Annotated in this window: 55 protein-coding genes (2 of these 55 cut by a window edge); 38 read left to right on the forward strand and 17 right to left on the reverse strand. The window is 70.4% G+C overall.

What is annotated here, in order from left to right; translation table 11 throughout:
• Positions 1–923, reverse strand: partial view of a metallophosphoesterase gene (locus NCCP_RS04605; protein WP_149956065.1) — the 5' portion only. The gene continues 40 nt to the left of window position 1, outside the view; only the first 923 of its 963 coding nucleotides appear in the window; its start codon is at positions 921–923; its stop codon lies off the left edge, out of view.
• Positions 913–3,189 carry a transglycosylase domain-containing protein gene (locus NCCP_RS04610; RefSeq protein WP_225873675.1) on the reverse strand — a complete coding sequence of 759 codons (2,277 nt, stop codon included), beginning with the start codon at positions 3,187–3,189 and terminating at the stop codon, positions 913–915. The genes NCCP_RS04605 and NCCP_RS04610 overlap by 11 nt, the downstream gene beginning before the upstream one ends.
• A 37-nt stretch (positions 3,190–3,226) precedes the next feature.
• Here NCCP_RS04610 and NCCP_RS14920 point away from each other — a divergent pair, with 37 nt between their 5' ends.
• Genes NCCP_RS14920 through NCCP_RS04620 form a run of 3 tightly spaced genes read left to right on the forward strand, consistent with a single transcriptional unit; the run spans position 3,227 to position 4,848 of the window.
• Entirely contained in the window at positions 3,227–3,382 is a 156-nt protein-coding gene (locus NCCP_RS14920) for a Sp36 family protein (protein ID WP_172627294.1), read from the forward strand.
• A gap of 22 nt (positions 3,383–3,404) precedes the next feature.
• Positions 3,405–3,881, forward strand: coding sequence for a RidA family protein (locus tag NCCP_RS04615; RefSeq protein ID WP_149956067.1), 477 nt, complete (start codon positions 3,405–3,407; stop codon positions 3,879–3,881).
• 43 nt (positions 3,882–3,924) lie between these two features.
• On the forward strand, positions 3,925–4,848 hold the full coding sequence (locus NCCP_RS04620; protein WP_149956150.1) for an NUDIX hydrolase: 924 nt from the start codon (positions 3,925–3,927) through the stop codon (positions 4,846–4,848).
• A gap of 124 nt (positions 4,849–4,972) precedes the next feature.
• On the opposite strand, the gene NCCP_RS04625 is transcribed toward NCCP_RS04620, so the two are convergent.
• Complete coding sequence (locus NCCP_RS04625; RefSeq protein ID WP_149956068.1) at positions 4,973–5,650, reverse strand: Crp/Fnr family transcriptional regulator; 678 nt, start codon at positions 5,648–5,650, stop codon at positions 4,973–4,975.
• Between the two features lie 267 nt (positions 5,651–5,917).
• Between NCCP_RS04625 and NCCP_RS04630 the strand changes: the two genes are divergently transcribed.
• Entirely contained in the window at positions 5,918–7,105 is a 1,188-nt protein-coding gene (locus NCCP_RS04630; RefSeq protein WP_149956069.1) for a MarP family serine protease, read from the forward strand.
• 49 nt (positions 7,106–7,154) lie between these two features.
• Here the strand turns inward: NCCP_RS04630 and NCCP_RS04635 are convergent, their stop codons facing one another.
• The 3 genes from NCCP_RS04635 to acs form a co-directional block, all read right to left on the reverse strand.
• The gene (locus NCCP_RS04635) at positions 7,155–8,153 is read right to left on the reverse strand and encodes a DUF2332 domain-containing protein (RefSeq protein WP_149956070.1); all 999 of its coding nucleotides are present in this window, start codon (positions 8,151–8,153) and stop codon (positions 7,155–7,157) included.
• A gap of 80 nt (positions 8,154–8,233) precedes the next feature.
• Positions 8,234–8,695, reverse strand: a complete 462-nt coding sequence (gene aroQ, locus NCCP_RS04640) for a type II 3-dehydroquinate dehydratase (protein ID WP_149956071.1) — start codon at positions 8,693–8,695, stop codon at positions 8,234–8,236.
• A gap of 86 nt (positions 8,696–8,781) precedes the next feature.
• On the reverse strand, positions 8,782–10,779 hold the full coding sequence (gene acs, locus NCCP_RS04645) for an acetate--CoA ligase (RefSeq protein ID WP_149956072.1): 1,998 nt from the start codon (positions 10,777–10,779) through the stop codon (positions 8,782–8,784).
• A gap of 210 nt (positions 10,780–10,989) precedes the next feature.
• Between acs and NCCP_RS15075 the strand changes: the two genes are divergently transcribed.
• From NCCP_RS15075 to NCCP_RS04660, 3 genes are read left to right on the forward strand one after another with little or no spacing between them, the layout of a single operon-like run.
• Complete coding sequence (locus tag NCCP_RS15075) at positions 10,990–12,288, forward strand: hypothetical protein (protein WP_149956073.1); 1,299 nt, start codon at positions 10,990–10,992, stop codon at positions 12,286–12,288.
• 10 nt (positions 12,289–12,298) lie between these two features.
• Positions 12,299–13,120 (forward strand): endonuclease III, encoded by an 822-nt coding sequence (gene nth, locus NCCP_RS04655; protein ID WP_149956074.1) that lies wholly within the window; start codon positions 12,299–12,301, stop codon positions 13,118–13,120.
• Positions 13,117–13,818 (forward strand): NUDIX hydrolase, encoded by a 702-nt coding sequence (locus NCCP_RS04660; RefSeq protein WP_414727701.1) that lies wholly within the window; start codon positions 13,117–13,119, stop codon positions 13,816–13,818. The genes nth and NCCP_RS04660 overlap by 4 nt, the downstream gene beginning before the upstream one ends.
• Before the next feature lie 28 nt (positions 13,819–13,846).
• On the opposite strand, the gene NCCP_RS04665 is transcribed toward NCCP_RS04660, so the two are convergent.
• Positions 13,847–15,571 (reverse strand): bifunctional 3'-5' exonuclease/DNA polymerase, encoded by a 1,725-nt coding sequence (locus NCCP_RS04665; RefSeq protein WP_149956075.1) that lies wholly within the window; start codon positions 15,569–15,571, stop codon positions 13,847–13,849.
• Positions 15,572–16,030: 459 nt separating this feature from the next.
• Here NCCP_RS04665 and NCCP_RS04670 point away from each other — a divergent pair, with 459 nt between their 5' ends.
• The 7 genes from NCCP_RS04670 (at position 16,031) to NCCP_RS04695 (ending at position 21,690) form a co-directional block, all read left to right on the forward strand.
• On the forward strand, positions 16,031–17,185 hold the full coding sequence (locus NCCP_RS04670; RefSeq protein WP_149956076.1) for a CpaE-like family protein: 1,155 nt from the start codon (positions 16,031–16,033) through the stop codon (positions 17,183–17,185).
• 143 nt (positions 17,186–17,328) lie between these two features.
• Positions 17,329–18,582 carry a TadA family conjugal transfer-associated ATPase gene (locus NCCP_RS04675; protein WP_225873676.1) on the forward strand — a complete coding sequence of 418 codons (1,254 nt, stop codon included), beginning with the start codon at positions 17,329–17,331 and terminating at the stop codon, positions 18,580–18,582.
• Positions 18,583–18,823: 241 nt separating this feature from the next.
• Entirely contained in the window at positions 18,824–19,381 is a 558-nt protein-coding gene (locus NCCP_RS14925; protein ID WP_172627296.1) for a type II secretion system F family protein, read from the forward strand.
• A gap of 182 nt (positions 19,382–19,563) precedes the next feature.
• On the forward strand, positions 19,564–20,088 hold the full coding sequence (locus NCCP_RS14930) for a type II secretion system F family protein (protein WP_172627297.1): 525 nt from the start codon (positions 19,564–19,566) through the stop codon (positions 20,086–20,088).
• A gap of 284 nt (positions 20,089–20,372) precedes the next feature.
• A complete protein-coding gene (locus NCCP_RS04685) occupies positions 20,373–20,714 on the forward strand; it encodes a DUF4244 domain-containing protein (protein ID WP_149956079.1) in 342 nt (113 codons plus the stop codon).
• Positions 20,715–20,726: 12 nt separating this feature from the next.
• On the forward strand, positions 20,727–21,077 hold the full coding sequence (locus NCCP_RS04690; RefSeq protein ID WP_149956080.1) for a TadE family type IV pilus minor pilin: 351 nt from the start codon (positions 20,727–20,729) through the stop codon (positions 21,075–21,077).
• Between the two features lie 220 nt (positions 21,078–21,297).
• Positions 21,298–21,690: an Rv3654c family TadE-like protein gene (locus tag NCCP_RS04695; protein ID WP_263970123.1), complete on the forward strand. Its 393-nt coding sequence runs from the start codon at positions 21,298–21,300 to the stop codon at positions 21,688–21,690.
• Positions 21,691–21,764: 74 nt separating this feature from the next.
• Here NCCP_RS04695 and NCCP_RS04700 read toward each other — a convergent pair whose 3' ends face one another.
• Positions 21,765–24,179, reverse strand: a complete 2,415-nt coding sequence (locus tag NCCP_RS04700; RefSeq protein WP_149956081.1) for a DEAD/DEAH box helicase — start codon at positions 24,177–24,179, stop codon at positions 21,765–21,767.
• A gap of 64 nt (positions 24,180–24,243) precedes the next feature.
• Positions 24,244–24,951 (reverse strand): GNAT family N-acetyltransferase, encoded by a 708-nt coding sequence (locus NCCP_RS04705; protein ID WP_149956082.1) that lies wholly within the window; start codon positions 24,949–24,951, stop codon positions 24,244–24,246.
• A gap of 106 nt (positions 24,952–25,057) precedes the next feature.
• Between NCCP_RS04705 and trhO the strand changes: the two genes are divergently transcribed.
• The 7 genes from trhO (at position 25,058) to proC (ending at position 34,105) form a co-directional block, all read left to right on the forward strand.
• On the forward strand, positions 25,058–25,993 hold the full coding sequence (trhO, locus tag NCCP_RS04710) for an oxygen-dependent tRNA uridine(34) hydroxylase TrhO (protein WP_149956083.1): 936 nt from the start codon (positions 25,058–25,060) through the stop codon (positions 25,991–25,993).
• Positions 25,990–27,675, forward strand: a complete 1,686-nt coding sequence (locus tag NCCP_RS04715) for a DUF7059 domain-containing protein (protein WP_149956084.1) — start codon at positions 25,990–25,992, stop codon at positions 27,673–27,675. Before trhO ends, NCCP_RS04715 begins: the two co-directional genes overlap by 4 nt.
• A 10-nt stretch (positions 27,676–27,685) precedes the next feature.
• The gene (locus NCCP_RS04720) at positions 27,686–28,327 is read left to right on the forward strand and encodes an ArsR/SmtB family transcription factor (protein ID WP_149956085.1); all 642 of its coding nucleotides are present in this window, start codon (positions 27,686–27,688) and stop codon (positions 28,325–28,327) included.
• A gap of 132 nt (positions 28,328–28,459) precedes the next feature.
• Positions 28,460–31,192: a type I DNA topoisomerase gene (topA, locus tag NCCP_RS04725; RefSeq protein WP_149956086.1), complete on the forward strand. Its 2,733-nt coding sequence runs from the start codon at positions 28,460–28,462 to the stop codon at positions 31,190–31,192.
• Positions 31,193–31,201: 9 nt separating this feature from the next.
• Positions 31,202–32,215: a Ppx/GppA family phosphatase gene (locus NCCP_RS04730; RefSeq protein WP_149956087.1), complete on the forward strand. Its 1,014-nt coding sequence runs from the start codon at positions 31,202–31,204 to the stop codon at positions 32,213–32,215.
• Between the two features lie 34 nt (positions 32,216–32,249).
• Positions 32,250–33,113 (forward strand): sugar phosphate isomerase/epimerase family protein, encoded by an 864-nt coding sequence (locus NCCP_RS04735; RefSeq protein ID WP_149956088.1) that lies wholly within the window; start codon positions 32,250–32,252, stop codon positions 33,111–33,113.
• Between the two features lie 95 nt (positions 33,114–33,208).
• Positions 33,209–34,105: a pyrroline-5-carboxylate reductase gene (gene proC, locus NCCP_RS04740; RefSeq protein ID WP_149956089.1), complete on the forward strand. Its 897-nt coding sequence runs from the start codon at positions 33,209–33,211 to the stop codon at positions 34,103–34,105.
• A gap of 23 nt (positions 34,106–34,128) precedes the next feature.
• Here proC and NCCP_RS04745 read toward each other — a convergent pair whose 3' ends face one another.
• Both NCCP_RS04745 and NCCP_RS04750 read right to left on the reverse strand, forming a co-directional pair.
• On the reverse strand, positions 34,129–34,767 hold the full coding sequence (locus tag NCCP_RS04745) for a potassium channel family protein (RefSeq protein WP_149956153.1): 639 nt from the start codon (positions 34,765–34,767) through the stop codon (positions 34,129–34,131).
• A 25-nt stretch (positions 34,768–34,792) separates the two neighbouring features.
• Positions 34,793–36,211 carry a TrkH family potassium uptake protein gene (locus tag NCCP_RS04750; RefSeq protein ID WP_149956090.1) on the reverse strand — a complete coding sequence of 473 codons (1,419 nt, stop codon included), beginning with the start codon at positions 36,209–36,211 and terminating at the stop codon, positions 34,793–34,795.
• Positions 36,212–36,351: 140 nt separating this feature from the next.
• Here NCCP_RS04750 and NCCP_RS04755 point away from each other — a divergent pair, with 140 nt between their 5' ends.
• From NCCP_RS04755 to NCCP_RS04785, 7 genes are all read left to right on the forward strand, one after another.
• Positions 36,352–37,554 (forward strand): acetoin utilization protein AcuC, encoded by a 1,203-nt coding sequence (locus NCCP_RS04755; RefSeq protein ID WP_149956091.1) that lies wholly within the window; start codon positions 36,352–36,354, stop codon positions 37,552–37,554.
• Between the two features lie 90 nt (positions 37,555–37,644).
• Positions 37,645–38,208 (forward strand): ArsR/SmtB family transcription factor, encoded by a 564-nt coding sequence (locus NCCP_RS04760; protein WP_149956092.1) that lies wholly within the window; start codon positions 37,645–37,647, stop codon positions 38,206–38,208.
• Positions 38,209–38,562: 354 nt separating this feature from the next.
• Positions 38,563–39,741: a 3-deoxy-7-phosphoheptulonate synthase gene (locus NCCP_RS04765; RefSeq protein WP_149956093.1), complete on the forward strand. Its 1,179-nt coding sequence runs from the start codon at positions 38,563–38,565 to the stop codon at positions 39,739–39,741.
• A 261-nt stretch (positions 39,742–40,002) separates the two neighbouring features.
• Complete coding sequence (locus tag NCCP_RS04770; protein WP_149956094.1) at positions 40,003–40,215, forward strand: helix-turn-helix domain-containing protein; 213 nt, start codon at positions 40,003–40,005, stop codon at positions 40,213–40,215.
• 127 nt (positions 40,216–40,342) lie between these two features.
• Complete coding sequence (locus NCCP_RS04775; RefSeq protein ID WP_003792170.1) at positions 40,343–40,441, forward strand: 30S ribosomal protein bS22; 99 nt, start codon at positions 40,343–40,345, stop codon at positions 40,439–40,441.
• A 188-nt stretch (positions 40,442–40,629) separates the two neighbouring features.
• On the forward strand, positions 40,630–40,893 hold the full coding sequence (locus tag NCCP_RS04780; protein WP_149956095.1) for a glutaredoxin family protein: 264 nt from the start codon (positions 40,630–40,632) through the stop codon (positions 40,891–40,893).
• A 104-nt stretch (positions 40,894–40,997) separates the two neighbouring features.
• On the forward strand, positions 40,998–41,696 hold the full coding sequence (locus NCCP_RS04785; protein WP_149956096.1) for a redox-sensing transcriptional repressor Rex: 699 nt from the start codon (positions 40,998–41,000) through the stop codon (positions 41,694–41,696).
• Between the two features lie 102 nt (positions 41,697–41,798).
• Here NCCP_RS04785 and NCCP_RS04790 read toward each other — a convergent pair whose 3' ends face one another.
• Positions 41,799–42,569, reverse strand: coding sequence for a hypothetical protein (locus NCCP_RS04790; RefSeq protein WP_149956097.1), 771 nt, complete (start codon positions 42,567–42,569; stop codon positions 41,799–41,801).
• 252 nt (positions 42,570–42,821) lie between these two features.
• Positions 42,822–43,367: a YceI family protein gene (locus tag NCCP_RS04795; protein WP_149956098.1), complete on the reverse strand. Its 546-nt coding sequence runs from the start codon at positions 43,365–43,367 to the stop codon at positions 42,822–42,824.
• A gap of 187 nt (positions 43,368–43,554) precedes the next feature.
• On the opposite strand from NCCP_RS04795, the gene NCCP_RS04800 reads away from it, so the two are divergent.
• From NCCP_RS04800 to ccsB, 5 genes are read left to right on the forward strand one after another with little or no spacing between them, the layout of a single operon-like run.
• Positions 43,555–44,217, forward strand: a complete 663-nt coding sequence (locus NCCP_RS04800) for a histidine phosphatase family protein (protein ID WP_149956099.1) — start codon at positions 43,555–43,557, stop codon at positions 44,215–44,217.
• Between the two features lie 4 nt (positions 44,218–44,221).
• Positions 44,222–44,839 (forward strand): TlpA family protein disulfide reductase, encoded by a 618-nt coding sequence (locus tag NCCP_RS04805; protein WP_225873677.1) that lies wholly within the window; start codon positions 44,222–44,224, stop codon positions 44,837–44,839.
• Complete coding sequence (locus NCCP_RS04810; protein ID WP_225873678.1) at positions 44,836–45,621, forward strand: cytochrome c biogenesis CcdA family protein; 786 nt, start codon at positions 44,836–44,838, stop codon at positions 45,619–45,621. The genes NCCP_RS04805 and NCCP_RS04810 overlap by 4 nt, the downstream gene beginning before the upstream one ends.
• Positions 45,621–47,264: a cytochrome c biogenesis protein ResB gene (gene resB / locus NCCP_RS04815; protein ID WP_149956100.1), complete on the forward strand. Its 1,644-nt coding sequence runs from the start codon at positions 45,621–45,623 to the stop codon at positions 47,262–47,264. Before NCCP_RS04810 ends, resB begins: the two co-directional genes overlap by 1 nt.
• A gap of 18 nt (positions 47,265–47,282) precedes the next feature.
• Positions 47,283–48,311, forward strand: a complete 1,029-nt coding sequence (ccsB, locus tag NCCP_RS04820; RefSeq protein WP_149956101.1) for a c-type cytochrome biogenesis protein CcsB — start codon at positions 47,283–47,285, stop codon at positions 48,309–48,311.
• 116 nt (positions 48,312–48,427) lie between these two features.
• On the opposite strand, the gene NCCP_RS04825 is transcribed toward ccsB, so the two are convergent.
• Entirely contained in the window at positions 48,428–48,838 is a 411-nt protein-coding gene (locus NCCP_RS04825) for a PLDc N-terminal domain-containing protein (RefSeq protein WP_149956102.1), read from the reverse strand.
• 97 nt (positions 48,839–48,935) lie between these two features.
• Here NCCP_RS04825 and NCCP_RS04830 point away from each other — a divergent pair, with 97 nt between their 5' ends.
• Entirely contained in the window at positions 48,936–49,196 is a 261-nt protein-coding gene (locus NCCP_RS04830) for a DUF4229 domain-containing protein (protein WP_149956103.1), read from the forward strand.
• A 29-nt stretch (positions 49,197–49,225) separates the two neighbouring features.
• Here the strand turns inward: NCCP_RS04830 and NCCP_RS04835 are convergent, their stop codons facing one another.
• From NCCP_RS04835 to NCCP_RS04845, 3 genes are all read right to left on the reverse strand, one after another.
• A complete protein-coding gene (locus NCCP_RS04835; RefSeq protein WP_149956104.1) occupies positions 49,226–50,116 on the reverse strand; it encodes a 1,4-dihydroxy-2-naphthoate polyprenyltransferase in 891 nt (296 codons plus the stop codon).
• 93 nt (positions 50,117–50,209) lie between these two features.
• Positions 50,210–51,319: an AMP-binding protein gene (locus NCCP_RS04840; RefSeq protein ID WP_149956105.1), complete on the reverse strand. Its 1,110-nt coding sequence runs from the start codon at positions 51,317–51,319 to the stop codon at positions 50,210–50,212.
• 8 nt (positions 51,320–51,327) lie between these two features.
• On the reverse strand, positions 51,328–52,281 hold the full coding sequence (locus tag NCCP_RS04845) for a 1,4-dihydroxy-2-naphthoyl-CoA synthase (RefSeq protein ID WP_414727702.1): 954 nt from the start codon (positions 52,279–52,281) through the stop codon (positions 51,328–51,330).
• 111 nt (positions 52,282–52,392) lie between these two features.
• Between NCCP_RS04845 and NCCP_RS04850 the strand changes: the two genes are divergently transcribed.
• From NCCP_RS04850 to NCCP_RS04865, 4 genes are all read left to right on the forward strand, one after another.
• Entirely contained in the window at positions 52,393–53,085 is a 693-nt protein-coding gene (locus tag NCCP_RS04850) for a tyrosine-protein phosphatase (RefSeq protein ID WP_149956107.1), read from the forward strand.
• Positions 53,086–53,473: 388 nt separating this feature from the next.
• A complete protein-coding gene (locus NCCP_RS04855; RefSeq protein WP_149956108.1) occupies positions 53,474–53,938 on the forward strand; it encodes a DUF6318 family protein in 465 nt (154 codons plus the stop codon).
• A 151-nt stretch (positions 53,939–54,089) separates the two neighbouring features.
• Positions 54,090–54,869, forward strand: a complete 780-nt coding sequence (locus NCCP_RS04860) for a hypothetical protein (RefSeq protein ID WP_149956109.1) — start codon at positions 54,090–54,092, stop codon at positions 54,867–54,869.
• Between the two features lie 99 nt (positions 54,870–54,968).
• Positions 54,969–55,825, forward strand: partial view of an insulinase family protein gene (locus NCCP_RS04865; protein WP_149956110.1) — the 5' portion only. 676 nt of this gene lie beyond the right edge of the window; the window shows 857 of its 1,533 coding nt (coding positions 1–857); its start codon is at positions 54,969–54,971; its stop codon lies off the right edge, out of view.

Raw genomic sequence — 55,825 nt, forward strand, 5'->3', positions numbered from 1 at the left:
CGGCAGGCGATCCGGACCGGGGCGAAGCGGGAGGTGCCGATGCCTGCCGAGACGTTCAGCGGGACCTGGTGGCCGCCGTGCTCCCATACGCTCAGGCCCCGGGCACGCCAGGTGGGCAGGTCGCAGTTGGAGACCAGGGCCCCGTACCCCGGGAGGCAAACCTGCCCCCCGTGGGTGTGGCCGGCCAGGATCAGGTCCGCCCCGGCGTCGGCCAGGTAGTCCAGGACCCGCTGGTAGGGGGCGTGGGCCAAGGCGATGCGCAGGTGCGGGGCCTCCCTGGAGGTGGAGGAGCCACGCGGCCAGCCGGCGAAGCGGTCCCGGCCCAGATGCGGGTCGTCGACGCCGCTGAAGTCCAGGCGCAGGCCGGGGAAGGGAATGGAGATGGCCTTATTGGTGAGGTTCGCCCACCCAGCCGCGCCGAAGGCCCGGTGCATCTCCCGCCACGGGAGCTCGAACGCGGGATGGTTCGCCGGCGGACCGGAGGGGCCTTTGAGGTAGCGCAGCGGGTTCTTCGGCCGCGGGGCGAAGTAGCAGTTGGACCCCGGCACGAACACGCCCGGAAAGGTCATCAGCGGCGCCAGGGCTTCCAGCAGGTCCGGCACGGCTTCCCGGTGGCTGAGATTGTCCCCAGTGTTCACCACCAGGTCCGGGCGCAACTCCGCCAGGGAATGCAGCCAGCGCCGCTTCAGCTCCTGGCCCGGGACCATGTGGATGTCGGACAGGTGCAGCACCCGGAACGGTGCGGCACCCGGGGGCAGCAGCGGCAGGGTCTCATGGCGCAGCCCGAACTGGTTCCGTTCCCAGAGGCCGTACCCGGCCACGACGCCGGCCAGGGCGGCCGCTGCCCCCGCCCCGTAGGCGGTCCTGGCTGCCGCGGCGCGCAGGGTGCTGCCCAGGCCGCTCGCGGCGGCGCTAGTCTTCATCGCCGGTGCCGTCGGAATCTCCGTTGCCGCCGCCGTTCCCGCCGCCGTTCCCGCCGCCGCCGGTCCCGTCCCCGGTGGCCGGAGCTTCAGGGACGGTGCCGCCCTGGACGGGGGAGTCGGGGTTCTGCGCCGGGGCCTGCGGGATTGCGGGGGTGTCGGGGAGCACGGGAGCGGGCGCAGTGTCGGCCTGTCCAAGGCTTTCCGCGGGGTAGTAGCCCACCACGTCCTTCATGTAGCTCAGCCACATGGGCGCGGCGAACGTGGCCGAGTCCACCCATTCGCGGCTGACACCGTTAATCCGCATGCCCATTGTGGGGGCGAGGTCCGTGTAGCGGCCCACCCAGGCCGCGGTGGAGACACCAGTGGTGTAGCCGACGAACCAGGTGGAGGAGGCGCCGTTGTTGGTGCCGGTCTTGCCGGCGACCGGGACATTGATGGTGCCCTTGGCCACGCGCTGTCCGGCGATCTTGGACAGCGTGCCGTTCAGGTTCGCCACGACCTCCGGGTCGATCGCATCCTCGCAGTCCTCCTCCGGGACCTTGTACTTGTTCCCGGCGGCGTCCTTGACGGAGACCAGCGCGCGCGGGGCGCAGAACTCTCCCTCGTTGGCCAGCGCCGCGAAGGCGGCGGCCTGGGCCAGCGGGGTCACGTTGGTGGTGCCGAGGATGAACGACGGGTTGGAGGGATCCTGGGCCTCGCCGGTAATGCCGTCGACCAGGTGGAGGCGCTCGGTGGCGTCAGCGATGTCGCACAGGTCCAGCTGGGAGGCCTGCGCGGCGGTGGCCGTGTTGATGGACCAGTACAGGCCGTAGTCCACCGTCATGGAGCGCTTGAAGCCGGCGGTCGCGTTGTTCACGGTCCACCCGCCGTCGTCGGTCAGCGCGTAGGTGTAGCCGCGGGGCAGGCAGGAGGCCTTCCACGGGAAGGAGTTGGGGTAGAAGTCGCGGGTGGCGTTGACGGTGTCCCACATGTTCCGGCCGGACTCGAGCCAGGCGATGGTGGTGTACGGCTTCATCGTGGAACCGCCCTGGAAGCCGCCGGCGCCGCCCATGGACTTCTCCACGTTGAAGTTGTACTCCGTGTACTTGGAGCCTTCCTGCGGACCGTAGATCTTGTTTTGCGCCATCGCGAGGATCCGGCCCGTGCCCGGCTCCACGGACACGATCGACGTACCCACGTTGGAGGAGTCGTCGGCGGGCACGGCCTTCTCGACCTCGGCCTCTGCCTCGTTCTGCAGCCGGCTGTCCAGCGTCGTCTTGATGGTCAGGCCGCCACGGTACAGGAGGTTGGTGCGGTCCTCCGGGGTCTCGCCGTAGGCCTTGTCGGCGAGGATCAGGTGGGTGACGTAGTCGCAGAAATAGGCGGCGGTCTTGGCACCCACGCAGCCGGACTTCACGTCCTTGACCTTCAGGCCCAGGTCGGAGGCCACGGCTTCGTCGTACTCCGCCTGGGTGATCGACCCGGTCTTGAGCATGGCGCCCAGGACCACGTTGCGGCGTTTGAGGCTCGCCTCCGGGTTCTTGATGGGGTTGTAGACATTGGGCAGCTGGACCATGCCGGCCAGCAGCGCCGCCTGCCGGATATCCAGCTTGGAGGCCGGGACGGAGAAGAAGCGCTGGGCGGCGGCCTCGACGCCGTAGGTGGTGCCGGAGAAGAGGACGATGTTCAGGTAGCCCTGGAGGATCTGTTCCTTGGTGAACTCCTTCTCCACCGCGATGGCCAGCTTCATCTCCCGCAGCTTGTCGGCGTAGGACTTGGTACCGGAGATGGTCAGGTCCTCCTGGCTCACGCCGTTGAGGCTGTCCGCGTTGATCAGCACGTTGTTCACGTACTGCTGCGTCAGCGTGGAGGCGCCCTGCTGGGAGGAGCTGGTCAGGTTGTGCATCGCCGCACGCGTGATGCCCCGCAGGTCGACGCCGCTGTGCTGGTAGAAGCGTTCGTCCTCAATGGAGACGATCGCGTCCTGCATCGCTTGGGAGACCTTGTCCAAAGTGACCGGGACGCGGTTTTCGGCGTAGAAGGTGGCGATCGTCTTGCCGTCGGAGTCCAGGATCCTCGACGGCACCGAGAGCGGCTCCTGGCGCAGCTCCGCCGGAAGGGCCTTGAAGAATTCGACGCCGGCGGTGGCGCTGGCGCCCGCGACGGAAGCGGCGGGAACCAGCAGTCCGGCGGCGAGCACGCCACAGAGCGCGCTCACACCGAAGAAGGCGACGATCTTGCCCAGGGTGGTAGCCGTATCAAAGAAGGGAGACTTGCGAGGGGCCATACTCCCCAGTTTACAAGGACGGGCTACCCTATCCGTTATGACCAAATGGGAGTACGCGACACTACCGCTCATCATCCACGCCACCAAGCAGATCCTCGACCAGTGGGGAGAGGACGGCTGGGAGCTTGTCACCGTCATCGCCGGCCCCGACGGGAACGCCCCGGTGGCCTACCTCAAGCGCCCCAAGCCGTAACGCCGAAAGAACCGGAGAAACCTTGGAAAACCAGCCCACTTCCGCCGTTGAACGCCGCCTCGCTGAGCTCGGACTCGAGCTTCCCGAGGTTGCCGCGCCGGTCGCCGCCTACGTGCCCGCCCTGGTGAGCGGCAACCTGGTGCACACGTCCGGCCAGCTGCCATTTATTAAGGGCGAACTCCCAGTTACCGGCAAGGTCGGTGCGGGCGTCGACCCGGCCGCAGCCAAGGAACTGGCCGCGACCTGTGCCGTCAATGCCCTGGCTGCGGTAAAGAGCGTCATCGGCGACCTCGACCGCATCACCCGGATCGTCAAGGTCGTGGGCTTTGTGTCCTCCGACCCGGCCTTCACCGGGCAGCCCGGCGTCATCAACGGTGCCTCCGAGCTGCTGGGCAGCGTCTTTGGCGAGGCCGGGGCCCACGCCCGTTCCGCCGTCGGCGTGGCGGTGCTTCCGCTGGATTCCCCGGTCGAGGTCGAGCTGGTTGCCGAATTCAGCTGACCCACAGCCGAACGAACGCGCGCAGGAGCCCCCGGCGGATCCCATCCGTCCGCCGAACGGGCTCCTGCGCCGTCTATACCACCTGCCCCCGGAGCAGCGCGAGGCCGCTGCCAGCTGGGTGACTCACGGGGCCCGCACCCCGCGCAGCGTCCGCCGCGCTTCCTCCGTGGTGCTGGTGCGGGACAGCGGCCGGGGAGTCGAGACGTATCTGGGTTACCGGCCGGGCCAGTCCCCGCTGGGCACGGTGGCTTTTCCCGGCGGGAGCTTCGTGCCCGGCGACGAGGACGACGTCGAGTGGTTTGGCCCCACGCCCGGGGAATGGGCGGCCCGGCTGGGCATCCTGGACCACCGGGTGGCCCGCAGCTACGTGGTTTGCGCCATCCGCGAACTCTTCGAGGAGACCGGCGTCCTGCTCGCCGGTACTGACGGCCTGTCCACCGTGGAGAACTCCTCCACCGACGAGTGGATGGAGGTCCGCGAGGCGGTCGCCGGCCAGGACAAGCCCTTCTCCCAGGTCCTGGCCCTGCGCGGACTGGGCCTGCGCACCGACCTGCTGCGCCCGCTCTCCCACTGGATCAGCCCCGACTTCGCGCACCGCCGCTTCGACACCTGGTACTTCGCCGCGGCCGTGCCGCTGCACCAGGAGCCGACGCTGCTGCGGGGCAAGGGGGTTTGGGCGGAGTGGAAGGCGGCCGCGGACGTGGTCGCCGCCCGCGCGACGGCGGCGCTGGGGGACGAAGTCGGCCAGCCGGATACCAGGGGCCGGCCCCTGAGCGAAATCACCACCCCGGCAGTGGAGGTCATCCTTGAGAAGATTGCCACCACCCGCGGCACGGTGGCCTACCTGTCCCACCGCCGCGACCTGAAGAGCTACCACCCCGGCCTGGTGGAGATGGACGGGGACTTCTACCTCGACGTCACCGCCAGCACCGCGAGCGAGGGCGGCAGGCGCACGCGCGGCCGCTGAGTTGGAGCGCAGCCCCGGGACGGGCAGCTTTGGGTCGGGAGGGCAGCTTCATAGGTTAGGTGCGGAAACGGACGGCGGCGCGGAACCGGTGGGTTCCGCGCCGCCGTCCATTGGCCGGTGCCGCCTAGCGGGAGCGCTGGCGCAGGCGCTGGATGTCCAGGATCACCACGGCGCGCGCCTCAAGGCGCAGCCAGCCGCGCTGGACGAACTCGGCGAGGGCCTTGTTGACCGTCTCGCGGGAAGCGCCGACCAACTGGGCCAGTTCCTCCTGGGTGAGTTCGTGGGCGACCAGGATGCCGTCGGTGGCCGGACGGCCGAAGCGGTCGGCCAGGTCCAGCAGCGCCTTGGCCACGCGGCCGGGGACGTCGGAGAAGACAAGGTCGGCCAGCGACTCGTTGGTGCGGCGCAGGCGGCGGGCCAGGGCCTGCAGCAGCTGGGCGGAAACCTCGGGGTTGCTCTGGATGACCTTGCGGAGGTTCTCGTGGCGCAGGCCGGCCAGGCGTGTCTCGGAGACCGCGGTGGCGGTGGCGTTGCGGGGGCTGGGATCAAAGAGCGCCATCTCGCCGAAAAGCTCGCCCGGGCCGAGCACTGCGAGCAGGTTTTCACGGCCGTCGGGAGCGGTGCGTCCCAGCTTGATCTTTCCGGAGACAATGAAATAGAGCTGGTCGCCCTGGTCTCCTTCGCGGAAGACCGACGCCCCGCGGGAAAGGTCGACTTCGGTCAGCTCATCGGTGAGGGCTGCGAACACCTCATCGCCCAACGTTGCGAAGAGGGGGGCCCGGCGCAGTACCTCGATATCCATGAATTCTCCTGTCACGTGTGTTTGGCGCTCCTCCCATTGTGCCGCATGTTGGCAGCCCTGTGACACCTTCCACAGGCCGGAAACCTTGATTTGCGATGTTTCTCATGCCTGCCGCGCCCGGGCCTCCAAGGCGGCAATGCAGCCGCCGGACCAGGGCCAGGGGGGTTCCGGCATCGGGTGCGCTGACCGCTAGACTGGTGGGGTACGGCCGCGCCGGCCGAATACCGGCGGAGCTTTTTTACGGCCGCTTCAGTTTGGAGTCCTTTGGTGCTTTTCGGGTTCGGTTTGCTGGACATCCTCCTGCTCATTTTCCTGGCAGGCTTCCTGATTTCCGGCCTGCGGAAGGGCTTCTTCGTTACCCTCGGCGGCATCGTGGGGTTCGTTGCCGGCGGCGTTGCCACCTTCTTCGCGATCCCCGTGGTCTCCACCTGGGTCACGGCCCCCGGCTGGCGCCTGTTCTGGGTGGTAGCCACGGCAGTGGTTTTAATCCTCATGGGCCAGGCGATCGGTGCCGCGATCGGCGCCAGGGTGCGGCTGTGGCTGAACCTGCCCGCGCTGAAGTCCTTCGACCGCCTGCTGGGCGGCGTAGCGAACGTCGCGGTGGCCGCCGTGGTGGTCTCCGCCGTCGCCTTCTCCGCGGCCACCATGGGCCTGCCCCTGCTGTCCCAGCAGATCGCCTCCTCGCGGGTCATCCAGTCCATTCGCGACCTCACCCCGACCCCGCTGGACACCGCCATGGCCCAAGCGCGGTCGCTGGTCATGGGCCAGACCATCCCCGAACTGCTGGAGCCGTTCGCGCCCACCACCGTGGAGGCCGCCCCGGCCCGGGTCCCCGATTCCGCCGGCGTCGAGGCCGCTGAGGCCTCCGTCGTAAAGATCACCGGGACGGCTTTTGAGTGCGGCGTGAACCAGACCGGTTCCGGCTTCGCCGCGGCCACCGACCGCGTGGTCACCAACGCGCACGTGGTGTCCGGCATCGCCGACCCGGTGGTGAACACCCAGGACGGACGCGCCCTGCCTGCCCGCGTGGTCCATTTCGATTCCGTTCGGGACCTGGCCGTGCTTTCCGTGGACGGACTGGACCTGGCGCCCGTGCCGGTCGGGGAAAGCCTTTCCACCGGCGACACGGCCGTGTTCATGGGTTTCCCGGCCGGGGGCCCGTTCAGCGTCGAACCGGCCGTGGTGCAGTCGCTGCGCACGGTCAGCGTGCAGAACATCTACGGCGCGGATCCTTCCCCCCTGCAGATTTACCAGATCGGGGCGGAGGTCCGGCAGGGCAATTCCGGCGGCCCGCTGCTGGACCCCCAGGGCCGCCTGACCGGCGTGGTCTTTGCCAAGGCCGCGGGCGGGCTGGATGTGGGCTACGCGCTGGGCCTGGACGAGGTGGAGCCGCTGGTGCTCGATTCGCCGGACCTCACCGAAACGGTCTCCACGGGCGCCTGCTCGGTCGACTAGGGGCCAGCCGCCGGCATCCCGCGTGACCCGGTGCGGGCAGCCGGACCTGTCAGCGCGGGAGCCAGTGCAGTTCCGCGCCGTGCGGTCCGGTGTGCGCCAGCGGCGTCCCGTCCAGGGAGAGCGTGAAGTACCCTTCCCGGGAGGCGGGCGAGGTATCTCCGGCCTTATCCAGGAAGAAGGACTCGTTGGAGACCCAGTGGCAGTCGAGCCCGCGCACGGTCCGGGAGAAGCGCGCGCGGTCCGCCGGGGACAGATAGGCCAGCACCGCGGAATGGAAGACGACCGGGGTGGATCCTTCCGGGGCCCGGCCCACCAGGTCGGCGATGCGTTCGTTCAGGTCCCCGCGCTCCAGCACGGGCCGGGGCCGGGCCTGGCGCAGGGTTTCCAGCGCCGCGCGCAGGTTCGCCAGCCGCTCCGCTTCGCCGGGCCAGACCAGGGCCTCAAGCCAGCGCACGGTGTCCGGATCGGTGCCGTCCAGCGGGTTCAGGTCGATTCCGGCCCGCCAGGCCACCTCCGGCAGCCGGTCCGGCAGCGGCGGGTTACCGGAGGTCGCGCACCGCAGCAGCGGCGTCCCCGACCCCAGCCGGGGCCCGCCGTCGTATTGGTAGGAGTAGAGGTCCGGCAGCAGGCACAGCCCGGCGGAGGGGCCCACCTCGATCAGCGCCAGCGGGCGCCGTTCCCGTTCGGCAACCAGCGCCAGCGCGGGCAGCAGGGTTGCGCAGCGGGCCGGCTCGTTTGTCTGGACCTGGTGGCCGAGCACGACGCCGGCCACCTCCTCCCACCGCTCCAGGGCGAACGCGCGGAACCGGGCGAACGGAACCTCCCCGCAGCCAAGGTAGCGGGCCGCGGCGAACACCAGCAGCGGGGTGCGCTTGTCTTCGGGCAACGTGGCGACACGGCCGAGCAGGTCCGGGTCCGTGGCGGTACGCGAACACCATTGCGTGTACAGCTCGGAGTGGCCCTGGAACCAGACCTCGGCATAGCTGGCCCAGGCTTCGGTGATCTCCTCCGCGGCCACCCGGTCCGGGTGGTCCGGGTGCTTCTCCATGGCGTTCCTTTCCAGGGTGAGCCCGCCGGGACCACGGGTGCGGGGCCCTGACCCGCCGCGGGGCGGATGGTGCAGTTGGTTCAGTCGCGGACGATGGATGCGAGGTGCTGGATGGCGAGCCGGTAGCCGTCGGTGCCCGCGCCCACGATGACCGCTGCGGCCACGGGGGAGATGTAGGAATGGTGGCGGAACGCCTCGCGCTTGTGCACGTTGGAGATGTGCACCTCGATGACCGGAAGTTCCACGCCCGCGACCGCGTCAGCCAGGGCGATCGAGGTGTGCGTGTAGGCGCCGGGGTTGAAGACGATTCCCCTGGCGGTGCCGCGCGCCGCATGGATCGCGTCGATCAGGGCGCCCTCATGGTTGGACTGAAGGAATTCCACTCCGAGGCCCTCGGCGGCGGCGGCGGCACGGCAGAGGTCCTCGACGTCGGCCAGCGTCCGGCTGCCGTAGACGGCCGGCTCCCGGGTGCCCAGCAGGTTCAGGTTGGGGCCGTTCAGGACCAGGATCGTGGTTTCGGTCGGTGCGCTGTTCTCAGTCATGGGTCCATTAAAGGCCCCCGGCGGCGGCGGGGCGTACCTTCCACGTGTGAAAGGCCTGCCGCGCCGCTGCCGGGAGTGGTGCCGGCCTACTTGCGCAGGTCGGCGGCGATCTGGGCCATGACCGTGGGGTCGGCCAGGGTGGTGGCGTCGCCGGGGTCGCGGCCCTCGGCGACGTCCTTGAGCAGGCGGCGCATGATCTTGCCCGAGCGGGTCTTGGGCAGTTCGGGGACCACGAGGATGTGCTTGGGCTTGGCGATCGGGCCGATCTCCTTGGCCACGTGGGTGCGCAGGACCTGTTCGACGTCCTCGCCCTCGCCCGGGGTCCCGCGGAGGATGACGAATGCGACCACGGCCTCGCCGGTGGTCTCGTCCTTGGCTCCGACCACGGCGGCCTCGGCGACCAGTGGGTGGGAGACCAGGGCGGACTCGATCTCGGTGGTCGAGAGGCGGTGGCCGGAGACGTTCATGACGTCGTCCACGCGCCCCAGCAGCCAGATGTCGCCGTCCTCGTCGCGCTTGGCGCCGTCGCCGGCGAAGTACATGTTCTCGAAACGGGACCAGTAGGTGTCCCTGTAGCGTTCCATGTTGCCCCAGATGCCGCGCAGCATCGACGGCCAGGGCTCGCGGATGACCAGGAAGCCGCCCTGGCCATTGGGCACGGGCTCGCCCATGTCGTCGACGACGTCGATCTCGATGCCGGGGACGGGCACCTGGGCGGAGCCGGGCTTGGTCGCGGTGACCCCGGGCAGCGGCGCGATCATGTGTGCGCCGGTCTCGGTCTGCCACCACGTGTCAACGATCGGGGCGGGGTGCTCCTTGCGCGGGCCGGGGGCGCCCTCGGATCCCGGGCCGTTGTTGGATCCGATGACCTCGCGGTACCACATCCAGGCCTCGGGGTTGATCGATTCGCCCACCGATCCGAGCACGCGCAGGGAGGAGAGGTCGTAGGAGTCCGGGATGCTCCGTCCCCACTTCATGAAGGTCCGGATTGCGGTCGGGGCGGTGTAGAGGATGGTGACGCCGTACTTCTGCACGATTTCCCACCAGCGGCCCTGGTGCGGGGAGTCCGGGGTCCCCTCGTACATCACCTGGGTGGCGCCGTTGACCAGCGGGGCGTAGGTGACGTAGGAGTGGCCGGTGACCCAGCCGACGTCGGCGGTGCACCAGTAGACGTCGGTGTCCGGGTGCAGGTCGAAGGTGTCCTTGTGGGTGGCGGCCGTCTGGACCAGGTAGCCGCCGGTGGTGTGCAGGATGCCCTTGGGCTTTCCGGTGGTCCCGGAGGTGTAGAGGATGAAGAGCGGGTGCTCCGCCTCGTGGGCGACGGCAATGTGCTCGGCGGAGGCGGTGCCGACCGTCTCGTGCCACCACCTGTCCAGGCCCTCGGTCCATGCCACGTCCTGGTTGTTGCGCTTGACGACCAGGACGTTGGCCACGGTGTGCCCCTCCTGGGCCAGGGCCTCGTCCACGGCCGGCTTGAGCGGGGAGGGCTTGCCGCGACGGAAGGTGCCGTCGGCGGTGACGACCAGCTTCGCCTCGGCGTCGTCGATGCGCGAACGCAGGGCATCGGCGGAGAATCCGCCGAAGACCACCGAATGGATCGCGCCGATCCGGGCGCAGGCCAGCATCGTGATGACCGCCTCCGGAATCATCGGCAGGTAGACGGCCACCCGGTCGCCCTTGGCCACGCCGAGGGACTCGAACGCGTTGGCGGCCCTCCTGACCTCCTCGGTCAGCTGCGCGTAGGTGTAGGTGCGCGTGTCGCCGGGCTCGCCTTCAAAGTGGATCGCCACCCGGTCCCCGAGGCCATTTTCCACGTGCCGGTCCAGCGCGTTGTAGGCGGCATTGACCGTGCCGTCGGCGAACCACTTCGCCACCGGGGCGCCCGACCAGTCCAGCACCTGCGTGAAATCCTTCTCCCAGGTGAGGACCTCACGCGCCCGGGACGCCCAATAACCCAAGCGGTCCGCGGCCGCGGCCTCGTACCGGGACGCGTCGGCCACCGCATTGGCGGCGAACGCCGCATCCGGGGCGAAGCTGCGGTTCTCGTGCAGCAGGTTGGAGAGGGTGGCGGAGGATTCCGACATGGCGGGTCCTTTCGAAAGGAGTCTTCGTGCTCCCTGTCACATTACATGGGCGGGTATGCGGTGGTGTCGGGCGTCACACAGGCAGTCGCTGACCGGTTGCGGGGGAGCGCCGGACGGTCTGCGTGCTCCAAGCGATTCTCCGGACTAGGCTGGAGGCAGTCTCCCGCGGGCGCAGCGCCCGCGATGCCGAGAATAGGGGAGGGAACGACCATGTCGCACCAGACGTCCAAGGGTTCCGGCGAGGCGCACGCCGTCGCGGGACCGTTCACCCTGCGCGAGGCCGTCCTGCTGGGCGGTGCACTGTTGCTGCTCGTCGGGTCGGTCCTCCCGTTCCAGGTCTCCAGCACGGTGTTTGCGAACCTCTGGGTTTTTCCCGGGACGCTGTTCCACCTGGGGGTGACCCTGATCCTGCCGCTGGCCGTGGCTGGCGGATTTGTCTGGCGCCGCCTGGTGGGGAGGCCCGTGGTGCGCGTGGGGTCGCTGGCGCTGGACCAACTGGGGTCCATCTCCGCGGTCCTGTCCGTGGCCTACTTCTTCTTCGCAGTGGTGGGCTCGTTGAACGGGGCTTACCTGCTGGGCCTGTTCGGGGCCCTGGCCTTCCTTGCCGCGACCACCCTGACTCCCTTCATTCCGGCCTTCTCCGCTGACTTCGAGCCTGCGCCCGGGCACCTGCTGACCCGCCCGGTCCGGCCGGTGGCCCTCCGGACCGCGGCTGCCCCGGCCTTCCCGAAGCCCGGACCGGCTGTCTCGGCGTCCGCGCCTTCCGCTGCCGGGACGGCCGCATCCGCACCGGCAGCGGCTGCCTCTCCGGGCACGGGCTCCGGCTCCAGCCAGCCCGCAGGCGCCACGGGTTGGGCCGATTCGCCCGCCCCGGCCATGGCGTCGGCTCCGGCCCCGGCCCTGGCGTCGGCTCCGGCCCCTGCTGCGGAGCGTTCGGCCCCGGCCGGACAGGAGCAGTCCGCCCACCTTCTGCCGGAAACGGGTGCCCTGCCGGAATCCGGCGCGGTGCAGGACACCGGTGCCGTGCCGTCTGTGGCCGCGCAGTCCAGCGGGGACTCCGGCCAGCCCGGCAGGGCCTCGGCATGGGCCGATTCGCGGGCCTCGGCACCGGCGACGGTCCAGACGGTGGAGCGTTCGGACCGGACCGCGCAGGCCGGGCAGGAGCAGCCACAGGATGAGCTGTCCCGGGAAGCGGCACCTTCCGCCGGCGCCGCATCGTCCCCGGCCACCCTGTCTGTGCCTGCCGTCACGCCCGCCGCGGCAGAAAGCGGTGACGAGCCGTTCGCGGCCAGCCTGCATGAGGAAGTCCCGACCAGCTACCAGGCGTTCTGGTTCGCCGTTCCGCAAACCCGTTACGCCCTTGACGAGACCACCGGGGCGGTGGCGTTCACGCTCCACCCGGGCGCCTGGATCCTGGCCCTCGAGGACCGCGGAGACGAGTTCCTGGTTCAGGACACGGACGGCCGCCTTGGCGTGCTGCGCGACCTGGCCCACGTGGAACGTGCCTGATCCCGCACCCATGCCCGGTGCAGGAAAAAGGACGGGATCCGCGATCCCGCCCGTCCGCGAAAGCCCGCTGGCACTCAAGCGCCGGGCCCGGAAGATTAACAGGATCCTCGGGGAGGCTTACCCGTACGCCGTCCCCGAACTCGATTTCGCGAACCCCTTCGAACTGGTGGTGGCGACGGTGCTCTCCGCGCAGACCACCGACGTGCGCGTCAACGCGACCACCCCGGCCCTTTTCGCCCGCTACCCCACGGCGTTTGCCCTGGCGGAGGCGGACCTTGAAGAGTTGCGGGCCCTGATCCGGCCCACCGGTTTCTTCCGGGCGAAGGCGGACAGCCTGATGGCCCTGTCCCGCCGCCTGGTCGACGAGTACGACGGCAAGGTCCCCGGGCGGCTGGAGGACCTGGTGACGCTGCCGGGGGTCGGACGCAAAACCGCGAACGTTGTCCTGGGCAACGGCTTTGGGGTCCCCGGCATTGCCGTCGACACCCACTTCGGGCGGCTGGCCCGGCGTTTCGGCTGGACCGACGAAACGGATCCCGTGAAGGTGGAGCATGCCGTGGGTGAGCTGTTCGAGCGCCGGGACTGGACCATGCTCTCCCATCGCGTGATCTTCCACGGCCGGCGCGTGTGCCATGCGCGCAGGCCCGCCTGCGGAGCCTGCCCGGTGGCCACGCTGTGCCCGTCCTACGGGGAAGGCGAAACCGACCCGGCAAAGGCCAAAGCGCTGCTGAAGTACGAACTGGCCCCCGGCCGGACGGACCTGCTGGAACTGATGCGCGCCGGAAAAACGCGGCGCGAGCTGCGTGCCATGGGCTACGGGCTGGACCCGTGAGCGCGCGCGAGGAACTCCTGGCCCTGGTCGAACGGCACCGGCCGCGGGCGCAGGCAGGCCACGGCGGGATCAGCCGCATGCCGGAGACGTGGATCTTCCGCGGCATGGACCCCGCCCAAGCCAGGCGCGCCGCCGTCCTGATTCTGTTTGGCCGGCTCGATGACGTCCCGGCCCACCGTGCCTCCCCGGCGGTGCCGGCCGACCTGGACGTGCTGTTCGTGCAGCGTGCGGATTCGCTGCGCAAGCACCCCGGCCAGATTGCGTTCCCCGGCGGAAAGATCGACCCCACGGACCGCTCCGCACGGGACGCGGCGCTGCGCGAGGCGGAGGAGGAAACCGGACTGGACCCGTCCGGCGTCGAAATCCTCGGACAGCTGCCGGCGGCGGAGTTGCCGGTCAGCAACTTCCTCGTCACCCCCGTGCTGGGCTGGTGGCGCCGGACCTCGGAAGTGTTTGCGGTGGACCCGCAGGAATCCGCCACCGTCTTTCGTGCCCCCGTCGCCGACCTGCTGGACCCGGCCAACCGACTCTCGGCGGTGGTGAAGCAGGGCCAGACCCGCCACACTTCGCCCGCCTTCGACGTTGAGGGTCACCTGATCTGGGGTTTCACGGGCATTGTCCTGTCCCGGCTCTTCGACGACCTGGGCTGGACCCAGCCCTGGAACCCGGCGCGGGAGCGCCTGATCAGGTCCGTCTGAGGTCAGGCCCGCCGGGGACGGCGCCGTGCTACTTGGCCTCCGCGTAGGAGGCAACCACGGCCACGCCCACGGGGAAGTCGACCGGCACGGCGCCGAACATCAGCTCCGCCGCGCGGCGTGCGCATTCCTGGACCAGCGCCGAGACCTCGTCGGCGGCTTCGGCCGGCACATGCAGCATGACCTCGTCGTGCAGGAAGAACACCAGGTCCCCGAGGTCGCGTCCGGCGGCCCGCTCCGCGCGCAGCCGGCGCCGCAATTCGCCGAGCCAGCACAGCGCCCACTCCGCCGCACTGGCCTGGACCACGAAGTTGCGCGTAAAGCGCCCGCGGGCGCGTGCCAGTTGGTCCGCGCGCCGCTGCTGCTCGGCGGTTTCCGTGCGCTGGGCAGCCCGCCAGCGCTCCGACGGCGGCGGACTGCACCGGCCCAGGTGGGAGCTGACCGTGCCCCCGGTTTCACCCTGCCGGGCAGCCTTCTCCACGAAGCCCACCGCGCGGGGGAACGTGGCTGCCAGCTGCGGCATCAGCCGCCCCGACTCGCCCGTGGTGGCCCCATACATGGCCCCCAGCACCGCCATCTTTGCGTGGGCGCGGTCGCCCCCAAAGCCGAGGTCGGCGATCCCTTGGTAGAGGTCGCTGCCGCGCGCGGCAGCGGCGAGCGCGGTGTCCCTGGCGAGGACGGCAAGAATGCGCGGTTCCAGTTGCGCCGCGTCCGCCACCACCAGCATCCTGCCGGGGTCGGCGCGGGCGGCGGCGCGGACCGCGTGCGGGATCTGCAGCGCCCCACCGCCACGCGAGGCCCAGCGCCCGGTGACCACGCCACCGACAACGTACTCCGGGCGGAACCGCCCGTCCGCGATCCAGGTATCCAGCCAGGCCCAGCCGTTGGCGGTGTGGAGGCGCGACAGCTTCTTGTAGCGCAGCAGCGGGGCGATGGCCGGGTGGGTAAACTCCTCCAATTCCCACTGGCGGGTGCTGTGTGCCTCAATGCCCGCCCGGTGGAGGGCCCGCAGCAGTTCCTGCGGTGAATCAGGGTTCAGCCCCGGCGCATCCAGCAGGACGCGCAGCTGGTCGGCAAGTTCCTCCAGCCGGGCCGGACGGACACCGGCCGGGGTGCGCGGGCCCAACGCGCGCTCCAGCAGGCCGGCATGGAGGTCGCGCCGCCAGGGGACTCCGTGGTGTGTCATCTCCGCGGCGACCAGCGCGCCCGCGGACTCGGCGGCCAACAGCAGGTGCAGGCGGCGGCCGGCGGGGGTTGGGGGGAGCGCCGCGAGCTGGTCCCGGAACTCGGCGGCGACGGCCTCGGCGGCCGTCGAATCGTCCTGCGGTTCCTCGAAAAGCGCGGATTGGTGCTCGGATACCCGTGTCGGCGGCAGCAGGTGGGCGGGGGCCTCGAGGCCGTCGTCGACCGGGCGGGAACGCAGGTCCCGCACGTAGGCGGTATCCGCGGCGGCAGCCGAAAAACGCAGGATGGTCCGGCACAGGGCCACGTCGTGGGCGCGGGAGACATCCGCCCCGGCGCGCAGCAGGTCCGGATACCAGTCGGTGGTACGCTCCCACACCCACCGCACGCCCTGCTCCTCCAGTGCGGCCACGGCTGCCGGAAGCCGGTCCCGCGCCACGACGGCCGGGGGGCCCTGCGCCTTTCCCGCGCCGTCCAGCAGCAGTACGACGGCGGTGGGCCCGCCGGCCTCCGCCCCGGGCCCCGGGGCCGGCGGCGTCAGCGAGTGGGTAGCCAGAACGGCGTAGCGGGGCATTCGACCATTGTGCCCGACGCCTGAGGCAGGCCGGCGCAGCACGTCCCCTCCACAGCCGCGGCCCTGGCGCCCACGGAGCCCCTTCGCCCCCAATGGGGCTGCCAGGGATCCTCCGGCACCCCGCGAGGAGAGCAGCCTGAGGGCATGGAGGATCTGCGATGGAACGGGGCCCGGACGGGACAGAGGGACGGTGCCCGGGGGAATGGAGACCGGGACGGAAACGGAGGCGGGGACGGGGGAATGGACCGGAACGCCGTCTCCCGCGCCGGGCCGGGCCGGAACCGCCGCGCACCCGATGGCCGGCCCTTCGTGGCGGCCCCGCCGAAGGTGCCCTCCCTTGCCATGCCCCTCGTCGCGGCGTTTTCCCGTGCCGCGCCTGTTCCTCTCCCCGGGCTCCCGTCCCGTGCGCATCCCGGTGCCGCCGCGCGGGACACGGTGGAGGGGGCCGCAAAGGGCGCGGTGGAGAGGGGCACGCGCATCCGGGGCCCAGTCAACGCGGAGGCGCAGGATCCGGAAGCAGGCTGCCTGCTGGCCACCGGGGACGATGCGCTGGCCGATGCCGTGGCGCTGGTCGCCGCCGCTGCGGGCATCCGGCTCTCCGTCCTGCGTGAGGTCCCTCCGCCGGGGACCCCGGCGAGCGCATTGCTGCTGGGGCCGGACTTCGCGGGTGCCGAAGTGCCCGGATGGGACGCGCGGCCCGTGGTCCTGCTGGGGCATCCGCCGGAGGAGGAGTTGCTGTGGCGGGTTGCGGCACAACGTCCCGGGGCCCGGGTCGCGGTGCTCCCGCGGGCTGCCGCATGGCTGGGGGAGTACCTGGGCGAACTGGGGCTGCGTGGCGGAACCGGCCGGGTGCTGGTTCTGGCCGGTGCCGCCGGGGGGACCGGGACCTCAACCCTTGCGGCACTTGTGGCCGGGGCGTCCTCCCTGGCGGGGGCGCGAACCGTGCTCATCGACGCGGATCCGCACAGCTGCGGAATGTGGCCGGTATTAAAGCCGCACATCCCCGACGGGGCCGGCTGGGAGGATCTGGGCCGGTCCAGCGGGCAGCTCCCGCCGGCCCAGCTGGCGGAAGTGCTGCCCTTGGCCCAAGGGGCGGCGGTCCTTACCTGGTCCGGTGGACCATCGCGGACGGACCTGCCCCCCGGCTTGCTGGGCGAGGCCGTCTCCGCGGCGCGCAGGATTTTCGATGCGGTCGTGGTTGACGCCGGGCGCACCGCGGGCATCGACCCGGCACTGGCCACCCTCGCGGACACCGGGCTCGCCGTCCTCCCTGCCGGGCGCCTGCACACCCCCGTCCCGGGGGTCCGGAGCGGCGCCAGCTGGGGCGGGAGGCCATCAGGCTCCCGGGACGGCTCCCAGGTCGGCGGGGCGGTCTTCGGAGAAGGGCCTTTTTGGCAGGCCGCCGTGGTGGGCCGCCTGGGTGTGGGCCTGGACGCGGGACGGGTGGCTGCAGCCGCTGGTCTTTCCTTGGGCGGCTATCTGCCATGGCTGCGAATCGTGTCCCGTTCCGCTCTGGAGGGGCGCCTTATCACGGCCCTGGCACGGCGCAGGGTCCGGGCCCCCATCGAGGAGCTGCTGCGCCGGAGCCGGACCGGTCCGGCGCAGGCCGCATGAACACCGGGGGTAGCCCGCCCGGGGGAGACGGCGCGTACGGAGGGATCGGGCCCGAGCCCTCTCCGGTGATGCGAAGGGGCCGTCGCGCCTGGAGCTCCGCGGCCCTCACCGCCCACACCTTGACCGGTCCCGGGGATGAACGGTTGCTGGAAGAGGTCCGGGACCGTGCTGCCGCCGTCAACGGCCGGCTCTCCGGTGCCGACCTGGCAGGAGCGGTGCGCTCTTCCGGAGTGGCGGTTGGTAGCGGCAGCGCCCAGCGGGCGGTACGGAGGCTGCAGGAGGACCTGCACGGGCTGGGGCCGCTGCAGGGCCTCGCCGATGAGCCGGGCACCACCGACGTGCTCGTCGACGGCGGGGGCACGGTGTGGGTCGATGGTCCCGGCGGGCTGCGCCCCGCCGGGATCCGGCTGGCGGACCCCGAGGAGGTCCGTGCGCTCGCCGTCCGCCTGGCTGCGGCCGGCGGCCGGCGGCTTGACGACGCCGTGCCCTTTGCCGACGTCGTGCTGGGCAGGTACCGGATCCACGCGGTGTTGCCGCCTGTCTCGACCGGTGGTCCCCTCGTCTCGGTGCGGGTGAGGCACCACCGCGCCATGGCGCTGGAGGAGGCGCTGCCGGACGGGGCCGCCGACGCCTGGTTCGGCCCGTTGCGGGCGATCGTGGCCGCACGGCTGAATTTCCTGGTCAGCGGCGGCACCGGCAGCGGCAAGACCACACTGCTGGGCGCGATGCTGTCCGCTGCGGACCCGGCCGAACGGCTCCTTCTCGTGGAGGATGCCCAGGAACTGGTGCCGGAGCATCCCCACGTGGTGGGCATTCAGTGCCGCACCGGCAACATTGAGGGCGCCGGGCAGGTCACCCTGACCGACCTGGTGCGCCAGGCCCTGCGCATGCGGCCCGACCGGCTGGTGGTCGGCGAATGCCGGGGCGCCGAGGTTCGCGAGTTTCTCGGGGCGATGAACACGGGCCACGACGGCGCCGGCGGGACCATCCACGCCAGTTCGGCCGGAGCGGTCCCCGCCCGGTTGGCTGCCATGGGAGCCCTGGCCGGTATGGGGCCCGAGGCCGTCGCCCTGCAGGCGGCCAGCGCCTTGGACGTGGTGGTGCACATGGCCCGGACAGGCGGACGGCGGATGCCGGTGGAGATCGGCCGCGTGGTCCAAGGTGCCGACGCGGCCGGGACGGGTCCGGGCCACGGGGCGGGACCGGACTACGGGCCTGAGCCGGGCCACGGGCCAGGGCAGGGGCAGGGGCCAGGGCAGGGGCAGGGGCCCGGCGGCAGGGGACTGGGCGTCGTGACCGTGGCCAGGCGAAGTCCCGATGGCCGCCTGGAAATGGGCCCCGCCGCCGGATGGTTCCGGCAGGCCCTGGCCGAGCGTTCGGTCCCGCCGCCATGGTGACCCCATGATGGTGGCGGCCGCCGCGCTCCTTGCCGCGGCCGCGGCATGGCTGGTCCTCCCGGGAGCGGGGGCCCCGGGCAGGCGTGTGCCCGGCCACCCCTGGGCCGGCGGGGCCGGTTTCGTCCCGCCGCCAAACCTCTTGCCTCCCTCCCGCCCGTCGCCGTCGGGTAGGTCGCGGCGAGCCCGGCCCCCCTGGAGGCGTTCCGGTCCCGATGCGGGGCTGGAGCAGCACATCCGGGCCGTGCGCCAACTGGCCTCCCTGCTGCGTTCGGGCCGGTCTCCCGCTGAGGCGTGGACGTTACTCGAGCGGGCGTGGCGCGACGGTGCCGGGTCGGGGACCGCGGATATCACAGCAGCGTGCCGCGCCGCCCTTGCCGCCCACGGGATGGGCCTGCCGACTTCGGCCGGCCTGACACGCCACGTCCGGGGGACCCTGGGGGCATCGGCGGCATCGGCGGCGGCGTGGGAGCGGGTCGTGTGGTCGTTGCGCCTGGCGGAGGGGGTGGGAGCCGCCCCGGCCGAGTTGCTGGACCGGGTGGCGGACCAGCTCGAAGCCACGGAGGACCGGCGCCGTTCGCTGGAGGCCGTCATGGCCGGGCCGCGCGCCACCCAGCGGCTCCTGTCATGGCTCCCGCTGTTCGGTCTGGGACTGGCCCAGCTCATGGGTGCCGAGCCGCTGGTTGTCTTCACCACCCACCTGCTGGGCCTGCCCTGCCTGGGCGCGGGATTAGTGTTGTGGTCGCTCAACAGGCTCTGGGCCGGAAAGCTGGTCAGGTCAGCAGAACGGGACAGCCCATGAGCGCGGCTCCGGCGCTGGCTGCCGTGATGCTTGCGGCCGTGGCCGCGTGGCTGGCGGCCGGGACGTTTCGCGCCGAAAGGATGTCCCGCGGCCGGGATCCCAACAGGTTGGGGCCGGCCCGGCAGGACCGGTCCACCCGTTCCGGTGCAGCACCTGGGTGGCAGGCCCCGGACGGTCAGCCCTTGGCCCCGCGAACCCGGACAGTGGAGGCCCGCGGTTCCGCTCCCCAACGCGCCTTGCCCCCCGGGGCGCGGAGCCGGCCGCCAGCCGGCAACCGGGCCTCCATCGGCGAGGCTGATGCGGCACTGCTGCTGGAACTGTGCGCCGCAATGCTGGCGGCCGGCCTTCCCCTTCCGCGGATCCTGGAGGAGCTCGCCGAGCAAGTGCCCGGCTGCGCCCCGCTGCGCCGGGTGGTGCGTTCGCTGGACCTGTCCATGCCGTGGGAGCGGGCGTGGGCGGGCCAGCCCCCGGTCCTGCACAGGGTGGGGGAGGCCTTAGCCTTCACCTACCTGACCGGGGCACCGTCGGTGGCCATATTGCGCTCCTCCGCTGCTTTGGAACGGCGGGCCCACCTCCGGCGGGCCGAGCGGCGGGCGGCTGAACTGGGTGTGCGGCTGGTGGTGCCCCTGGGGCTCTGTGCCCTGCCGGCCTTCATCTGCTTGGGCATCGTCCCTGTGGTTATTTCACTGCTGCCCCAGTTCGGCTGAACGGCGCAGCACCAGGCGCCGGTGCTGCATCCCGCCTCCCCGGCCCCCATATTCGGCAGGGCCCCATATTCGGCAGGGCCCCATATTCGGCAGGCCTCCACATTCGGCAGGGGTCCCGCATTCGGCAGGGCTCCGCGGCCCGCATGGTCCGCCCTCCACAGCGGCCGTGCCGGCTCGCTCCGTCCAGAAAACCGGAGCCTCCGCGGCACGCCGGCGGTATCCCCGGCAGGCTGGAAAAGGGCCGGACCGGCCCGGCACGACAACCACCAGGAAAGGGAAACGGCATGCATTCACACCATTACCGGGGCGGACGGAACGCTTCGTCAGTCCAGGGCGCGTCTGTCCAGGGGGCGTCTGTCCAGGGCGCGTCTGTCCAAGGCGGGTCCGTCCAAGACGGGCGGACCAGCGAGCGTGGTTCCGGCGATCGGCTGGCGGCAGGAAGACCGGCCCCACCACCTCCGGAGGCCCCGGGCCGGGGAACCGGCGAGGACGGGATCGCCACTGCAGAATTCGCCATTGTGACCCTGGCCGCGGTGGGGTTCGCCGGTTTGCTGGTCACCATTCTCACCAGCGGGGATGTGCGTGAACTGCTGCTGGGGCTCGTCCGCCAGGCGCTGTCCTTCTGACGGCAGCGCCTGATGCACCTGTCACGGCAACGCGGCAGCAGCACGGCGGAGGTGGCCGTGCTGCTGCCGGGCATCGCCCTCCTTGTCGCACTGGCTGTGGGCGCCGGATCCCTGGGGGCCACCCAAGTGCGGCTGGAACAGGCCGCCCGGGCCGCTGCCCGGGAACTGGCCCGGGGCGAAGCGTCAGCCACGGCCCACCAGACGGCCCGGCGGCTGGCAGGGGACGGGGTCACCGTCGGCATCAGTGGTGGCGACAGGTTCCGTACCGTCCGGGTGAGCGTGGGGATCGGGCTCCCGGTGCCGGGCGGCGGGAGCGGGTTCGTGCTGACGGCAGAGGCCTCCGCACGGAGCGAACAGGAATGAGCATGGCCGCAGCGGCCACCGGCAAAGGGACGGGACTGGGATGGGCGGGCCTGGGATGAACGGGATCGGGATGAACCGGATCGGGATGAACCGGATCGGGATGAACCGGATCGGGACGCAGAGGACTGGAAGAAACAGCGCCGGAAAAAACAGTGCCGGGCCGCGCCGGAGTACCGGTGGCCGGCAGCTGGGGCCTTCCGAGGGGGCCGGGACCGTCCTGGTGGCCGCGGTGGTTGCGGTGCTGCTGCTTGCGCTCGCACTGGTCCTGGGCCTGGCCACGGTTGCTGCCGCCGCGGGCCGGGCGGCCACGGCGGCCGACCTTGCTGCCCTGGCGGCGGCCGACACCGCCCGCGGACTGCGACCCGGGGAACCGTGCGCGGTCGCGGCCGCCACCGCGCAGCGCAACGGCGCCCTGCTCGACCGGTGCGAACAGTCCGGCGACGGCGGAAACATCGTCGATGTCTGGACGAGCACCCCGTTCGGCTCCGGCTGGCAGTGGCTGGACGGGGTGGGAATTGCCGCCACCGGGCGCGCCCGGGCAGGACCTCCACCGCGCCCGTGGATCCCCCAGCCCCGCCCGCCACAGGCTCTGGCATCGCAGGCAGCGACATGAGGGCAGGCAGTGACATGGCGGCCCGGCCCGGGGTCCGTCAGGCGGTGGGCAGGTGCGCCAGGTGCCGATTGGCCTTAGGGAGCCGCCGGGTCCCCTGCCACCCGAGGGTCCCCAGCCATCCCCGGGTTCCCGCCTAGCGCGGCCCCGCCGGGGTGCGGGCCGGCAGCCTGGGGACCGGCCTCGCGCAACAGCAGGTCAAGCAGCGTCAAGGCACCGGCCTTGTCCAGCGGATTGTTCTTGTTGCCGCATTTGGGGGACTGGACACAGGACGGGCACCCGGAATCGCACTCGCATGATTCGATGGCGTCGCGGGTCGCCCCGAGCCATACCCGGGCCTGCTCGAAACCCCGCTCCACGAACCCCGCGCCACCTGGATGCCCGTCGTACACGAAGATCGTGGGCATTCCGGTGTCCATGTGCAGCGCCGTCGAGACCCCACCGATGTCCCACCGGTCGCTGGAGGCCACCAGCGGCAACAGTCCGATGGCGGCGTGCTCGGCAGCATGCAGCGCGCCCGGTGCCTCTCCGGGCAGGATGCCGGCCGCCGCCAGTCGCTGTTCGGGCACCGTGAACCAGACGGCCCGGGTGAACAGGTCCCGTGCCTCCAGTTCCAGCGGCTCCTCGCCCAAGATCTCATTGCTGATCAAGGCCTTGCGCTGGAAGGAGACCACTTGGGTGGTTACCCGCACGTCGCCGAAGTTCGCGGCCACCGGACCCCACTGCTCGCTGCGCAGCGTCTCCAGCACCTCGATGGTGGTGATGTCGCGGGCCTGCGTGTAGAAGTCCGGAGCGGCCCGGCTGACCAAAACACAGCGGTCCTGCTCGTTCAGCTCATCGACCAGATAGGTGGTGCCCTGGTGCACGTAGACGGCTCCCGTGTGTGCCTGGTAGTGGGTGGCGGGGGCGTCCATGGTGCCCAGCAGCGTGCCGGTCTCCGTTTCGATGATGCTTACCGGCCCCCCGCCGTCGGCCCGCAGGTTCACCATCGATGCGGCATTCTCCGGATGCGTCCAGAACCACCCGCTCGGGCGCCGGCGCAGGTACCCGCGCTCCACCAACCCGTCCAGCAGCCCGGCCGCGGTGGGCCCGAACAGACCGGTCTCCTCCGGACGCAGGGGCAGTTCGGCCGCCGCGGCGCACAGGTGGGGGCCCAACACGTAGGGGTTCTGCGGATCGAACACCGTGGCCTCCACGGAGACGTCGAAGATGGCCTCCGGGTGGTTCACCAGGTAGGTGTCCAACGGGTCGTCGCTGGCCACGAACGCCGCCAAGGCGTCCTGCCCTGCCCGTCCGGCCCTCCCGATCTGCTGGAAGAAGGAGGCCCGGGTTCCCGGCCACCCCGCCACCAGCACCGCATCCAGTCCGGCGACATCGATGCCCAGCTCCAGCGCCGAGGTCGACGCGACCCCGAGCAGCTCCCCGCTGCGCAGCCGTTTCTCCAGGTCGCGGCGCTCCTCCGGCAGGTACCCCGAACGGTACGTGGCGATGCGCGCCGGCAGCGCCGGATGCACCTCGTCCACCAGGCGCCGGGCAATCGAGGAGATGGTCTCCGCTCCCCGCCGGGACTTGATGAACGCGATCGTGCGCACCTGCGAACTGACCAGGTTCGCAAGCAGCTCGGAAGTTTCGGCAACCACGGTCCGGCGCTGCGGTGCCCCGTTTTCTCCGCGGAGTTCGGTCAGCGGCGGTTCCCACAGCACCACGGAGGTTTCGCCGTGCGGGGAAAAGTCCGTGGTCACCGCGACCGCCTCGGTTCCGATCAGCCGCCCGAAGGACTCCTGAGGCTCCGCGCTGGTCGCCGAGGCCCCCACAAACACCGGCTCCGCCCCGTAGTGGCGGCAGATCCGCCGCAGCCGCCGCATCAGGTTGGCCACGTTCGAACCGAACACGCCCCGGTAGCTGTGCGCCTCGTCGATGACCACGTACGCCAGCCGCCGGAAGAACCGGGCCCACCAGGTGTGGTTGGGCAGGATCCCGTAATGCAGCATGTCCGGGTTGGCCAACACGAAGTTCGCGTGGTCGCGGATCCACCGGCGCTCGCCGGGATCGGTGTCACCGTCGTAGGTGGCGGCCTTGACGGTGCCCAGGCCCAGCGCGTTCACCGCGGCAAGCTGGTCCGCGGCCAGCGCCTTGGTCGGGGCCAGGTACAGCACGACGGCGCCGCTGGCCTCGAGCGTGACCGCCCCGTCCAGCGCGGCCCGGTGGATGGCGTCGACCGCGGGCAGCTGGTAGGCCAGCGACTTGCCCGAGGCCGTCCCCGTGGCGATGATCGTGTGTTGGCCCGAGTGCGCGCTGGAGGCCCCCTGCACCTGGTGCAGCCAGGGCTGGTGCACGCCCAGGCGTCCGTAGGCGGCGACGACCTCCGGATGGACCCAGTCCGGCCACGGCCCGGGCACGGCGTCGCGGGCCGGCAGGACGCGCAGGTGGCGCAGCTCCTCCGGTTCGGTTCCGTGGCCCAGCAGGGGCACCAGTGTGCGCAAATCGGTCACGCCCTCATTGTGGCACCCCACGACGGCGCCGACCGGGACGTTCCGCCCCGTTCCGGGCCGGAGGCTACCTGGAGTCCGGCTGGGAGGCTGCGGGCTCGCCGGATGCGGCAGGGCGCTTGGCCTCGAACAGCACGACCTTCCCCAGCGGGGTCCACCCCAGGTAGGAGTACAGTGCCTGCCCGTCGAGGGATGCGATCAGCAGCCCCTCCTCGACCTGGTGCTCCAGGGCAAGCGCCGCGAGCGCCCGCATGACCAGGGACCCCAGTCCCCGGCGCCGGTATCCGGGATCGGTAATGATCCGGTCGAAGACGGCGTAGCCGCCGACCACCGAGACGTGGCCGCTGGCGGCAACGGTGCGCGGGTCCTCCTCGGGATGCACGGAAACGTAGGAATGCCGGCCATGGCGCAGGGACCTGATGGAGAACCCCTCCATCGGCAGCGGGTCCTCGACGTCCTGGGCGTCCATCTCGGTGACCATCAGGGCCTCGTCCGCGGCGAGCACGGACAGGCCTGCGGCCTCCCCGGCGGCGATGATGCCCTGCAGATCCTCGGCGAAGACAGTCAGGCGGCGGGCGGGATGCTTGGCGAGCGTCTGGGCGACCGCCACCAGTTCCTCGGAGGTGGGCTCGTAGATGACGTATTCCCAGTCGCCGGTGGTGTCGTGCCTGAGCGCGGCGTGGACGCGGCCCTCGTGGCGGCTCTCGTACCCGCGCGCACCGGCCCAGCCGGTGACCCAGGACCCAATCAGTTCGTCGCTCGCAGTCGATCCCATGGCCTGACACTACTCCGTGCACGCCGGGGGTGGGGAGAGCATGCACACAAACGCAACCCGACCGTCGGCGGCCGTTAACAGCCGCCGCTCGCATACCCTTAAAGGCGTGTCCCAAAACCGCATTGCCCTGTACTACGCCTTCGTACCGCTTCCGGACCCGGAAGCCATTCGCCTCTGGCAGCGCACCCTGCTGGAGCGCTGGGGGCTGCGCGGGCGCATCCTGATCTCCAAGGACGGCATCAACGGCACCGTCGGCGGCGAGATCCGGGCGGTCAAGCAATACGTCAAGGCCACCCGGGAGCACCCCGCCTTCCGGGCCCTGGATGTGAAGTGGAGCGACGGCGGCGCGGAGGACTTCCCGCGGATCTCCGTGAAGGTCCGCGACGAGATCGTCTCTTTCGGCGCCCCGGGAGAACTGAAGGTGGACGCCGGCGGGGTGGTGGGCGGAGGCACGCACCTGCGCCCCGAGGAGCTGCACGAACTGGTCGAGGCCAAGAAAGCCGCGGGTGAGGACGTGGTCTTCTTTGACGGGCGCAACGCCTTCGAGGCGCAGATCGGCCGGTTCAAGGGAGCGGTCGTCCCGGACGTCGCCACCACCCACGACTTCATCCGGGAGCTGGACTCCGGCAAGTACGACGACCTCAAGGGCAAGCCGGTGGTCACCTACTGCACCGGCGGCATCCGCTGCGAGGTCCTCTCCTCCCTCATGGTCAACCGCGGGTTCGGGGAGGTCTACCAGCTCCAGGGAGGGATTGTGCGGTACGGCGAGAAGTACGGGGACCGGGGCCTTTGGGAAGGCTCGCTGTACGTTTTCGACAAGCGCATGCACCTGGAATTCAGCGACGAGGCCAAGACGATCGGCCGCTGCGTGGCGTGCGCGGAACCGACCAGCAAGTTCGAGAACTGCGCCGACCTGTCCTGCCGCAACCTGCGCCTCTTCTGCGCCGGCTGCGCCGCGGACGACGCACTGCGGCTCTGCCCCGACCACGACCGGAACGGGCAGGCGGGGGAGGCTGTCCCGCCCGCTAAAATCCTCGGGTGAGCGAGCACGATTTTTCCCGGATCCCCGACGCACCGCAGAGCCACGACCAGGCCCTGCTGGATGCCCTTGCCGCCGACCTGCGGGCGGCCGGCTACACCCACGACGGCGTCTCCGGGCTGCTCGGCGAGGAGGCCGACGCGGCGTTGAACCGCGACCAGCTGGTCCCCGCGCTGCTGGTGCTCAGGAGGCTGCTGGCCGAACAGTCCCCGGCGCCCGTCGCCGTCGTCACGGCCTTTTGGCTGCTGGGCCTGGACCTGCCGGCCGCGGTCCTGGACGCGGCCCTGCCGCGCACCCGCGCCGCCGGCCTGCTGGTCCTCGGGCTGGCCGAAGCCGGGCCCGACATTCCCGAGGCCGGCGGTGCGGGCTTTGGCGGGCCCATCCTGCGTTCGGCCGTGGACCTGCGCCCGCACGCCTCCGACGCCGACGCCGAACTCTGGGTCGCCAGCGATCTCGGTGCCCACCAGCGGCCCGGGGTGCTGCGCCCCGACCATGTGCTCGGCATCGGGCAGGCCTCCCTCACCCTGGCCCAGACCACCATCCGCCCGCAGGTCCAGACCGCCCTGGACTTGGGCACCGGCTGCGGCATCCAGACCTTCCACCTGCTCTCCCACGTCCGCCGCGTCGTCGCCACCGACATCTCCGAACGCGCCCTCGCGTTCGCCCGCTTCAACCTGCTGCTGAACCACCAGGCCCTAGGTCTTGACCCGGCACACCTGGAGGACCGGGCCGACCTGCGCCTGGGCAGCCTGCTCGAACCCGTCGCGGGGGAGCGCTTCGACCTGGTCGTATCCAACCCTCCTTTCGTCATCACCCCGCGCACCGCGGGGGAGACCGCGGCGGACCGCTTCACCTACCGCGACGGAGGCCTGCCCGGGGACCACCTGGTGGCCGGGCTGGTGGCCGGCATCCCCGGGCTGCTCGTCCCCGGCGGCGTCGCCCAGCTGCTGGCCAACTGGGAGATCTCCGAGGGGGACGACGGCGGGAACGGCGCCGCCCGGGAGGGGGACGCCTGGAGCGCGGGCCCGCGCTCGTGGGTGCCCGAGGGTATCGAGGCCTGGTTCATCCAGCGCGAGACGGTGTCGCCGTCGGGCTATGCGGAGACCTGGCTGAGGGATGCCTCCGAGGCGCGCGATCCGGACCTGTACGCCGCCCGTTACGCCAGCTACCTGGAGGACTTCGCCTCCCGCCGGGTCCGCGCGGTGGGCTTTGGCATGGTGTGGCTGCGCCGCCCCGCGGTCGCCGGGACAGCCCCGTTCGGGCAGGTCTTCGAGGAGATCACCTACCCCATCGAGCAGCCGGTGGGCCCCCACCTGGCCGCCGCGGTGGAGCGGGCCGACGCGCTGGCCGGTCTGGAGGGGGCGCCCGGGCGGCACCGCCTCGACGGGGCGCACCTGCTGGTCGCCGACGACGTGACCGAGGAGCGCCACCAGCGCCCCGGGGCGGAGCACCCGGGCGTCATCCTGCTCCGCCAGGGTGCAGGGCTGCGCCGCACCACGCTGCTGAGCACCGAACTGGCCGGGTTCGTTTCCGCCTGCGACGGCGATCTCAGCGCCGGGCAGATCGCCCGTGCCCTGGCCGCGCTGCTGGACCGCGACGCCGGAAATTTGGTGCCGGCATTGCTGGATGAAGCCGAAGACCTGGTCCGCAAAGGGTTCCTGTTGGAGATGCGAAACAACCGCTAAAGTTCCGGGCATGACGCAGAACACCCCGACGCAGGACGACGCCGCACCCCGGGGGGTCCGTCGGCGCAGCGCCAATCCCCTGGTGATCAGCGACCCGCAGGCCATCCGTGCGCTGGCCCACGAGGCCCGCCTTGAGGTGCTGGACGAACTGTTCGCCTCGCAGTCCACCCGCACCGCCACCGAGCTGGCGTCGCGCTGCAACCTGACCCCGAGCGCCATGAGCTACCACCTGCGCGCGCTGGAGAAGTACGGGTACGTCGAGCGCGCGGCCAGCGAGGGGGACGGTCGCGAGCGCCGCTGGAAGGCGGCCGGGGACCAACTGGTCGTGGGCACCCTGAGCGGTTCCACGGCTGCCAAGAACGCCTTCCTGAACGTGCAGCTGAACGCCTTCCGGGAACGGCTCAGCGCGGAGATCGAACACCGCGACCGGGAGCGCCGCGCAGGCATCGAGCCCGGCCCGGACCGGGCCCCGGTGCTGACCACCGGAATGGTCTTCCTGAAGCCCGGGCAGCGCGACGAATTCATCAAGAAGGTCTACGCGCTCGTGGACGAGTACGAGGCCCTCGCCCTGCCCGAGGACCGCGGGATCGATGCCGAGCGGCTCTACTATATGCTCTCCTTCCTTCCCGAGCGCCGCGCGGAGGGTTCCTGAGGCCTTCACGGACCTGCCGCATTCGGCGGTCCACAACGCCGCTTGCTTCGCGCGGCTCCGATGCGGCTAACCTAGTGCAGGAATGTGCGGGCGGACCCGTGCGGTTCGCCCATCGGCTGCAATAGGAGTGCTGTGCCCGCAAAGGCCAAGGAAAAGACCGGCAAGAAACTCGTGATCGTCGAGTCTCCCGCAAAGAGCAAGTCCATCGCCAAGTACCTGGGCGAGGGCTTCGAAGTCGATGCGTCCGTGGGACACATCCGGGACCTGCCGCAGCCCTCCGACCTTCCCGCGGAGCTGAAGAAGACCTCCGTGGGCAAGTTCGCCGTCGACATCGACAAGGACTTCGAGCCGTATTACGTCGTCTACCCGGACAAGAAGAAGCGGGTAGCGGACCTCAAGGCCAAGCTGAAGGACGCCGACGAGCTCTACCTCGCAACCGATGCGGACCGCGAGGGCGAAGCCATCGCGTGGCACCTGCTGCAGGTCCTCCAGCCCAAGGTTCCCGTGCACCGCATGGCGTTCACGGAGATCACCAAGGAGGGCATTGCCCGCGCCCTGGAGAATGTGCGCGAACTGGACACCGACCTCGTCGACGCGCAGGAGACCCGCCGCGTCCTGGACCGCCTCTACGGCTACGAGATCTCCCCGGTGCTGTGGCGCAAGATTGCCCGCGGCCTCTCCGCCGGCCGGGTGCAGTCCGTGGCGACCCGGCTGGTGGTCGAGCGCGAACGCGAGCGCATGGCCTTCCGCTCCGCCTCCTACTGGGACCTGACCGGCGAGTTCTCCACCGGCGCCGGGGAGGGTTTCCGGGCCAAGCTGGCCGCCGTGGACGGGGCCCGCGTGGCCTCGGGACGCGACTTCGACGACCGCGGGGCGCTGAAGGCACCCAAGGGCAGTGCCGGCGTCGTGCACCTGGACGAGGCCTCCGCCACCTCGCTGGCGGCGGGCCTTGCCGGGGCCGCGTTCGAGGTTTCCAGCGTGGACAACAAGCCGTACACGCGCCGCCCGGCCGCTCCGTTCACCACCTCCACGCTGCAGCAGGAGGCCTCGCGCAAGCTGCGCTGGTCCTCCAAGTCGACCATGCAGGTGGCGCAGCGGCTGTACGAAAACGGCTACATCACCTACATGCGTACCGACTCGGTGTTCCTCTCCAACGAGGCCGTGAACGCCGCCCGCAGGCAGGCAGCCGAACTGTACGGGGCCGACTCCGTGCCGGCCGAGCGCCGCGTCTACAAGGCCAAGTCAGATTCCGCGCAGGAGGCGCACGAAGCCATCCGCCCGGCCGGAGACTCCTTCCGCCGGCCCGCCGACGTCCGCGCCCAGCTCAGCCCCGACGAGTTCCGCCTCTACGAGCTGATCTGGAAGCGCACCGTGGCCTCCCAGATGTCCGATGCCAAGGGCTTCACCGCCTCCGTCCGGCTCTCCGGAAGGGCCACGGATGGACGGACCGCCGAGTTCACCGCCTCCGGCACCGTGATCACCTTCCGCGGCTTCCTTGCGGCCTACGAGGAGGGGCGCGACGTGGCGCGCGAGGAAGAGGAGAACGACGGCGACCGCCGGCTTCCCGAGCTGAAGGTCGGCGAGGCGCTGGACGGGCGGGACATCCAGGCCGTCGGACACGAGACCTCCCCGCCGCCGCGCTACACCGAGGCATCAATCGTCGCCGAGCTGGAGGCGCGCGAGATCGGCCGCCCGTCGACCTACGCGCCAACCATCTCCACGATCATGGACCGCGGCTATGTCACCAAGCGCGGCGGTGCGCTGGTGCCAAGCTGGATCGCGTTCTCCGTGGTCCGCCTGCTGGAGGAGCACTTTGGCCGGTACATCGACTACGGCTTCACCGCCCGCCTGGAGGACGACCTCGACGAGATCGCCAAGGGACACCTGAAGCGCTCCGAGTGGCTCAGGCGCTTCTACTTCGGCGAGGGGGACACTGCGGGCCTGCAGGCCGTGGTCGAGAACCTGGGCGACATCGACGCGCGCGCCATCAACTCCGTGGAGATCGCCCCGGGGATCGTGCTGCGCGTGGGCAAGTTCGGCCCCTATCTGGAGAAGCCGCTTCCGCCGGACGCGCCCGAGGACGCGGAGCCGCAGCGCGCCAACGTGCCGGAGGACCTGGCCCCGGACGAGCTGACCGCGGAGAAGGCGCTGGAACTGATGGAGTCATCCGGTCCGGCGGAGCGCGTGCTGGGCACCGACCCGGCCACCGGACGCACCATCGTGGCCAAGGACGGCCGCTACGGAGCCTACGTCACCGAGCTCATCCCGGAACCGACCGCCGAGGAGCTTGCCGCGCAACCGGTCGAGTACTACAAGAACGGCAAGCCGAAGCCCCCCAAGAAGCCCACCAAGGCCAAGCCGCGCACCGGTTCCCTGTTCAAGTCGATGACCGTTGAAACGGTCACCCTCGAGGACGCGCTGAAGCTGATCTCGCTGCCGCGGGTGCTCGGCACCGACGCGGAGGGCGTGGAGATCACTGTCCAGAACGGCCGGTTCGGCCCCTACCTGAAGAAGGGGACCGACTCCCGCTCGCTCGGCTCGGAGGAGGAGATCTTCACGATCACCCTCGAACAGGCACTGGAGATCTACGCCCAGCCGAAGCAGCGCGGCGGGCGCACGGCGGCGGCCCCGCTGGCGGAGTTCGGTGCGGACCCGGTTTCGGAGAAGCCGATCGTGGTCAAGGAGGGCCGGTTCGGCCCCTACATCACCGACGGCATCACCAACATCACGGTTCCGCGCGCCACCCCGCTGGAGGAGCTGACCCGCGAGCAGGCCATCGCCCTGCTGGCCGAGAAGCGGGCCAAGGGTCCGGTGAAGCGCACCACGCGCAGCGCTGCCCCGAAACGCGCCGCGGCCAAGAAATAGGGGGACCACATGCGTCTTGGCGTCCTGGACATCGGATCCAACACCGTCCACCTGCTGCTGGTGGACGCCTACGCGGGCGCGCGGCCGGTGGCTTTTGCCACCCACAAGCGTCCGTTGTCGCTGGTGAGGTTCCTGGACGATGCCGGAGCCATCACCCAGGAGGGGCAGTCCGAACTCCTGGACTTCATCCGGGAAGCCGCCCGCTTCGCGGCGCGCCACGGCGCCGAGGACATGCTGGCCTTCTGCACCTCCGCGATCCGGGAGGCGGCCAACGGCCAGCAGGTGCTGGACCGGGTGCTCACCGAAACCGGGGTGGAATTGGGGGAGCTGTCCGGCGAGCAGGAGGCCGGCATGACCTACCACGCGGTACGGCGCTGGTACGGGTGGGGCGCGGAGACCATCCTGGACCTGGACATCGGTGGCGGATCCTTCGAGATGGCCATCGGCACCGACGAGTTCCCCGCGGCGGCGCGCTCGGTCCCGCTGGGGGCGGGGCGGCTGACCCGGGACTGGCTGCCGGGAGACCCGCCGTCGATCCCCGACATCAAGGCGCTGCGTGCCTACGTGCGCGAAACCCTGGCGGATCCGGTGCGCGAGCTCTCGGCGCTGGGGAGGCCCTCCCTGGTGGCCGGCACCTCAAAGACCTTCCGGTCGCTGGCGCGCATCACCGGCGCGGCGCCGAGCACGGAGGGCCCCTACGTGAAGCGGGTGCTGCGGCAGGAGGACCTGAAGCTGTGGACCAACCGGCTGGCGGCCATGAGCGCGGCCGAACGGGCGGAGCTGCCCGGGGTGTCGGAGATCCGCGCGCCGCAGCTGCTCGCCGGTGCGATTGTCGCCTACGAGGCAATGAAGGCCTTCGACATCAAGTCCCTGCGCATCTGCCCGTGGGCGTTGCGCGAGGGCCTGATCCTGCGGCGGTTCGACCACCTGCTGTACGACGGGGAACAGCCCTTCGGGAGTAGCGTGGGAGTGGGCCACGTGCTGCTGGGCCAGCAGCCCGTGGCCCCGACGGCGGACCTGTGAGCGGTGACCGGTGAGAAGTGAGGTGGTACGCGAGATGACAACCCAGGAGACTCCGGCGGCCGGGAAGGGAGCGGCGGGGCGGAACATACCGGTGGCGCTCTCCAGTTCCTCGGTCTACCCGCTGAGCGTGCACGACGCGTTCGCCGTGGCCCACGATCTCGGCTACGACGGGATCGAGGTCCTGGTCACCGGCAACGCCCTGTCGCAGGACCCCCGCCGCCTCAGGGACCTCAGCTCCCGCTACGACCAGCCGATCATGGCCATCCACGCCCCCACCCTGCTGCTGACGCAACAGGTCTGGGGCAGCGCCTGGAACAAGATCGAGATGTCCGCGGCCATGGCGGTGGAGGTGGGGTGCGACGTCGTCATCGCCCACCCGCCGTTCCGCTGGCAGGGGACCTACGCCACCGGCTTCGCCGAGGGCGTGCGCCGCATCATGGAGGACTACGGGGTCCGGATCGCGGTGGAAAACATGTACCCGTGGCGGGCCCGCGGGCGCGAGGCGCTGATGTACCTGCCGCACTGGGATCCGGTGCCGCAGTCGTACGAACACGTGACCTGGGACTTCTCCCATGCGGCGATTGCCGGCATGGACTCCCACCAGGCGTTCCGCAACCTCGGGGAGCGGCTGTCCCACGTGCACCTGTGCGACGGCCGGAACAGCAATAAGGATGAGCACCTGGTGCCCGGACGCGGCACCCAACCCGTCGAGGAGTCCCTGCAGTACCTCCGGGACAGCAACTGGGAGGGCGTCGTGGCCGTGGAGGTCTCCACCCGCAAAGCGAAAGGTGCCGGCGAACGTGAGGAATGGTTGGGGGAAACCCTTTCCTTCGCCCGCCGGCACCTTGACCGGTCCGGTGTGAATGACACCACCGGTTCTTCATCACTCGCACCATGATGAGGCACTTACCAGCGTAGGAAGCCAGGATGTGTCCGGCCGCCGTGTTTGCTGGCAACCGTCTGTGAATCTCCGGCCGTGGCAGAATTGCGACCATGACTTCCGCTGCCGCCGCCAACGCCCTGCCCCACCCCCACGACGCTGACCGGAGCCGGCCGCGCCCGTCCCGGCGCATCGCGTTCCTGGGGGCCGGCAACATGAACGGCGCCATCCTGCGGGGCATCCTCGCAGCGGGGGCGGACCCCTCGGCGCTGGTGGCGACGGTCCGGGGCGCGGAAAAGGCCCGGGCGCTGCGCACGGAAACCGGCATCGAAGTGCTTGCCGGCGCGGATACCCCCGATGCCAACCGCGCGGCCGCCGCCGGGGCCGACATCGTTTTCCTGGGGGTCAAGCCGGTCGGAATCCAGGACCTCTGCCGCGAGATCGCCGGGGCGCTGCGTCCGGACGCCGTGGTGGTCAGCGTCGCCGCAGGGGTGACCATCGCGCAGATCGAGGGCGCCCTTGCCGCCGGACAGCCGGTGGTGCGCAGCATGCCCAACACCCCGCTGATGGCGGGTCGCGGCGCAGTCGGCCTGAGCGCCGGCAGCACCGCCACCGAGGCCCAGGTCGCCGAGGTGGTTGCCCTCTTCGAAGTTTCCGGACTGGTCCGGGTGGTCCCGGAGGAGCAGCTCGACGCGGTGACCGCGATCAGCGGCTCCGGTCCGGCCTATGCGTTCTACCTGGCCGAGGCGATGGCCCGGGCCGGCGTCGAACTGGGCCTCTCGGCGGACCTGGCCCGCGACCTGGCCCGCGCCACCGTGGCCGGGGCCGGAGCGATGCTCGCGGACCCGGCGGCGGACCCGGCCGGGCTGCGCAAGGCCATCACCAGCCCCAACGGCACCACCGAGCGCGCCCTCGCGGCCTTCGACGAGGCCGGACTGGCGGACATCGTTGCCCGGGGCGCGCGCGCGGCGGCCGAACGCGCCGCGGAAATCAGCCGCAGCCTGGGCTGATCCGGGGCCCCGGAGCCCGGGGGTCAGGGGCGGGCCGCAAAGCGTTCCAGGAGGTCCACATGCCCGGCCACGATCAGCACGTCGCGGCGGGTGACCTTGGTGTGCGGCTGGGCGTAGGTGAAGTCCTCGCCGGGGGACTTCACCCCCACCACCGTCACGCCGTACTTTGCCCTCACCTGCGACTCCTGGAGCGTGAAGCCCTGGGTCTCCTTCGGCGGGTACATCTTCACGATCGCGAAGCCGTCGTCGAACTCGATGAAGTCCAGCATGCGCCCGCCCACCAGGTGGGCGGCCCGGACGCCGGCGTCGGCCTCCGGATAGATCACGTGGTTCGCCCCGATGCGGCTGAGGATCTTGCCGTGGGACTGCGTGATTGCCTTCACCCACAGGTGCTCGATGCCCAGGTCCACCAGGTTCACGGTGATCAGCACCGAGGATTCGATGGAGGTGCCCACGCCCACCACGGCCGAGGAGAACTCCTGCGCTCCGAGCTGGCGCAGCGCATCGATGTTGGTGGCGTCGGCCTCCACCACGTGGGTGAGCGTGCTGGCCCACTTCTGGACAAGTTCCTGGTTGCGTTCGATGGCCAGCACCTCGCGGCCCTGCTTGACCAGCTGCTCGGCCACGGCCGCCCCGAAGCGGCCCAGCCCGATCACCAGCACGGGGGCGTTGTGGTCGTGTGTCTTCTCAGCCAATGATCGGCCTCTCTTCCGGGTAGTGGTACAGCTGGTCGCGCTGGCGCAGCGCCAGGGCGGCCGCCAGGGTAATGGTGCCGACGCGGCCCGCGAACATCAGTGCGGAGAGCACGTACTTGCCGGAGGGCGGCAGTTCTCCGCTCAGGCCCGTGCTGAGGCCCACTGTGGCGAACGCGGAAATCGATTCGAAAAGCACCCGGTCCAAAGTGGCTCCGCTGATCGCCAGGAGGGACCCGGTGCCCAGGCCAACCAGCGTGGCGCCGAGCACCAGCACCGAAATGGCCACGCGCATGGTGCCTTCCGGGATGCGGCGGCCGAAGGCGCGCACGTCGCTGTCGCCGCGGGCCTCGGCGAAGATCGCCAGGAACATCACGGCGATGGTGGTCACCTTGATGCCGCCGGCGGTGGAGGCGGAGCCGCCGCCGGCAAACATGAGGGCGTCGGTGAGCAGCATGGTGGTGGATTCCATGTCCCCCTGCTCCACCAGGTTGAAGCCGCCCGAGCGGGTCATCACGGAGGCGAAGATCGCGTTGATGACCTTGTCGCCCAGGTTCATCTCCGCGATGGTGCGGGGGTTGTTCCATTCCAGCGCCGCCCAGGCCAGCGTGCCGCCGACCAGGAGGATGGCGCTGACCACCAGGGTCAGTTTGGTGTGCAGCGTCCATTGGCGCACCTTGTTCCGGTAGATGATCAGGACCATCACCACCGGGAAGCCCAGGCTGCCGAGGACCACTCCGAGCATCAGCGGGACAAGGACCCACAGGTCGGTTTCGTAGGGGACCAGCCCGTCCGAGTGCGGGGTGAAGCCGCCGTTGTTGAACGCCGAGATCGCGTAGAAGACCCCATGCCAGAGCGCCTGGCCAAACGGTTCGCCAAGGATCATGAAGCGGGGGGTGAGCATGAGCGTCAGCAGCAGTTCGATGGCCACAGAGGTGGTGATGACCGTGCGCAACAGGGTTCCCACCTCGCCGAGCTTGCTGGTTCCCACGGTGTTCATCGACTGCTGGGCCATCAGCTTGCCGCGCACGCCCAGCCGCTTGGACACTGCCAGGGACAGCACCGAGGCCAGGGTCAGGATGCCCAGGCCGCCCACGAACACGCCCACGATGATGACCACCTGGCCGAAGAAGGTCCAGTGCGTCGCCGTCGACACGACCGTCAAACCGGTGACGCAGACGGCGGAGACCGCGGTGAACAGGGCGTCGTGCAGGGGGGTGGAGCGGCCGGACGTGGCCGCCGCCGGCAGCGAGAGCAGGGCGGTGAAGATGCAGATCGCCAGGAGGAAGACGATCAGGGCGAACCGGGCGGGGGAGTGCGCGGCCACAGAGTCGACCAGTGCCCGCGCACCGGCAAGGAGGCGCCGCAGCGCTCCGCGCTCGGAGGGTGACGCGTATGTCTGGTGGGGGCCCATGGTCTTCCGAAAGACTCCGTGCGGTGAAGGATGGCAGGTGGCGCGCCCGGGGACGGGCGATTGAAACAAACACAGTAAACCACCTCCGGGCCCTGCCCCGGTGCGCGGCGCATTCCCGGCGTCGCGTAGCCTGAGGAGTGATGACACATCTCACAGCGCCGGCGCCGCCCACACAGGTCGTCTGGAGCGGGGACATGATGGCATACCGCTTCAGCGAAACCCATCCCATGCACCCGCTCCGGCTGGATCTGACCATCCGCCTTGCCCGGGAACTGGGCCTGCTTGACCGCGGGTCGCTCACGCTCGTGGAGCCTCCAGTGGCGACCGACGACGACCTGGCGGCCGTCCACGACCGCGAATACATCGCGGCCGTCCGGAGCGCGGGCGACCACCCGGAGCGGACCGACGAGGCCCACGGCTTGGGCACCGAGGACAACCCGGTCTTCGCGGGCATCCACGAGGCCAGTGCCCGGCTGGCAGGGGGGACGCTCCTGGCGGCCGAATCGATCCTGGCCGGATCGGCGCTGCACGTGGTGAACTTCGGCGGCGGGATGCACCACGCGGTCCGCGGCAGGGCCAGCGGTTTCTGCATTTACAACGACACCGCGCTGGCCATCCAGCGGCTTCTGGACGGCGGCGTCTCCCGCGTGCTGTATATCGACGTCGACGCCCACCACGGCGACGGCACGGAACGGATTTTCTGGGACGAGCCAAGGGTCCTGACCGTGTCCCTTCACGAGTCGGGTATGTCCCTGTTCCCCGGCACCGGTTTCGCCAACGAGATCGGCGGTCCCGGGGCGCCCGGCACGGCCGTCAACGTGGCCCTCCCGGCCGGAACGGGCGACAGTGGCTGGCTGCGCGCCTTTCACGCGGTGGTCCCGCAACTGGCTGCTGCGTTTGCCCCGGAGGTGATCGTCAGCCAGCACGGGTGCGACGGCCACCGGAGCGATGCCCTCAGCAACCTCTGCCTGAGCGTGGACGCCCAGCGCCAGAACGCCCTGGACATCGCTGAGCTGGCCGCCCGGCTCTGCGGAGGCCGCTGGATCTCCACCGGCGGGGGCGGCTACAACGTCACCGACGTCGTCCCGCGGGTGTGGAGCCACCTGGTCGGCATCGCCTCGGGCTACCCGGTGCCGGTGCGCACCCCGGTCCCGCGGCCCTGGAGGGACTATGTGATGGAGCGCTATGGCGCCCGCACGCCCGAATCCATGGGCGACGACGTGGACCTGTGGTGGCGTTCCTGGGAGGTGGGCTATGACCCGGCCGATCCCGTGGACCGCTCCGTGATGGCCACCCGCAAGGAGATCTTCCCGCTGTACGGCCTGGATCCCTGGTTCGACTGAGCAGGCTGACAGGAGCGGGCTCGACTGGGCCGGTTCGGCGGGCCCTCCTGCCAAGATGCCCGCCGTGAAATATGCGGCTAGGGTGATGGAATGGCCCACGACGACGTCTTCACCGTGATTTCCGACGGCACCCGCCGGCAACTCCTCGACGCACTGCGGGAGGGGGACCGCTCGGTCGGTGAGCTCGTCGAAGCGCTGGGAGTCAGCCAGCCCACCGTCTCCAAGCACCTGAAGGTGCTCCGCGAAGCGGGCCTGGCCACGATGCGCGCCGAAGGGCAGCGCCGCTACTACTCCGTCAGCCCCGAGCCGCTCAACCATGCGGCCCGGTGGCTGGCCGCCTTTACCCCCGCAGGCAGGGCGCCGTCGCCCGCCGGGGCCGGAACCCCCGCTGCGGCCGCTGCCGGAACCGCTCCGGCAGCGGACGCAGGAACTGCATCCGCCCCCGCCCCGGCGGCCGCGCAGCCAGCCTCACTGGCTAACCCGCAGCCCATCCCGCAAGCCCCCGCCACGGCCGCCCCTGTGGCGCCGGCCCACGCGACCCAGGCGGCGCAGCAATTGGGCCGGACCGTGGGCCGCACCGTCGAGCAGGTGACGGGCCGTGCCGCGGACCTGCTGGAGCGCCTGCAGAAGCCAAAGTTCGGACGCCGGCGTTAAGTAGGGCGCTGGCAGGGCGCCAGTACACAGGGCGGCGGCCCGGCACGGTGCGGCCTTTCGCGACGGCGCTCATTACCGCGCTCATTACGGCGTTCGTTACGCCGGACAGGGGCCCGGTTTTGGGCTGCGGGCGCACCCGGCGTAGGGTGGGGTCCATGAACACCCGTTGGTATGCGTATTTTGTGTCGGCTCTGGAGGGGCCCGCCGCAAGGTAATCGCGCGTACCCAACCTTCAGAGCCGACAAGGGCCGGAGCACAACGCTCCCGGCCCTTCGCCATTTCCAGGCGGCCTGAAGGACCACGGATCCGGCCGGCCGCCCACCCCCGCAGCCGTTGCCACCGAAAAGAGATCCGATGAACGCCGTTTCCGCCACCGACCTGCTCGAAACCTCCCAGCGCGCCGACGCCGCGCAGAACCTCGGCCCGGCACAGGGCACCCCCAACTCCGACGAGCGCGTGGCGGGCTTCGCCCCGCTGCCCAGCCCGGCCCAGGTCCGCGGGGAACTCGCCCCCTCTGCGGCGCTGCAGTACCGCGTGGGCCGGGCCCGCCAGGAGATCCGGGCCGTGCTTGACGGCGTGGACCCGCGCCTGCTCGTCATCATTGGCCCCTGCTCCATCCACGACCCGCAGGCCGGCCTGGACTACGCGGCCCGGCTCGCCGCCGCGGCGGGGCGCCACCGCGGCGAACTGCTGGTGCTCATGCGCACCTACTTCGAGAAGCCGCGCACCACGGTGGGGTGGAAGGGCCTGATCAACGATCCCGCCCTGGACGGCAGCCATGACATGGCAGCCGGCCTGCGCGCCGCCCGCCGCTTCCTGCTGGAGGTCGGAGAGCTGGGCCTGCCCACGGCCACCGAGTTCCTGGAGCCGATCAGCCCGCAGTACCTGGCCGACCTGGTCGCGTGGGGCGCGGTGGGTGCCCGGACCACGGAGAGCCAGGTCCACCGCCAGTTGGTGTCCGGGCTGTCCATGCCGGTCGGCTTCAAGAATGGCACCGACGGCGGTTTGCAGGTCGCCGTGGATGCCTGCGGTGCCGCCGCGGCGCCGCAATCCTTCCTGGGCATCGATGCCGGGGGGCGCGCCAGCATGGTGCAGACGCGCGGCAACACCGATGTGCACCTGATCCTGCGCGGTGGTGCGGGCGGACCGAACTACTCCGCGGGAGACATCGCGGCCGCTTCGGAGCGCATGGGGGCAGCCGGACTGAACCCCCGGGTCATCGTGGACGCCAGCCACGCGAACTCCGGAAAATCCCATATCCGCCAGGCGGAGGTTATCAATGAGCTGGCTGCGCGCCTTGCCGCCGGGGAACAGGGCATCGCCGGCCTGATGGCGGAGAGCTTCCTGGTCCCGGGGGCCCAGAAGCTCGAGGTTCCGGCCCCGGACGCGGCCCGTACCGGACAGGACACTCCCGTGCTCGACGGCCTGGTCTACGGCCAGTCCGTGACCGATGCCTGCATGGGATGGGACGCGACCGAATCGGCGCTGGAGACACTCGCCGCCGCGGTGCGCGCCGGGCGCGCCGAAGCGTAGGCGGACACCGGCGGGCGGGGCGGAGACAGGCGCTGATGCACCTGCCCGCCCCGCCGTCAAGGGGCCCGTGAACAGGGCCGGGGGCTGGAAGAGGGAGATGAAAAAGGTTTCACATTAACCCCTCCAGCCACTAGAGTGACTAGCCAGACGGCATCGCCTGCTGCGCGCCACCCGGCCGCAGATCCAACGCGCCCGCCGTTCACCGGTGGGCCGTGTTGTCCAAGTTGGGCCCCTGTGGTCCAAGTCAGGAGTGGAGCGGGGATGGCTGAGGCGGGGAATTTCTCGAACGCGCACTTCATGACGGTTGCCGAGGTCGCCGAGGTCATGCGTGTCTCGAAGATGACCGTGTACCGGCTGGTGCACGCCGGTGAACTGCCCGCGGTCCGCTTCGGGCGTTCCTACCGCGTTCCGGAGGCGGCCGTCGAGGAATACCTGCGCACGGCACGGGTGGACGGGGCCTCGGAGACTGCCTGAGGCCAGTGGTCTGACGCGCCTGCAGAAGCAGGTAACCTGTTAAGGAACGTTTTACGTCCAGTTGGCTGCGATCGGTTGCTTTTGGTACCGGAAAGTAGTCGGCACCAATAGACAGTGAGGAACCAATATGGGCTCTGTTATCAAGAAGCGCCGCAAGCGTATGGCCAAGAAGAAGCACCGCAAGCTGCTTCGCAAGACCCGCCACCAGCGCCGCAACAAGAAGTAGCCGCGGGGGCGCACGCCGGAGCACGGCGCGGCGTCCAGGCGACGACGGCGGGGCCGCACCTTTCCCTTCGAAAGGCGCGGCCCCGCCGTCGTTGTGTGCGCCCCCGGCAGCCAGGCTGAGGGGGCGCCGCGGCTGGCTTGCGGGCCGGCCTGGCTGCTGCGCCCGGGACGAGCCGGTACCGTGGAGCCATGGATTCTTCCGCTCCCGACCCCCGCGTCCTGCTGCTGACCCGCGCAGGCTGCCACCTCTGTGCCGCCGCCCGGGAAACCGTGGCCGCCGTAGCCGGCAGGCTGGGCGTGGCGTGGGCCGAGCGGCGGATCGACGGGGATCCGGAGCTTTTGGCCCGACATGCGGAGGAGGTCCCGGTGCTGCTGGTGGACGGGACGGTCCGAGATTTCTGGGTGATCGACGCCCGGCGCCTCGAGGGCCTGCTCACCGCGCCGCAGGGTTGAGCGGGTCCGGGGCGCTGCCCCCGCAAGGTGCCGTCTTGGTTTTTGGGGCGGCCCCGGCGCCGTCCTACAGTTGACTATCCAACCAGCAGGAGGAACGGTCGAGCATGCCACGCAGTAAAGGACCGGCGCAGCCCCCCGCGGAGACCGGGCCGGCAGCCGCGCGGCACCTGCCGGAAGCCACCCTGGTCCGCCTGACGCAGTACCTGCGGGCGCTGACCGAACTGCGCGAGGCGGGGCGCGCCCGCGCCTCCTCCGAGGTGCTGGCGGAGGCCGCCGGGGTCAATTCGGCGATCCTGCGCAAAGACCTGTCCCTGCTGGGGTCCTACGGCACCCGCGGCGTGGGCTACGAGACCGAGGTCCTGGCCCAACGCATCACCGAATGCCTGGGGCTCACCCACGAGTGGCGCGTCTCCATCATCGGCGCCGGAAACCTGGGGCGTGCACTGTCCGGCTACGGCGGGTTCCGCAACCGCGGCTTCTCGGTGGTGGCGCTCTTCGACGCCAGCCCGGATCTCATCGGGCGGGACGTGAACGGGCTGCGCGTGGCGAACGTAGCCTTCCTCGAGGATGTCCTGACCTTCACCCGCACCAACATGGCCGTGTTGGCCGTTCCCGGGCCGGTGGCCCAGGGGCTGGTCGACAGGGTGGTGCGCGTCGGGGTGCGCAGCATCCTGAGCTTCGCTCCGGTGGTGCTGCAGGTTCCCGAGGGCGTGACGCTGCGGAAGGTCGACCTCGCCACGGAACTGCAGATCCTGGCCTACCACGCCCAGCAGGCCGCCCACGCGGATCCGGAACGGTCCTGACGGGGACGGCGGCACCGGGCTGCAGCCCGCCTTAAGCGGCAGCGTCCGCATCCCGGCCGGGATGCGGACGCTGCCGCTTAAGGCGGAAGTTGCCGTGGCCCGCTACTTGGCGAGCCCGGCCTTCTTCGCCGCGATGTACTCGCTGGAGGGCCTCAGCCAGGCCAGCACGATGCCGGCGACGCCCAGGACGATCACCGCCGCGTTCAGCGGGTCCGCGCCCAGCAGGCCGAGCAGCGACAGGGCGGCCAGCACGGTGCCCGTGATGCGGGCGCCGTTGCTGCCCTTGCGGATGAAGAACGCAATCAGGAAGTAGAGGCCCGCGCCGATCAGGGCGAAGACCACGGCAAGGCCTTTGAGCAGGCCGATCAGGTAAGCGAAGCTCACGCCCGCGGCCTCCATCTGGGTCTGCATCTCCGCGTACCCTGCCGGGTCCTGGGTGCGCAGTGTGTCTTCGATCATGCGCAGCAGCACATCAGAGGGCAGCGCCGCCACCACGAGGCCGGAGATCAGGGTGAGCGCGCCGGCGGCGAGGATAAGCCAGAAGGAAATCTCCAGCTGCTTGGGGCGCTCGACGGGCTGTGCCGGGCCGCCGAAACCGTGCTGGCCCGGTTGCGGGGGCTGGTAGCCGTAGGGGGGCTGGCCGTAGGGGTTCTGCTGGCCCGGTTGCGGGGCCTGGTAGCCGTAGGGCGGCTGGCCGTAGGGGTTCTGCTGGCCCGGTTGCGGGGCCTGGTAGCCGTAGGGCGGCTGTCCGTATTGCGGCTGCCCGTAAGGGGCTTGCGGGTTCTGCGGCTGGGCGGGCTGGCCGCCTTCCGGCAGGCGCTGGCCGTACCGGGGTTGTTCCGGGACCTGTGGGGTCTCGTCCGGGGTGCTCATGGTTCCTCCTGATCCGGCATGGACTGTCCGTTTCACGATATCCGCTGGTGACCGCACCGTACCGTCATCACGAAGGCTGATTTTCACCCCATCTGCCCGGCGCCTTTCGAGGGTCCTCTCCGCGCCCCGGTGCCCGGTTCCCTTTCCGGAAACGACCTTTCCGGAAACGACCTTTCCGGAAACGACGGCGGCCGCGCCCGCCGGTATCCCGGGGCGCGGCCGCTGAAGAGGCGGTTCCGGTGAAGGGGAGGCCTAGGACTCCTTGACGAAGGCTACGTCCAGGGTGATCTTCACCTTGTCGCTGACCAGCACCCCGCCGGCCTCCAGGGCGGCGTTCCAGGTGAGGCCGAAGTCCTTGCGGGAAATCGTGGTCTCGGCGGAGAACCCGGCACGGGTGGCGCCGAACGGGTCGACGGTCACGCCGTTGAACTCCACCTGGAACTCGACCGGAAGGGTGACGCCGTGGATGGTCAGGTTGCCGGCCAGGGTGTAGTCCTCGCCGCTGCCGGTGATCTCGGTGCCGGTGAACTCCAGGGTCGGGAAGCGCTCGACGTCGAAGAAGTCCGGCCCCTTGACGTGGGCGTCGCGGTTGGCGTCGCCGGAGTTGAAGGAGGCGGCCTGGACCGTCGCCTGCAGGGAGGACGCCTCGAGCGAATCGGCGGCCTTGATGGTGGCCTCGGCCTCGGTGAACTTTCCGCGGACCTTGCTGATGCCCGCGTGGCGGACGGTGAATCCGATCTCGGAGTGTGCGATGTCGAGGTTCCAGACGCCGGTGGTCAGGCCTGCGGGGATGCTCATGGTTTCTCCTTGAAAAATGCGGTGGTGCCTGGTGGCTGGGTTCGGGTCCGTTGGGCCCGCTGCCCCTACGCTATTGGATGCAAACGCATATATCCAGTCCTTTCTTGAAGATTTAACGAAAAGTTTGGGTGATGGTTGTCACCGCCCCGTTTTAGGCTCTTTCCCGATCGTTTGAGACACTGGAATCATGCCTCTTGCCACCGTCCACTTGCTCCGCCATGGGGAAGTCCACAACCCGGACAAAGTGCTCTACGGTCGGCTCCCCGAGTTCCACCTGTCCGACCTGGGGCGCACGATGGCCCAGCGCGCCGCGGAGCACTTCACTGCCCGCCGCGACGCCGGGGCGAAGATCGTGCTGCTGGCGGCCTCGCCGCTGGACCGCGCCCAGGAGACGGCCGCGCCTACGGCCGCGGCGTTGGGCCTGGAAATCGTGACGGAGCCCCGCATTATCGAGGCAACCAACCACTTCGAGGGCCTGTCCCGGATTGGAAGCCAGCTCAAGCGCCCCAGGCACTGGCCCTATCTGGTCAATCCGCTTCGCCCGTCCTGGGGGGAATCGTACTCCGCGCAGGTGGAACGAATGATGGAGGCGGTGCGCACCCAGCGCGACGCCGCCCTCGAAATTGGCGGCCCCGGTGCGGAGGCCGTGCTGGTGGGCCACCAGCTGCCCATCTGGGTGACCCGCCGCGCTGCCGAAGGCAAGCCGCTGTGGCACGACCCGCGCAGGCGGGAATGCACTCTCACCTCCGTGACCAGTCTTGTATTCGAGGGGAATCGACTGGTCGACGTCCGCTACGAAGAACCAAGCGCCGACCTGTTGGCCGGCGCCGCGAACATCCCTGGAGCCTAGCCCGATGTCCCTTCCCACCCCCTCGCAGCCCAGCCGCCGCGCCATGCTGCGTGCCGCCGTCGTGCTTGCCGCCGCGCTTCCGCTGGCCGCCTGCGCCAGCGAGGACCCGCTGGCCGCGCAGGCGCGCGAAGGCAACAACAAAAACTACATCGCCGGCGACGGCGCGGTGGAGACATACGCCGCGGAGGCCCGCGGCGAGGCGGTCAAGGTCACCGGAACCCTCTACAACGGGACACCGGTGGACTCCGCGGACTGGGCCGGCCAGGTCACGGTCCTGAACTTCTGGTACGCCGCCTGCGCGCCATGCCGGGTCGAGGCCCCGCACATGAAGGAACTGGCCGAGGCGTTCGCCGGCCAGGGCGTGCAGTTCATCGGGGTCAACGTGCGCGACGAGCAGGCCACCGCGGAGGCCTTCGAGCGCAGCTTTGGGATCCCGTACCCGTCCATGCCGGACAAGGACGGCTCGGTCCTGCTGGCGCTGACCAAATACGTGCCGCCGCAGGCGGTGCCAACCACCCTGGTGCTGGACAAGCAGGGCCGCGTGGCCGCACGCGTCCTCGGGGCCGTGGACAAGGGCACGCTCAAGGCCCTGATCGGCGACCGCGTCGCCGAAGCGGCGTGAGCGCCGCCGCGCTGGTGACGGTCGCCGCCCAGGCCAACCCCTTCGCCGAGCTGGTCCAGGACGGTTCCCTGCTGCTGGCCGCCCCCGTGGCCCTGCTTGCCGGCCTGGTCTCCTTCCTCTCGCCCTGCGTGCTCCCGCTGGTGCCCGGCTACTTCGGGTATGTCACCGGGCTCACCGGTGCCGACCTCGCCGAACAGCGGCGCGGCCGGATGGTGGGCGGGATCGGGTTGTTCGTGCTTGGCTTCACCGCCGTGTTCATGCTGGCCGGGGTGCTGTTTGCCCAGCTGTCCATCTGGCTCCGGTTCCAGGGGGCCTGGGTCACCCAGGCGCTCGGCGCCGTGGTGATCCTGATGGGGATCGTGTTCATGGGCGGGCTCTCCTGGTTCCAGTCCGACCGCAAGATCCACAAGCGCCCGCCCGCCGGGCTGTGGGGCGCGCCGGTGCTGGGGATCACCTTCGGCCTGGGCTGGGCCCCGTGCATCGGCCCCACCCTCGCCGCCGTGCTGGCGCTGAGCAGCGGGGCTGACCCCGAACCCGCCAAGGGCGCGCTGCTGACGTTCGCCTACTGCATGGGGCTGGGGTTGCCGTTCCTGTTGATCGCCCTGGGGCTGCGGCGCGGGATGGGCGCCCTGGGCTTCTTCCGCCGCCACCAGCTTGCGGTCATGCGGGTGGGCGGCTCGCTGTTGATCGTCCTTGGCCTCCTGATGGCCACGGGCCTGTGGGGGAGCTGGGTCACGCAGCTGCAAGACTGGTTCGCCAACGAGGTGGAGTTGCCAATCTGATGGTAGAGAAAAACGCCGCGAAGAACGCGGACGTCTCCGTCCCCGCGCTGGGTCCGCTGGGCATGCTGCGCTGGGCCTGGACCCAGCTGACCAGCATGCGCACGGCGCTGTTCCTGCTGTTGCTGCTGGCCGTCGCCGCGGTGCCCGGATCGCTGTTCCCGCAGCGTTCCGTCAACCCGGAGCAGGTCAACCAGTACCTTGCCAACAACCCCGGCGCCGGCGAGTGGCTGGACCGCTTCCAGCTCTTCGACGTGTACTCCTCGGTGTGGTTCTCCGCCATCTACCTGCTGCTGTTCATTTCGCTGATCGGCTGTGTCATCCCGCGCGCACGGAAGCACGCCAAGGCCCTGCGCACCCCGCCGCCGCGCACCCCCGCGCGCCTGTCCCGCCTGCCCGAGCACGGGACCGTGCCGCTGCCCGCGGAGCACGACGGCGGGCCCTCCGGCGCCGCCGTGGTACAGCGCGCCGCGGAGTTGCTCAGGAAACGCGGCTACCGCGTCGAGGCCCGTCCTGAGGGGCCGGCCCCGTCCGTGGCGGCCGAGCGCGGATACCTGCGCGAAATCGGGAACCTGGTCTTCCACGTTTCGCTCATCGGCGTGCTCGGGTCGGTCGCGGTCGGCGGCATGTTCGGGTATGGCGGTCAGCGCCTGCTGGTGGAAGGGGAGTCCTTCGTGAACACGCTGGTCTCCTACGACTCCTTCAGCCCGGGCACCAACTTCAGCGAGGAATCGCTGGTGCCCTTCTCGATCCGCCTGGACAGGTTCGAGGTTGAGTTCGACCGCGAATCCAAGACGCACTTCGGCCAGCCGATCGACTTCACGGCCAGCGTGACCACCACGGACACCCCCGGGGCCGAGGCACAGCAGAAGCAGTTGAAGGTGAACCATCCGGTGCGCATCGGCGGAACCGCGGTGTACCTGGTCGGCAACGGCTACGCCCCGGTGGTGACAGTGCGCGACGGCAACGGCGACATCGCCTTCCAGGGGCCGGTAATCGGCGTCCCGCAGGATGCCGCCTACACCTCCCTGGTGGTCATCAAGGTCCCCGACGCCCGGCCGGACCAGCTTGGCTTCGTGGGCTTCTTCCTGCCGACCGCCGTGATCGGGGAGGACGGGGTGTCCTTCTCCGCGGACCCCTCGGCCACCATCCCGCAGCTGAACCTGAACTCCTACTACGGGGACTTGGGGCTGGACGCGGGGGACCCGCAGAACGTGTACGTGCTGGATCCCTCTACGCTGACGGAGCTGAACAGCCGCAACCTCGATGCCGGAGGCATCGTGTTGGACGCGGGTACGTCCTATGACCTGCCCGAGGGCAAGGGGTCGGTCTCCTTCGACGGGCTCAAGCGCTACGTGGCGCTGGACATCCGCCACGACCCCGGGAAGGTGCCGGTCGCGGTGTTCTCCGCCCTGGCCCTTATGGGGCTGGGCATCTCACTGTTCGTGCCGCGCCGCCGGGCCTGGATCAAGGTTGTGGAGGCCGGAGCCCGCTCCGGTGGCACTCAGTCCGATGGCACCGGGGAACGCATAATCGAATACGGCCTGCTGGCCCGCGGCGAGGACCCGCGGCTGGTGGCCGAGGCCGCGGAGCTTCGCACGCTCCTTGAGAGGGAATGGCCCGGCATGGTCCGGGAGCGAGTCTAAGGAGACCAAGGGAAAACCATGCCGTCAATCAACGAACAACTGGGTGCCTACAGCGACCTGTTCATGCTGCTGGCCGCCTTCGCCTACGCGGTCGGGTTCATCGCCTTCGCCTGGGACCTCGCCAAGTCCAACAGCACGATCCGCGAACTCGAGGCCGGGCTCCTGGAGGCCGAGGCCCGGCAGCTGGCCGCTGTCGGGGGACCGGCACCCGTGAAGAACGCGGGCAGGACCGCGGCCTCCGGCGGAGCGCTGGTCAGCGAGTCGATGGACTATGTCAAGGACTCCGGTAAGCGCAAGGCCGCCAGGGTGGCCGTCTCCGTTGCCTGGATCGGGGTCGGCATCCACGCCGTCGCCGTAGTGTCCCGGGCCCTTGCCGCCGCCCGCGTGCCGTGGGGCAACATGTACGAGTTCCTCACCACCGGCGCGCTGATCGTGGCGCTGGTCTTCATGGCGGCGCTGCTCCGCAAGGACCTGCGCTTCATGGGCACCTTCGTGATGCTGCTGGTCACCATCATGCTGTGCGCGGCGACCATGGGCTTCCCCACCCCCGTGGCGCACCTGGTCCCGGCGCTGCAAAGCCCGTGGCTGGTCATCCACGTCTCCATCGCCGTGCTGGCCTCCGCGCTGTTCACCATCACCTTCGCGATGGGTGTGCTGCAGCTGCTCCAGGACGGGCGCCAGAAGCGCCTGGCCGCCGGCGGGCAGGACAGGCTGGCGTTCATGCGCCTGGTCCCCAGCGCCGTGGCGCTGGAGAACGCGGCCTACCGCGTCAACACCGTCGCCTTCGTGATGTGGACCTTCACCGTGATGGCCGGTGCCGTCTGGGCCGAGGCCGCCTGGGGCCGCTACTGGGGGTGGGACACCAAGGAGGTGTGGAGCTTCGTGATCTGGGTGGTCTACGCCGGCTACCTGCACGCCCGGGCCACCCGGGGCTGGACCGGGGCCCGCTCGGCCTGGCTGAGCATCATCGGCTACCTGTGCATCATCTTCAACTTCACCGTGGTGAACCTGTACTTCAACGGCCTGCACTCCTACGCGGGAGTCTAGGGCACGGGAGCCCCGGGACCGGGAACCCGCCCGCGCACAAGGAGCGGCCGCCAGCCCCATGGGGCCGGCGGCCGCTCCTTTGCCTCTTCCCGCTTCGCGGGATGCCTCCCGGGCGGCTACTTTTCGGAGGGCGAATCCGGGGAATCGGCCGCCGGAGGGTTCTTGAACTTGTCCTCGAGGTCGCGCAGCTCCGCCTCCCGGCGTCGCTGCTCCTCGGCGCGGGCCTCCTCCCGGGCCTTCTGCCGGCGGCGGGCTTCCAGGGTGCGCAGGAACTGCTCGTCGTCGTCCGGCGCGCCAGTGGGGCGCGGACGCGGGGCGGGGCGACCCTTACCTCCGGTGCCCTTGCGGGGACGGCCAAGCCAGAACCAGAGCACGGCTCCGACCAGCGGAAGCAACAGGATCGCCAGGACCCACGCGGGCTTCGAGAGGCTGCGCACCTCTCCCGGGCGCGTGCGGACGCATTCGATCAGCGCGTACAGGGTGACAGCCAGCGCTACAAGCGCCACCAAAATGAGGTTCCGGACCATTCCTCAATAGTAGTCAACCATCCCGCCCTTACGGATGGTGCTTCCGTACGCCCATCGGCGAATCGCGGGAAACGGGCGGTCCGCCTAGAATTGGACGGTGCGGATCCTGACATACACCATCCTTCGGCTCGTCCTCTTCTTTGGCGCCTTCGCCGCGCTGTACTACGGCCTGGGCTGGAACGTGTGGCTTTGCGCCGCCATCGCGCTGGTCCTGGCCTTCGCCTTGACCTACCTGTTCTTCAACAGGCTGCGCGTCACGGCAACCCGGGACCTTGCCGGGAAGCTCTCCGGTGGAGCGGCAAAGAAGCAGCGGACCACCCTCGCGGACCGGGACGCCGCCGCGGAGGACCGGGACTAGCGGAATGCCGAGTCGCCCGGGACCCCACCCTAGGGGCGCAGCAGCACGGTGATCACCATGCCGGCGGCAAACAGCACGCTGTAGGCGATGCCCACCACGCCGGTCTGTTTCAGCACCGGGATCAGCGCCTTCGACTCCCTGCTCTTGAGCATCGTCCACGACGGGACCAGGCACAGCGGGGCGGCCAGCAGCACCAGCATCAGCCACGGATGCCTGCCCACCAGCGCCAGCGGCAGCAGCAGCGCCAGCGCCAGCATCAGCACGTAGCTGATCCGTGCTCCCTCATCTCCCAGGCGCACCGCCAGGGTCAGTTTCCCCACTTCCCGGTCGGTGGGGATGTCGCGCACGTTGTTGGCCATCAGCAGCGCCGTGGCGATCAGCCCGGTGCCGCAGGCGCCCACGAAGGCCGGCCAGGTCAGCTGCAGCACCTGGGTGAAGGTGGTGCCCAGGGTGGCGACGAGGCCGAAGAAGAGGAACACGAACACCTCGCCCAGGCCCATGTAGCCGTAGGGCTTCCGGCCTCCGGTGTAGCCCCAGGCGGCGGCCACCGCGGCGATGCCCACCAGGATCAGGGGCCAGGCCTGCGAAACCAGCACCAGGATGCCGCCGAAGAAGACGGCCGCGCCGAAGCAGAGGAACGCGGCGTTCCTGACCTGTGCCGGCTGGGCAGCACCCGACCCGGTGAGCCGCAGCGGACCCACCCGGACGTCGTCCGTGCCGCGGATGCCGTCGGAGTAGTCGTTGGAGTAGTTGACGCCGACCTGCAGCAGCAGCGCTACCAGGGCCGCGAGCAGTGCGCGCACCCAGTGGAAGATGCCGTCCACCTCGAACGCGGCCGCGGTGCCGATCACCACGGGGGCAACGGCCATGGGCAGCGTGCGCAGGCGGGCGCCTTCGATCCATTGGGCGACGGTGGCCACGGGTTTCCTCTCGGTCGGGGCTTTGGGTCCAGCGTCCCATTCTCTCTCCGTCCCGCCCCGCCGCGGAAATCCGCTCCTGCCGCCGGAACCGGCTCAGAGCGCGGCGAGCAGGCCCAGGACGCCCTGGCGGTCCGGCTTGCCGTTGGGCAGCAGGGGCAGTGCGTCCAGGCGCAGGATCCGGCGCGGGACCGCCGCGGCACCCAGCCCGGCGCGGACCGCGGCGGCGATGGCGTCGCCGCAGGCGTCCCCCACGTAGGCGAGCCCGACGGCGGTGCCCCATTCGGGGTCGGGGACGCCCACCACCAGCGCGGCCTCCACGCCGGGCAGCGCCTCGACGCACCGCAGGACAACGCCCGCGGAGACTTTCACGCCCCCGGTGTTGATGACGTCGTCGGCCCTGCCGTGCACCTCCACCCGTCCGCCGGAAACAGTGCCCAGGTCCTCGGTGCGGTACCAGCGGACCCCGTCGGGATCGGTGCTGAAATGGGCTGCCGTCAGCTCCGGGTCATCGAGGTAGCCGGTTGCGACCACCGCGCCGCCCAGCAGCAGGCGCCCGTCCTCCGCCCGGGCCCGCACTCCGGGCAGCGGCACGCCGTCGTACACGCATCCGCCGCAGGTTTCGCTCATCCCGTACGTCAGGCGCACGGCCAGGCCGTGCCTGGCGGCCTCCCCGCGCAGGGCATCGGAGGCACGGCCTCCGCCGATCAGGAGCGCGTCGAACCGGCGCAGGGCCGCCAGCGTGCGCCCGGACGGCTCGGTGAGCAGCCGCTGCAGCTGGGTGGGCACCAGCGAGGCCAGCCGAAAGGGGTGCGTCAGGGATTCGGCGGCCGCCGTGAACGCCTCGGCGGTGAAGGAGGCGGCCGGATCCAACGCCACGGGCCGGGTCCCGGCATGGATACTGCGCGTGAGCACGGCCAGCCCGGCCACATAGGTGACCGGCAGCGCCAGCAGCCACTGGCCCTCCCCGCCCAGCTCCGCGGCCGTGGCCGCGGAGCTGGCCGCCAGCGCGGAAGCCGGCAGCAGCGTCCGCTTAGGCGTCCCGGTGGATCCCGAGGTGCGCACGACGGCAGCCGTCCCCGCCGGAGCCTGCGGCACCCGGCTGGCGGTGAAGGTTCCGGGGGCACCCCCGGGCAGGATTTCCACCGCCGGTCCGGTGCCCTCGAGGGCAGCGGTGAGTGCGGCCAGGACGGGGGCGAGGTTCACGGGCGGGCTCAGAAGTAGTACGGGTGGGCGGACCAGTCGGGATCGCGTTTCTGCAGGAACGCGTCGCGGCCCTCCACCGCCTCGTCGGTCATGTAGGCCATGCGGGTGGCCTCTCCGGCGAACACCTGTTGGCCGGCCAAGCCGTCGTCGGCCAGGTTGAAGGCGAACTTGAGCATGCGGATGGCCTGCGGGGACTGCCGGGCGATGTCCGCGGCGTACTCCAGTGCCACCTCTTCGAGGCGGGCATGGTCCACGGCTTCGTTGACCGCCCCCATGCGGACCATGTCCTCGGCCGAGTACTCGCGGGCCAGGAAGAAGATCGCGCGGGCCGTCTTCTGGCCCACCTGGCGGGCCAGCAGCGCCGAGCCGTAGCCGGCGTCGAAGGATCCCACCGTGGCGTCCGTCTGCTTGAACCGGCCGTATTCGCGGGAGGCGATGGTCAGGTCGGAGACCACGTGCAGGGAGTGCCCGCCGCCGGCGGCCCAGCCGTTGACCACGGCGATGACCACCTTGGGCATGGTGCGCATCAGGCGCTGCACCTCGAGGATGTGCAGGCGTCCGGCGCGGGCCGGATCGATGGTCTCGGCGGTCTCGCCCCCGGCGTAGCGGTAGCCGTCGCGGCCGCGCACGCGCTGGTCGCCCCCGGAGCAGAAGCTGTGCCCGCCGTCCTTGGGGGAGGGGCCGTTGCCGGTGAGCAGCACCGTGGCCACGTCGGGAGACATGCGGGCGTGGTCCATGGCCCGGTAGAGCTCGTCGACCGTTCCGGGACGGAACGCGTTGCGCACCTCGGGGCGGTTGAAGGCGATGCGCACGCACGGCAGGTCGCGCACGACGGCGCCGGAGGCGTCGCGCTCCACCTGCCGGTGGTACGTCATGTCCTGGAAGTCGAATCCCTCCACCACGCGCCAGCGGGTGGGGTCGAAGATGTCGGAAACCTGGGGGGGAAGTTCGGTGCTGGTCACCTTCCCGATCATAGTGCGGGCCCCGCGCCGGCCCGGCCGGAACAGGACGCACGGGGCCTCGCGGTGTCCGCCACCGCCCCCGACAGGGTGCCGACGCCCTAGTCTGGCTCCATGGAGAAGGTGCACTGGGAAGGCGCGGTGAATGCGCGCCGCGTGCTCGGCGACGTGTACCGGATGGGCCGCAGCGAATGGCTCACCGCGCGCGGTTGGCGCCAGGCGTACGACGACGGCGTGCGCACCGTGATCGACCTGCGGAACCTGGACGAACGGGTGCGCCGTGCAACGGATCCGGAGGCGACGGACGTGGCGAACGTGGGGATCGCCGTCGTGCATTGCCCGACGGAGGACACCGAACACGAGGCCTACCCGCTGGCCCTGCCCTACCTGAACCACCCCCGCTACTACCTCGAGAACGTGCGGATCTTCCCCGACCTGATCGCCAACGTGTTCCGGGCGCTGGCCGCCGCCGAGGGGAAGGTGGTGTTGAACTGCTCGGCCGGGCGGGACCGCACGGGGCTGGTGGTGACGCTGCTGCTGTTGCTGGCCGGCCGGCCGGAGCTGGTGGGCCCGCAGTACGACGCCGGGGTGCGCGGGATCAACGAATGGCGGCGCACCAGCCCGGTCAGGCACCCCCACGAGCGGTACCTGACCGAGTCCGAGATGGCCCGGGCCCTGGCCGAGCGGCAACAGGCGCTGGCGGAGTTCGCCGGGGCCGTGTCCGTGCGGGAACTGCTGGTGGAACAGGGGGTGACCGCTGCCGAGATTGCGGCGGTGAGGCGAAAACTTCTTGGTCCGTCCGGCTGAATCAGGGTGTGGACAACCCTCATGGGGGGTGGTTTTGCTGGCTATGCTGTGCTGACTCGTGATGTCCGTGAACTGCCGTGGGGGTCCCATGAAGTCGCACGCAGCTCCACCTGTGTCCGGGCAACGCCCGGACCGCCGGTTCCCGTACCGATGGTTACCGAAGCAATGCCTGCCGAAGCAGTGCTTACCAAAGCTGTGGCTCCCGCAGCTGTGGCTCCCGCACCGCCGGGCCGCGCTCCGCTGGCCGGCGGCCGCTTGGGCGCTCGCCGGGTCGCTGGTGCTGGCCGGCTGCGCGGCCGGCGCGCAGCCGGGGGAATCGTCCCCGGTGGCCCCCCAGGTGACCCCGAGTGCCGGTGCGCTTTCTCCGGCGGCGTCCGCGGTGCCCCCCATGGTCCCCGCGACCCCGACCAGCCCCGCCCAAAACGTTCCGGTCCCCGAACTTCCGGAGGCGGCGAAGGAGAAAACCCCGGAAGGCGCGGTGGCGTTTACGGAGTTCTACGTGGAGTTGATGAATTACACGTGGGCGACGAACGACGTCGAGCCGATCCTGAAGTTTACAGATCCTGGCTGTAAAGCCTGTTTCTCGGGGACGATCAGTTTGGCTGAATTCCGGAACCGCGAAAAGCTCCACGTTGTGGGAGGAACGGTGTCTCTTGGTGACCTTTGGGGGACAGTTGATGGCGATGATGGAACCGTTGTGGGACCCGGAGAAATTGATGCCTATCGGTCATACGAGCCCCTAGGAAAAATAGCGGAGGACGCTCCTGCCGTACTTGATCAGCTGGTGACATTTACGTTGGTCTCCGATTCTGAGTCTTGGAAAGCTCTGTCCATTGAATCGGCCGACCTTTAAACGCATAGGCCATGTAGCAGCATTTACTTGGATTATCCTCGGGGAGTTACTGCTTAATACCCTTCATATAAATGCTGCTGCGCTCCCCGCCTCATCGGGTTCTTGTTATACCTCGGTCTCGAATCAATTCGGCGGGGTTGTGGAGTCTGAAGTGAGCTGCAGTTACTCCGCAATTGGGGGTGGCTCCGCCTACTACCGCCCGCCCGCTTCCGACGTCCGCTACCGCGTCAGCTATGGCGTCCTGTGTTCGGTCGGATCCCCGGGTCTCCACTGTGCGGCAGCGATGGTCGGCTGCCCGGACGGGGTGGACCTGGTGCTGCGGACGGTGTTCGCGGTCCTTCCGGATGGAACCGAGCAAACCGTCAGCAGGGTGAGCTTCTGCAACTTGGGCGCTGCCGGCGAACCGGAACTGACGGTGGACGCGGAGCCGCCCTTCCAGCTGACGGTGGAGCAGGTGGACCGCCTCGGCATCGCGCCGGCAACCATCGGCACCGAGTTCAACGGCTTTACGCTGCGCAACGCCCATACCAATATCTGGGCCGAGGCTGACCCGCAGGAATTCCGCGAGACCATCCTGGGCGTGGACGTCCAGGTGCGGGTCCGCCCGGTCAACTACCGCTGGTCCTACGGAGACGGCCACAGTTGGACCACCGTCATTCCCGGAGGGCCGCTCGGCTCCGGCCAGTTTGATGTCCGGACCGAAACCAGCCACCAGTACGCCGAAACCGGCGCACACCGGCTGGCCCTGACCACCACCTTCCAGGCCGAATACAGGGCCGGGGGAGGCCCGTGGCAGCCGGTGATAGGCACCAATTCGGTGGCCAGCGTCCCCGCCACCGTAGATGTCTGGCGCACAAAGAAGCTTCTGGTGGACGCCACCTGTGCGGAGGAGCCTGACGGCCCGTACTGCGAAGGCCCCTTCCAGGAGTAAACGGCACTCTTCCCGGGCCGCAGGAGGACCCGCCCGGAAGGGCCCTCGCTATGCTGTCCCGTAACGCATCCCAAGGCGCCCCGACTCGTTGGAGACCCCGTGGCCGAAGCAGTGAACCGAACCGAGATCGATGGTGTCCCCGTGTTCTGGGTCCAGGCCCCCGGACCCCTCACCGGCTTCCTGACCTTCCGCGCAGGGGTCTGCGACGAATCCTTCGAAACCCTCGGGCTGACCCACCTCCTGGAGCACCTTGCGTTCTCCCGGCTGCCGCCGGTCAGGCATGAGCACAACGGCCGGGTGGGGGTGGGCATCACGAACTTTTCCGCCACGGGCCGGCCAGAATCCGTCGCCGCAACCCTGACGGACATCTGCGCATCGCTGGCCGCCGTGGCCGCAGGAGACCTGGACCCGGGGCTGGTGGAAACCGAGAAGGACGTTATCGGGGCCGAGGGGGGCCTGCCCCTGCCGCCCGCCCACGGGGAGGCCCTGGTGCACCGCTTCGGCCTCCGCGGCCCCGGCCTGGCCGGCGCGTCCCCCCATTTTCTGGACCGCCTTGGCCCGCAGGACCTGGCAGCCCACGCCGCGGACTACTTCACGCGCGCCAACGCCGTCCTGGCGCTTACCGGACCGCCTCCGCCGGACCTGCGGCTCCCGCTGCCCGACGGCGGTCGGCGCCCCGTTCCGGATGACGCAGAACCTTTGGGAATCCGTCCCGGGGAGTATGTCTCCGGAACCGATCAGCTGGTCCTGTCCTTCGAGTCTCCGGGCGCGGACAGCCGGCTCAGCTACGTCCAGGGCCTTCTCGCCCACGCGCTCCGGCGCCGCGCCCATGCGGCCCTGCGCCGGAACGCGGGGCTCCTCTACGACCTGGACGTGGCCGGCGCCGCCACCGCTCCCGGCCGCGGCGTCACAATCATCACGGTGGAACTCAAGCCCGCCAACGCCATCAGGGTCGC

The organism is Zafaria cholistanensis, assembly GCF_008580665.1.
Lineage (GTDB): Bacteria > Actinomycetota > Actinomycetes > Actinomycetales > Micrococcaceae > Zafaria > Zafaria cholistanensis.

Excerpts from the sequence above, each read along its gene's own strand:
- NCCP_RS04610 (WP_225873675.1), bottom strand. The coding sequence starts at position 3,189 with ATGGCCCCTCGCAAGTCTCCCTTCTTTGATACGGCTACCACCCTGGGC.
- NCCP_RS14920 (WP_172627294.1), top strand. The coding sequence starts at position 3,227 with ATGACCAAATGGGAGTACGCGACACTACCGCTCATCATCCACGCCACC.
- NCCP_RS04625 (WP_149956068.1), bottom strand. The coding sequence starts at position 5,650 with ATGGATATCGAGGTACTGCGCCGGGCCCCCCTCTTCGCAACGTTGGGC.
- NCCP_RS04635 (WP_149956070.1), bottom strand. The coding sequence starts at position 8,153 with ATGGAGAAGCACCCGGACCACCCGGACCGGGTGGCCGCGGAGGAGATC.
- aroQ (WP_149956071.1), bottom strand. The coding sequence starts at position 8,695 with ATGACTGAGAACAGCGCACCGACCGAAACCACGATCCTGGTCCTGAAC.
- acs (WP_149956072.1), bottom strand. The coding sequence starts at position 10,779 with ATGTCGGAATCCTCCGCCACCCTCTCCAACCTGCTGCACGAGAACCGC.
- NCCP_RS15075 (WP_149956073.1), top strand. The coding sequence starts at position 10,990 with ATGTCGCACCAGACGTCCAAGGGTTCCGGCGAGGCGCACGCCGTCGCG.
- nth (WP_149956074.1), top strand. The coding sequence starts at position 12,299 with ATGCCCGGTGCAGGAAAAAGGACGGGATCCGCGATCCCGCCCGTCCGC.
- NCCP_RS04665 (WP_149956075.1), bottom strand. The coding sequence starts at position 15,571 with ATGCCCCGCTACGCCGTTCTGGCTACCCACTCGCTGACGCCGCCGGCC.
- NCCP_RS04685 (WP_149956079.1), top strand. The coding sequence starts at position 20,373 with ATGCATTCACACCATTACCGGGGCGGACGGAACGCTTCGTCAGTCCAG.
- NCCP_RS04690 (WP_149956080.1), top strand. The coding sequence starts at position 20,727 with ATGCACCTGTCACGGCAACGCGGCAGCAGCACGGCGGAGGTGGCCGTG.
- NCCP_RS04705 (WP_149956082.1), bottom strand. The coding sequence starts at position 24,951 with ATGGGATCGACTGCGAGCGACGAACTGATTGGGTCCTGGGTCACCGGC.
- NCCP_RS04720 (WP_149956085.1), top strand. The coding sequence starts at position 27,686 with ATGACGCAGAACACCCCGACGCAGGACGACGCCGCACCCCGGGGGGTC.
- NCCP_RS04730 (WP_149956087.1), top strand. The coding sequence starts at position 31,202 with ATGCGTCTTGGCGTCCTGGACATCGGATCCAACACCGTCCACCTGCTG.
- NCCP_RS04735 (WP_149956088.1), top strand. The coding sequence starts at position 32,250 with ATGACAACCCAGGAGACTCCGGCGGCCGGGAAGGGAGCGGCGGGGCGG.
- proC (WP_149956089.1), top strand. The coding sequence starts at position 33,209 with ATGACTTCCGCTGCCGCCGCCAACGCCCTGCCCCACCCCCACGACGCT.
- NCCP_RS04750 (WP_149956090.1), bottom strand. The coding sequence starts at position 36,211 with ATGGGCCCCCACCAGACATACGCGTCACCCTCCGAGCGCGGAGCGCTG.
- NCCP_RS04755 (WP_149956091.1), top strand. The coding sequence starts at position 36,352 with ATGACACATCTCACAGCGCCGGCGCCGCCCACACAGGTCGTCTGGAGC.
- NCCP_RS04760 (WP_149956092.1), top strand. The coding sequence starts at position 37,645 with ATGGCCCACGACGACGTCTTCACCGTGATTTCCGACGGCACCCGCCGG.
- NCCP_RS04765 (WP_149956093.1), top strand. The coding sequence starts at position 38,563 with ATGAACGCCGTTTCCGCCACCGACCTGCTCGAAACCTCCCAGCGCGCC.
- NCCP_RS04770 (WP_149956094.1), top strand. The coding sequence starts at position 40,003 with ATGGCTGAGGCGGGGAATTTCTCGAACGCGCACTTCATGACGGTTGCC.
- NCCP_RS04775 (WP_003792170.1), top strand. The coding sequence starts at position 40,343 with ATGGGCTCTGTTATCAAGAAGCGCCGCAAGCGTATGGCCAAGAAGAAG.
- NCCP_RS04780 (WP_149956095.1), top strand. The coding sequence starts at position 40,630 with ATGGATTCTTCCGCTCCCGACCCCCGCGTCCTGCTGCTGACCCGCGCA.
- NCCP_RS04785 (WP_149956096.1), top strand. The coding sequence starts at position 40,998 with ATGCCACGCAGTAAAGGACCGGCGCAGCCCCCCGCGGAGACCGGGCCG.
- NCCP_RS04790 (WP_149956097.1), bottom strand. The coding sequence starts at position 42,569 with ATGAGCACCCCGGACGAGACCCCACAGGTCCCGGAACAACCCCGGTAC.
- NCCP_RS04795 (WP_149956098.1), bottom strand. The coding sequence starts at position 43,367 with ATGAGCATCCCCGCAGGCCTGACCACCGGCGTCTGGAACCTCGACATC.
- NCCP_RS04800 (WP_149956099.1), top strand. The coding sequence starts at position 43,555 with ATGCCTCTTGCCACCGTCCACTTGCTCCGCCATGGGGAAGTCCACAAC.
- NCCP_RS04805 (WP_225873677.1), top strand. The coding sequence starts at position 44,222 with ATGTCCCTTCCCACCCCCTCGCAGCCCAGCCGCCGCGCCATGCTGCGT.
- resB (WP_149956100.1), top strand. The coding sequence starts at position 45,621 with ATGGTAGAGAAAAACGCCGCGAAGAACGCGGACGTCTCCGTCCCCGCG.
- ccsB (WP_149956101.1), top strand. The coding sequence starts at position 47,283 with ATGCCGTCAATCAACGAACAACTGGGTGCCTACAGCGACCTGTTCATG.
- NCCP_RS04825 (WP_149956102.1), bottom strand. The coding sequence starts at position 48,838 with ATGGTCCGGAACCTCATTTTGGTGGCGCTTGTAGCGCTGGCTGTCACC.
- NCCP_RS04850 (WP_149956107.1), top strand. The coding sequence starts at position 52,393 with ATGGAGAAGGTGCACTGGGAAGGCGCGGTGAATGCGCGCCGCGTGCTC.
- NCCP_RS04855 (WP_149956108.1), top strand. The coding sequence starts at position 53,474 with ATGGTCCCCGCGACCCCGACCAGCCCCGCCCAAAACGTTCCGGTCCCC.